The following is a 41,841-nucleotide window of genomic DNA, read 5'->3' as shown; positions in this document are numbered from 1 at the left end:
CGGCAAGCCGGCTCCTACGGGGGGCTCGCTGGTGGTTGTAGGAGCGGGCTTGCCCGCGAAGGCGTCTGTGGGTACGCCGCGGGGTCGGGGGTGTTCCCTTCGCCGGCAAGCCGGCTCCTACGGGGGTGGGGGTCAGTCGTGGGTGGGGTGCAGGCGCCGGGCCAGTTCCAGGGCGGTGCGGCCGCTGGCGATGCCCGGCACCAGTCGGGCGAAGGGGATGTCGATCAGTCGGTCTTCGCGCACCGCGCGCAATCGCGACAGCACAGGGTCGCTGTGCAGCAGCTGGCGTTTGCGCCGGGCGGGCGACCACAGGGCGTCGGCCAGGAGCATGGCGTCGGGGTCGTTGGCCAGCAGGGTCTCGCTGTCCACGGTCAGGCGCGGGCGGTCGATGGCGGCAAAGCTGTTGCGTGCACCGGCCGCTTGCAGCAGCACGCCGACAAACCCGCGCTGGCCCTGGCTGGCCAGGCCGTTGACTTCGCTGTCCAGGTAGAACACCGAAGGCGTCGGGCGCCCGCGGTACAGGGCCGCGGCGGCCTCCAGGTCGGCATCCATCTGGCCCACCAGTTGCTGCGCGCGGGCCTCCTGGCGCAGCAGCCGGCCCAGGGTCAGCAGGTCGCGGCGGATATGCCCGAAGTAGTCCTGGTCATGCCCGGCGCAGGCCGATTCCAGCAGGTAGCTGCCCACGCCTATGGCCCCCAGGCGTTGCCGGGAGCTGAAGTTTTCCGGGAAGGCCGAGGCGAAGCCGCCCACCACCAGGTCGGGTTTCAGGCTGTAGAGCACTTCTGCCGACGGGTACTGGCGGGCGATGACCGGCACGCCGTGGTAAAGCCCTTCGGCCTGGGCCTGGCCATCGTCGTCCAGATAGGCGACGCCGATCATCGACGGCCCGGCACCCAGGGCCAGCAGCAGGTCGGCGCTGTGCTGGTTGAGGGCGACGATGCGCTGGGGCGGGCCGTCCACCGTCCAGGTCCGGCCACAGTTCTGGTAGCTGTGTGCCAGGGCTGGCAGGGCCGTCAGCCACAGCAGCAGGCCGAGCAGTCTGCTAGGCATCCGCCGTTCCTCCGTAGGGCGCGGGAATCCGTAGATCCGCCACCGGTTCGCCCTGGACCAGGTGCTGCTGCACCAGGCGCAGCACCTCGCCGTCATCGCGCACCCGGTACCAGCAGCCGTCCGGGTGCACGGTGAGTACCGGCCCCAGGTTGCACGGGAACTGGCAGGCGGTGCGGGTCAGCAGCACGCCACCGGGCGTCTCCATGTGCTCCAGGCGCAGCAGTTCGCGGCGCAGGGTCTTCCACAGCGCCAGGGCGCCGCGCCGCACGCAGCGCGGGCCGGTGCACAGGAACACCTGGCGGGCATGGGGCGGCACCCGCGACCAGTCCGGGTCGCTCTGCACCGCGTTGACGTTGTCGCAGGCCAGGTGGCGCTCGCGCTGGCCGATGCTGGCGCAGGCCAGGGCCGCGTCCAGCCCGCGCCGGCCCAGGGCCTGGGCGGTGATCCACAGCCGCGGTGCCTGGGGGTGGGCCTGGGCCAGGCGCCCCAGCTCATCGCGCAGCCAGTCCAGGTAGGCACTGTCGGAGCTGGGTTCCAGGTCCACCACCAGCAGCTTCGCGCCGTCCTCGGGCAGGGCTTCGCCCAGCGCCGCCCAGAGGCTGTCGAAGCCGTCCAGGGTGTCGATCACCCGGGTGTCGGCGCCGTCGCCGCGCAGGGCCTCGAGCTCCTTGCGAAAGGCTTCGCCGAGGGCGCCGCCGTGCAGGCCGGGGCCGACGAACAGCACCCGTTGATAGTTCTCATGCATGTCGGTCGGCCTCAGAAGCGGTAGGTGTAGCGCACTTCGGTGGTGAAGGGGCGCCCCAGGTTGTCCACCGAGGGCGAGGTGCTGGTCATGCTGGTGCTGTAGTCGCGGTCGAACAGGTTCTCCACCAGCAGGCTCAGGCGGTGCTGCTGGGCCGTATCCAGGTAGCGATAGGCATCGGCGTCGACCACCGAATAGTGGCCGTAGTCGACGTTCTTCGGGCTGTCGATCTGGCCGATGTAGCGGACCGCACCACCCACGCCCCACATCCGGTCCAGGGCTTCGAAGCCCAGCCGCGAACGGGCGAAGAAACCGGGGATGTTGCTCAGGGTCACGCCGTTGCGCGACTCCAACAGGTTGCGGGTCATGTCCGCCTGCAGGGTCCATTGCGGGCTGAACTGCCAGCGCCCGTCGAGTTCGATGCCGCGCACCTTGATCCGGCCCTGGCCGTTGCTCCAGACATCGTTGGCGTCGAGGGTGATCAGGTCGTCGATTTTGCGGTGGAAGGCGCTGACGCTGGCGTTGAGTTCGCCGGCCAGCAGGCTGCCCTTGTAGTCCAGGCCGAGCTCGGCATTGAGGCTCTTTTCCGGCTTGAGGTCGGGGTTGCCTTTTTCGTAGTCCTCGTTGGCGTACAGCTGCTCGGCGTTGGGCAGCTTGAAGGCGCTGCCGTACTGGCCGCGCAGTTGCCAGTGGGGCGTCAGGTCGTAGAGCGAGGTGAGCATGCCCACGGTGGCGCTCTCGCCGCCGCTGATTTTCTCGTGGCGCACGCCCAGGCTCGGGTGCCAGTCGGGCAGGGCGTCGAACACCGGGCGCAGCTGGGTGTACAGGGCATTGGCCTGGGCCTGCTTGTTATCGATCTTCAGCACGTCGTCCTGGCCCTTGAACCACTGGTTGTCGGTGCCCAATACCAGCACGTGGCCGCCGTCCAGCTCGGCCTTGCCCTCGGCCTGCAGGCCCCAGTCGGTGAAGCCCCAGTAGTCGTTGTGGTTGCGCACCTTGAGGCTGGCGTCGTCGAGGCTGTCGATCCTGGTGTAGCGGGTGTCCCAGTCGTTGACATGGCCCTTGACGAAGTAGCTGAAGCCTTCGTCCAGGCGCTGCTCGAAGGTCGCGGTGGCGATCTGCTGGATGCGGTCGTTGGTGGTTTTCCGGTTGTTCACCGGGCGGGCGAAATCCAGGTTGGCGTCGCTGTACTGGTAGAACAGTTCCAGCCGCGAAGCGTCGCCAAGGCCCTGGATCGCCTTGGCGCCGAAGGTGGTCACTTCATAGCTGCGTTTTTTGTCCCGGGTGTTGGCGTTGTAGGCGTTGTTGCGAAATGGCTGGTAGCCATCGGAGACGTTGTGGCTGACATAGGCCAACAGCCCCAGCTCGCCCAGGCCGTTGCTGAGGATTTGCTCGGCGCGGGCGTCGCCGCTCCTGCCCACGAAACTGTCCAGGCCCAGGTTGACCTCGCCGGAGACGTCGCGGGTCTGCGGGCTGCGGGTGACGATGTTGATCACCCCGGACACCGCCTGTGTACCGAACAGCAGGCTCTGGCCACCCTTGAGCACCTCGATGCGCTCGATGGCGTTGGCCGGCAGGGTATCCAGGTACAGGCCGCCGTACAGGCGGTTGTTCAGGCGCACGCCGTCCAGCAGGATCAGGGTGTCGTCGTTGCGCCCGCCCAGCAGGGAGTAGGTGCCGTAGTCGAAGGGGCCATTCTTGGGCGCCACATACAGCCCCGGCACGTACATCTGCAGGACCCGGGTGATGTCGCTGCTGGGGCCGGCGCGTTCGATCTGCTGGCGGTCGATGATCTCCACCTTGCTGCCGTACCGGGCCATTTCGGCCACCGTGGTGGACTCCACCGAGGGGGCGGAAACAAATTGCCGGTCCAGCGTCAGGGGGCTGTCGTCCGCCAGCAGCAGGGGGCTGAACAGGCAGCCGAGCAGGGCGCCGCTCATGGTGCGGCCAGGTGCACGCCAGTCGCGTGCAAGGATAGTGTCAGGTGTTGTCATTGTTGGTCTTCTCGAAAGTGTCTTCGGGAAGCACGCAGGAGAGGGTATCGGCCACGGGCACGCGACCATACCGGCCCATGCCCGCCCACCGCAGGATTGCCAAACAGACGTCACAGGCCGGTCTCCGGGCTTGCGAGTCTGGCGGCATTCGCCTTCCCATACCTTGGGTACAGTGGCCTGTTGAATGCAGCACTCGCTTACCGTTGCGGGGGCAGCACCGGACTTGCCCGAAAAGGGGCGCACCGGTTTCCCGTTTCACCTCCTGCACGGCGGCAGGAGGCACCTGAAACTGGGCGGCATATGAACATCCGCCCCGGCGTTCGTCAACGTCGCGCCTGCCGCCAGGTGTTACCGGATTCATCGCCCTGACGCCTCTGTAGCCGCTGCCGAGCCCGCGAGGCTGCGCAAAGGCCCGCAGGGCCTTGCTTGGCAGTCTCATGTCGAGCGCCTCAGCGGTCTTGAGATTTCGCGCCCCTGCGGGCCGTTCTTCCGAACGCGGCCCGAGCCTGCGGCTGCGGCTACAGGAGCAGGGCGCTTTGCGGGGCCAGGTGCCGCTGTGCGTGCAGGGCCGTGCGTGACTCGCAGGCCAGCAGCGGCACCGCCCGTACCGAGTCGCCCGGCTGCAGTTGCAGGCGCTTGGCGGTCAGCCGGTCCACCAGCAGGCAACCCGAAACCAGGCGCCCGGGGGCGGCGGTGATGCGGCAGCTTTCCAGGCGCCGGTTGTGGATCAGCCACACCGGCGCCTGTGCGTCCGGAGTGCCCACCAGCAGGGGCAGGGTCTGGCTTTCGCGCACGCTGCGGATCTTCGCCACCTCGGCCTCGATCAGCGGCCCGCCATCGAAGATGTCGATGCAGCCCTGATGGCTGAAGCCTTCGTCGCGCAGGATGCTCACCGCCTGTTCGGTGCTGGCGTGGGCCTGGCCGATGGCGGCCTGCGCCTGGGGGCTGAGCAGGCAGGTGTACAGCGGCTGGCGCGGCATCAGTTCGGCGATGAAGGATTTGCTGCCGTGGCTGGACAGGCGATTGGCCTGCTGGAAACCCATCTTGAAGAAGTGCCGCCCCAGGCTGTCCCAGAACGGCGAGCGGCCCTGGCTGTCGAGCTGGCCGCGCAGTTCGGCCACCAGCTTGTCGCCGAACAGCCGGGGGAATTCGGCGACAAACAGTAGGCGCGCGGTGGACAGCAGGCGGCCGGTGTAGCCCTGGCGGTGATCGCGGCGCAGGAACAGCGAGCACAGCAGCGACTGCCCGGTCATCTCGTTGCACAGGAACAGGGTCGGAATGTGCTTTTCGATGCCCAGCACCGGGGCGCTGCCGTGGGTGGTGCCGACCCGGTAGTTGTAGCAGGGCTCGCGCAGGCCGATGGCGCCGCTCAGGCCGCAGACCCCGATCACCTGCTGCTCGTCATCTTCCATGACGAACAGGTAGTCGGCATCGGCCCGCTCCACCTGGTTGGCGAAGGTTCGCTGCGCCCAGCGCACCCGATGGGCCAGGCGCTCGGGGTCGGTGGACAGGTTGTTCAGTTCGCGACAGCTGCCTTCGAGCAGGCTCAAGACCGCCGGCAGATCGGTGACGCGGATCGGACGGACGATCATTGGCGGGCTCCTGGCAATGACGCCGGGCAGGGGGGCAACAGGGGCCGGTTCATAAGGCAACGCTCCGTACCGGCTCGCCCGGCGCCAGTTGCAGGGCCTGGAACATGGCCGGGTCGAGGCCGATTTCAGCGCCCGGGGCGGTGTCCAGCGCCGCGACTATGGCGCGAAAGCCCTGCAGCCGCTCGTTGCTCAGCAGCCACTGCTGGCCCTGGCCGCTCTGGGGGCTGGGGTAACTGGTGGCGACCCGGCTCTGGGCGATCGAGCGCAGTTGGTGGCTGCGCCCCTGAAGGGTCGGCCCGGCATCGAACAGGTCGACGTACTGGGTCGGCGCGAAGCCTTCGTCGATCAGGATCTGGCAGGCCTCCCGGGCATCCGGGTGAACCTGGCCGATGCAGTCCTGGGCCGCCTGCGCCAGCATCGGGATGTACAGCGGGTACTGGGGCATCAGTTCGGCGAGAAAGCCGCGGCCCTGCAGGGCGCACAGGCGCTCGGCCTCGACATAGGGCAGGTCGAAGAAGTGCTGGCCCACGGCTTGCCAGAACGGCGACTCGCCGTTGGCGTCGCTGTAGCCGACGATCTCGCTGATGCAGCTGTCGGCGAAGCGCCGGGGGTGGGCGGCGATGAACAGCAACCGCCCGCGGGAGGTGAGCTGGGCCAGTGGCGTACCGCCCAGCGGCGGGTCGACATGGAAGCTGCGCAGCAGGGTCTGTTCGCTGAGGTCGTGGCACAGCGACAGGGTAGGCACCCCGTGCTGGATGTTCAGCTCCCGGGAACTGCTGATGAACGGGCGGTTGCGCAGGCTGTAGAACGGGCTGGCAAAACCGGCAGTGGCGAGGATGTCCGAGCAGCCGCGCAACTGGCCGCTGTCGAGGTCCTCGAGCACCAGGAAATAGTTCTCCGGGCCCTGGCTGGCCTCGCTCTTGGCGAAGGAGGCCTGGGAATCGAGGATCTTGTCCCGCAGGCAGGTTTCGTCATCCACCAGGGAGGTGACGCCCAGCAGACGTTCGCGGGCCAGGCGCCGCAGTTGGGGCAGATCGGATAACGCCACCGGACGCAAGGCCAGCATGGGTGTACTCCTGTATCAAGGGCCGCTTGCCCCGGGGGGCAGGCACTGGCCAGACATCACTGTCGGTTACCACGCAGTTCCATGGCCGCGGCATCCGGCGGCCAGTCCCCGGGCCGCTCTTGCTGGCAGCGCCGGGGTTGGCGCGACGCCCTGGGGCGCCGCGCGGGTGCAACTAGTGCTTGAGCGGGTCGGGCAGGGCGGCACCGCTGCCCAGCTTGTTCAGCAGGAACAGGTAGATCAGCCCGGCAAGGATCCAGATGGCGCCGAGTTTCTGCGCATCCACGCCCATGTTGTACATGATGGCGCTGACGATCACGAAGCCGATCACCGGGCAGATCAGGTGGCGCACCACCTGGCCGGACTTCTGCCGGCGCCAGTAGAAATTGATCACGGTGATGTGCAGCAGCATGAAGCCGCTCAGGGCGCCGAAGTTGACCAGGGAGGTCAGGGTGTCCACCGAGTTGATGAACAGGTAGCAGATCAGCAGCGACAGCACCGCCACCAGGTAGATGCTGATGTGCGGGGTGTTGTGCTTGGGGTGGACCTTGGCCAGCACCTTGGGCAGCTTGCCGTCGCGGGCCATGCCGAACAGCAGGCGCGATACCGCGGCCTGCGAGGTGATGGCCACCGCCACGCCCCAGGCCAGCGCCGTGGCCACTCCGGTGAGAGTCGCCAGCCAGCTGCCGGCGGCCAGTTCGGCGATTTCATAGAAGGCGGTGTCGGCGGACTTGAAGCCCATGCCGGCGGCCAGGTCGGTGGCGATCCAGGTCTGTACCACGAAGATCGCGCCCATCACCACCAGGGTGATCAGCGCGGCGCGGCCGACGCTGCGGCCCGGGTCGCCCTTGACCTCTTCGGCGAGCGTGGAGATGGCATCGAAGCCGAGGAACGACAGCACCGCGATCGAGACGCCCTGCATCAGCATGCCGAAGTGGAAGTTCTCCGGGTTGTACAGCGGCGCCAGGGTCAGCTGGCCGTTGCCGGCGCCACCGTGCAGGGCATTCCAGGCGTAGAACAGGAAGATCCCCAGGACCGCCAGTTGCGCCAGCAGGAACAGGATGTTCATCCGCGCGGTGAAGGTGATGCCGCGCAGGTTGACGAAGGTGGCGCTGACCAGGAACGCCAGGATGAAGCCGACCTTGGGCACTTCCGGGTACAGGTGGTTGAGCGCCATGGCCGCGTAGACGTAGAGCAGCGGCGGAATCAGCAGGTAGTCCAGGAGCATCAGCCAGCCGGCAAGAAAGCCCACATGGGGGTTGAGGCCGCGCTGGGCGTAGGAATACACCGAACCGGCGATGGGAAAGGCGCGGGCCATGGCGCCGTAGCTCAGGGCGGTGAAGACCATCGCCACCATGCCGATGATGTAGGCCAGGGGCACCATGCCCGGGGCTTCCTGGTTGACGTAGCCGTAGACCCCGAACGGGGCGATGGGAATCATGAAAATCATCCCGTAGACCACCAGGTCACGCAGGCTCAGCCCGCGCTTGAGTTCCTGTTTGTAGCCGAATTCTTCAATCTCCATGAAGCCGTTCTCCTTGAGCCTGTGTAAGTGGGTAAAGGCGGGGCCCTGCGGGTCGTCATTGACACCTCGGGCCGCGCTTTCGTGTTTGAACCTGGCAGGGTTTAAAGACACACCACAGTGGTTTTTCTAGTTGTTGTACCGGTCCTGCAAACAGCGTTTTGGCGCGCAGGGTGAGTCCTTCGGGGCGCGCCGGTGAAACCTTCCTCTCGCCGCGGCTACAGCAGCGGCGCCAGTGTATCGCTCCAGTGCTGCACCGCTTCAGGGGTACGCAGCAGATCGTTGCGCACCTCGATCAATACCGACGCCAGGCCACGGGCGTCGCCGTGCACCGGCACGGTCATGTCGCTCAACGGATCGATCTCGTAGGGCTGGTTGCCCGCCACCTTGATCGGCAGCCTCCACAGCCCTTCGAGGATCCGCGCCGCGTAGTCGGTGGCGCTGCCATACAGCACGCCGATTTCCAGCGCGCGCGGCTGCCCGTAGTAGACCGGGGTGAAGCTGTGGATCCCCACCACCCGCACTTCACGGCCCTGGGCCAGGCGCCCGTCGATGATCCTTTGCAGGCGCTGGTGAAACGGCGTGAACAGCTGCTGGCGGCGGTACTCGCGAGTGGCCTCGTCCAGCTGCTGGTTGCCCGGCACCTGATAGATCTCGCTTTGCAGCGGGATGCTGTCGGGGGCGTGGCGCGGCCGGTTGAGGTCGATCAGCAGGCGCGAGTAATTGGCCGCGATCAGGGTCGCGCCCAGGGCCTGGGACAGGCTTTGGGCCAGTTCCAGGGCGCCCGGGTCCCAGGCGATGTGTTCGCGGGCCGCCAGCGGGTCCAGGCCCAGGTCGTGCAGGGCCGGTGGAATGTAGTGGCTGGCGTGTTCGCACACCAGAATCAGCGGGTGCTCGGAGTCTTCACGGATCAGGCGGTAGGCCGGCTCGGTGTAGAACCCCAGCTCGGCGGATTTAGTACAGGTGTCCATAGTGCTCACAGAGTTGGGCAGCGGTCAGGTGCTCGGTCAGGGACACTTCCTTTTGTTTGACGGCGAAGTAGGTGGCCAGCAGGTCCTGGGGCAGGAATTGCAGCAGTTCAGTGTTGCCGCGCAGGCATTCCAGGGCCTGGGGCAGGGAGCTGGGCAGCGGCACGATGCCACTGGCCAGGCGTTGCTCGGCGCTCAGGTCCGAGGGTGCCTTGTCGGTCACCGCATTGAGCACCCGTTGCTGTTCGAGGCCCAGGCGCCCGGCCATCAGGATGACCGCCATGGCCAGGTGCGGCGAGGCGGTGGCATCCAGGGCGCGGAACTCCAGGTTGTACTGCGGCGCCACCGGCTTGCCGCCCAGGCTCAGGGTCGGGCAGATGCGCAGCGAGGCTTCGCGGTTGCGCAGGCCCAGGCAGGCGTAGGAGGCGCTCCAGTGATGGGGCTGCAGGCGCTGGTAGGAAATCGGCGTCGGCGCGGTGAAGGCGCACAGCGCCGGCAGGTGCCTGAGCACCCCGGCGGCCCAGTGCTGGCCCAGGCTCGACAGGTCGTCGCCACTCACCGCGTGGGGGTCGTAGAGCAGTGGCTCGCCGTCCAGGTTTTGCAGGCTCAGGTGCAGGTGCACCCCGTTGCACACCGCGTCGTCGGCAGTCTTGGGCGCGAAGCTGACCCGGTGCCCCAGTTGCCGGGCGATTTCCCGGGTGATCTCGCGCACGTTCACCGCCCGGTCGGCAGCGGCCAGGCCCTGGGTCGGCCGGCAGGTGATCTCGTACTGCTGCTTGCCGTATTCGGGGAGGAACATTTCCGGTTCGGCGCCGGCGGCCCGCAACGCCGCCAGCAGCCAGCCACCGAAGGCCGCGCCCTGGCGCTGGGCTTCCAGGGAGAAGGCCAGGTGTTCGCGCTGGCCGGTGCCGGTGTCGAGGTTGAATTCATGCTCGAAGGCCGCGGTGATCTGGATGCCCAGCTCGCGGTAGCGCTCGATTTCCTTGCGCAGCAGGGTGCGCGGGCAGGCCGCCCAGGGCTTGCCGTCGGTCTCGCAGATGTCGGCGTGGATGAAATCCAGCGGCGCCGCGCTGGCATCCGGCCCGGCGCCGACACTGACCCGGCTGTCCAGGTCGGGGATCAGCCGCAGGTCGCCATAGGCGCCCCAGGGGTTGTCCTCGGCGATCAGGTCCTGGGGCGTCAGCGCGCTGTTGGCCGGCACCCAGCCGCAGCCGCCGACCTTGTAGCGCTCCAGTTCGTCGCTGGGAAAGGAGCGGCCACGGGTGACGCCGATCAGGTCGGTGGTGACGATGCTGGTCATGGCCACCGGGGTCAGGGCCTCGATGCCCTGGCCCCGGCTCATCCGCGGATCTCCCGCAGGCGGCCGAGCACGGTGTCGGTGTCGGTGATCCAGCAGTAGCCCTTGATTGCGTTGAGGCAGGCCTGGTGCCGGGTATCGCCGTAGGTGGCGCAGGCATCTTCCACCAGGGTCACCAGGTAGCCGCGGTCGGCGGCGTCGCGCACGGCCATGTCCACGCACTGGTCGGTGACGATCCCGGCGATGATCAGGTGGCGGGTTTCCAGGTTGCGCAGCACGTAGTCGATGTTGGTGGAGTTGAACACCCCGGAGGAGGTCTTGGGCAGCACGATCTCGTTTTCCACCGGCTCGAGCTCGGCAATGATCGCCGCCTGGGGGCTGCCCTTGGGCAGGTGCATGTCCGACAGCTTGTGGTCCAGGGAGCGGTCACGGCCATCGGCGGTCAGGCTTTCGATAATGGTGTGCAGCACGTTCTGCCGCGCCTCGCGCACCGCCGCCAGCAGCCGTTGCTGGTTGGGGATCACCCGCTCTCGTGCGCGCTTGAGAAAGGCCTCGCCCTCGGGCCCTTGCAGGTGCGGGTCGAACTGCGGTTCAAGCCACGCCCGCTGCATGTCCACCAGCAGCAGGGCGGTGTGGTCGACGACGAAGGGCAGGTCCCGGGGCGAACGGTGGGGCAGGCTGAACATCCTTATTTTTCCTCCAGCACATGGGTAGCAAATTCCGCCCGCAGGGCATCGATGCCCTCCAGGCGTTGATCAAGATGAGGGCTGCGCGGGGTCAGGCAGGCGACCAGCGCCTCGACCTGGGCCAGCGCCGGCACCAGGGTGTCGAATGGCGACAAGGATTCCACCGGTGCACTGATGACCAGGTCCGCCAGCTCCCGCAGCGGCGAGGCATAGATATCGGTGAACAGCACCACCCGGGCGTTGCGTGCCTTGACCGCGCTGGCCACGCGCATGGCCTGGGACTGGTAGCGGCGGTAGTCGAACAGCAGCACCAGGTCCTGGCGCTGGACATCGAACAGGCGGTCCGGCAGTTGGGCGTTGTCGTCAAGGAAGAAACAGCCCGGGCGCATCAGCCGCAGGTGGTTGAACAGGTAGAGGGCGAGGAAGCTGCTGAAGCGGCCGCCGAAGCAGTACACCGAATGCCGGCTGTCCAGCAGCCAGTCCATGAGCACGCGGATGTCTTCGGGCTGGGTCAGGGCCTGGGTGTCCTGCAGTACGCGCTGGCTGTCGGCCAGGTAGCGGCCCCAGGTATCGCCCTGGGCCACTTGCGAACGCGGGCGCAGCAGGGTGCTGGGGGAGCGCAGGCGGTCGTCCATGTCACTGAGCAGGGCTTCCTGGAATTCGCCGTAGCCGCTGAAACCGAGCTTCTTCACCAGGCGCACGATGGTCGGATCGCTGACCCCGGCGTGTTCCGCCAGGCGTGACATCGGCCCCAGCCCGTTGCGCGGGTAGTGATCGAGCAGGGCCCGCACGACCTTGCGCTCGGAGGGCGTGAGGTCGAGGGCGGGGTCGGTGATCAGGTCTCTGAGAGAGGGCATCGGGGTGCCTTGGAAAGTGATGTCGTTTTTATTTCATAAAATGGCGAAATGGATATTTATGTAATAGACGCTACATGTCTAGTGAATTTTCCTCTGATATCAAATTGCCCTGAAATGGGGCGGTTTCAGGTGGGAATCTGTTGTTGGCGGGGCGGGAAGCCACGGTGCGGGACGTAGGGGAGCGATCGAAACAGGGTCTGGCTTACGCCGAGCAGGCCGAATACAGTGGCGCGACCGCACCGGACAGGCACCGGCGTGCTGTTTTGCAATGAACCTTGGAGGCGGTTGCAGCAAAGATGTTGCATCTGCGCGGCCCGTGTAGGTTTGCCAATCGATAACGCCAGAGTAAACACCGTGCAGGCCACCCGTCTGACCCTGATCTGCCATGCCCGTACCGCCGCCCAGAAGCTGGCGCGTTTTCCCCGGGACGAACCCCTGGAGCTGGACTGGCAAGCCCAGGCCCTGAGCCGTGCCGGTGATTTCAAGCGCAGCATCCGGGTGTTGTGCGGGCCCGAGTTGCGCACCCGCCAGAGCGCCCAGCTGTTCAGCGCCGAGCATGAGGTGCAGGACGCCTTGCGCGACTGTGATTTCGGCGCCTGGCAGGGGCTGCGCATCGATGAACTGCAAGAGCGTGAACCCGAGGCGCTGCAGGCCTGGCTCAGGGACCCGCAGCTGGCGCCACCGGGAGGCGAATCCCTGGCCCAGTTGTGCCAGCGCGTGGCGCAATGGCTGGAGGTCATGGCGCAGCGCCCGGGCCACTGGCTGGCGGTGACCCATCCGTTCGTCATCCGCGCCGTGCTGGTGCAGGTGCTGCAGGCGCCGCTGGCCAGCTTCAACCAGATCGACATCGAGCCCCTGTCCCGGCTCGACCTGAGCCACGCCGGCCGCTGGCGCCTGCGCCTGCCCGGCCCCCCGACGCCATCCCGGTAGCCGCTGCCGAGCCCGCGAGGCTGCGCAAAGGCCTCGGGGGCCTTGCCTGGCCATCTCCCGCCGGACATGCAACGGCCCCAGGCCACCTTTCGCCGCGCCGATGCCCGCCGCCCCAGAGGGCTACAGAAGCATTTCTCATCAGGCCAAAGCGCCGCATACTGGCCCGCTGGCAAAACAGCGAGAGCAAGCCCATGAAAACCCTCCTGGTGATCGGCATCGGCGCCGGCAACCCCGACTACATCACGATCCAGGCGATCAAGGCGCTGAACCGCAGCGACGTGGTGTTCCTCATGGACAAGGGGCCGAGCAAGGATTCCCTGATCGACCTGCGGCGCGAGCTGTGCGAGCGCTACCTCACCGAGCGGCCCTTTCGTTACGTCGAGGCGCAGAACCCCGAGCGCGAGCGCGGCGACGTGGACTACCAGGCCAGTGTGCAGACCCTGAACCGCGACAAGCAGCAGGTCTTCGAGCGGCTGATCAACCAGGAACTGGCGGACGGTGAAACCGGCGCTTTTCTGGCCTGGGGCGATCCGGCGCTGTACGACAGCACCTTGCGTATCCTGCAGCAGATCCTGGCCAGCGGCGCGGCGTCGTTCGAGTACGAAGTGATCCCCGGCGTCACCAGTGTCCAGGCCCTGACGGCCCGGCACAAAGTGCCGCTGAACCGCATTGGCCGCTCCGTGGAAATCACCACCGGACGCCGCCTGGCAGCGGGGCAGGCCGGTTCCGCCGACAGCCTGGTGGTGATGCTCGACGCCGAGGACTCCTACCGCCACCTGCGCAACCAGGGCCTGGACATCTACTGGGGGGCCTACCTGGGCACCGCGGATGAAATCCTCATCAGCGGCCCCTTGGACCAGGTGGCCGATGAAATCCGTCGTGTGCGCCTGCAGGCCCGGCAGACCCACGGCTGGATCATGGACACCTACCTGCTGCGCAAACCCCAGGACTGACGCCCCGCCGGACCCGCGTCGACCGATTGCATCCCGCTCCTGCACGTCTCTTCTGCAGGAGCGGGCTTGCCCGCGAAAGCGTCGGGATGGACGCCGCCGGACCAGCGTCGCCCCCTTCGCCGGCAAGCCGGTTCCTACGACGGGCGCGGTGGTGTGGTGCTTTCCAGGCCGCGGCCGAAGCGTTCGCGGTACACCGACGGCGGTACGCCCACCAGGCCGCGAAAGGCCACGCGAAAGCTCTCCACCGAGCGATAACCGCAGCGCAGGGCAATGCTTTCGGTACTCTCGCTGCCGCTTTCCAGCAGTTCCCTGGCCCGGGCCAGCCGTTCATGCTGCAGCCAGGCCTTGGGCGAGGCGCCAGTGGCGTCGTGGAAACGCCGCAGGAAGGTGCGTTCGCTCATCAGCGCCCGGGCCGCCAGTTCGCTCACGCTCAGCGGTTGATGCAGGCGCTCCCGGGCCCATTGCATGACTCGCGACAGGTCGCTGCGCGGGGTACGGCTGACCGGTGCGGGAATGAACTGCGCCTGGCCGCCGGTGCGTTGCGGCGACATCACCAGGCGCCGGGCCACGCTGTTGGCCACCTGGGTGCCGAAATCCCGGGCCACCAGGTGCAGGCAGGCATCGATACCGGCGGCGCTGCCGGCGGAAGTGATCAGTTGCCCGGCATCGACATAGAGCACATCCGGGTCCACCCGGATATTCGGGTAACCCTCGGCCAGCTCGCGGGCGTAGCGCCAGTGAGTGGTGGCGCTACAACCATCCAGCAGCCCGGTCGCCGCCAGAACGAACACCCCGGAGCAGATCGACAGCAGCCGCGCACCGCGTTGGTGGGCCTGGCGCAGCGCTTCCAGCAACTTCGGCGGCGGCGCCTGCTCGCGGCTGCGCCAGCCGGGAATGATGATGGTCCGCGCCTGCTCCAGCAGCTCCAGGCCCCCGTCGGCCAGCACCTGGATCCCGCCCAGGGCACGCATCGGGCCGGGGTCCACGGCGGCGATGGTTTGCCGGTACCAGGGGAAATCGAACTCCGGCCGGGCCAGGCCGAAAATCTCCACGGCAATGCCGAACTCGAAGGTGCAAAGGCCGTCGTAGGCGAGAATCGCCACCAGTCCAGGGTGATTGTGCATTTGGCGGAAAGTTACCAGTCAGTGTCCGGGTCGCCACTTTAGCGTGGTGGGGCAGGGCCTATAAAGTCCTTCCCACCTTAATCGCAAGCTTCTGGAGACGCCCATGACCAGCCTGGTCCGCAGCACTGCCGCCGCCCCTTCGGCCATTGCCCTGATGCATTTTTGCAACCGCCTGACCTTTGAAACCGACTGTTCCGACGTCCACAGCAGCCAGGAGGCCGGTGAAGTGGATTTTGTCCTGGTGGATGTGCGTGGCCCCGAAGCCTTTGCCCGTGGCCATGTCCCCGGGGCGATCAATCTGCCCGGGCGCTTGCTCACCGCCGAACACCTGGCCGGTTATCCTCGCGACACCCTGTTCGTGGTGTATTGCGCCGGCCCTCACTGCAATGGCGCGAACAAGGCGGCGGTCAAGCTGGCGGCCCTGGAATACTCGGTCAAGGAGATGATCGGCGGTGTCACCGGCTGGCTCGATGAGGGCTTCCAGCTCAGTACCGGGCAACCGCGCCGCGAGGGAGCGGATCTGTCCTGCGCCTGCTGAAGGGCTGACTCCGCTGGTAGCGGCCTTGGGCTGCGGCTAGCGGGGATGTGTCGGTAAAAATGACCCGTTCTGAGGCGAACGTCGGGATTTTCAGGGGCAAACGCATCATGCCGGGGCGAGGGAGGAGGCAGAGGATCGCGGGCGCATATTTTTTATAAGTATTTGTCGCATAAACACAATTTGCATCCCGGGAGCCGCTCTAGACTGCTGGCCACTTCGATTTGCCCCCCAATCGAAACCAGCCAATAAAAGCCTCCGTCTCCTGGAGTTATAAATGAACAAGTTTGCGCTGTTCGGTGCCCTGGCACTGTCGCTGTTTTCCTTCACCGCTTCGGCCGACGAGGCCAAGCCGATCCGTATCGGTATCGAAGCCGGCTACCCGCCGTTCTCGATGAAGACCCCCGACGGCAAGCTCACCGGTTTCGATGTCGACCTGGGCAACGCCCTGTGCGAGCAGATGCAGGCCAAGTGCACCTGGGTCGAGCAGGAGTTCGACGGCCTGATCCCGGCGCTGAAAGTGAAGAAGATCGACGCCATCCTGTCGTCCATGACCATCACCGACGACCGCAAGAAGAACGTCGATTTCACCATCAAGTACTACCACACCCCGGCGCGCTTCGTGATGAAGGCCGGCACCAGCATCAAGGACCCGCTGACCGAGCTCAAGGGCAAGAAAGTCGGTGTGCTGCGGGCCAGTACCCATGACCGCTTCGCCACCGAAGTGCTGGTGCCGGCGGGCATCGACCTGGTGCGCTACGGCTCCCAGCAGGAAGCCAACCTGGACATGGTCTCCGGCCGCGTCGACGCGCTGCTGGCGGATTCGGTGAACCTCGACGATGGCTTCCTGAAAACCGACGCCGGCAAGGGCTTCGCCTTCGTGGGCCCTGAGTACAACGATCCGAAATACTTCGGCGGCGGTGCCGGCATTGCCGTGCGCAAGGGGGATCAGGAACTGGCCGGGAAATTCAACAAGGCCATCACCGAGATCCGTGCCAACGGCAAGTACAAGCAAGTGCAGGACAAGTACTTCGATTTCGACGTCTACGGCGAGTAAGCCCGGGCGTTGAAAAAGGTGGTTGCCGGGGGCCGGCAGCCACCTTTTTTGTGCGCCACTGTTTTATTCTGCGCCACGCCTTTTTCTGATCTCCGGAGTTGCCATGCAACGCATCGACCATTCCTTGCCCTGGGGCCACCTGGGCACCCAGCGCCAGCTCAGTGTGTTCCGCTTTGGCAGCGGCCCGCGCAAGGTGTACATCCAGGCCAGCCTGCACGCCGACGAACTGCCCGGCATGCGCACTGCCTGGGAGCTCAAGCAGCGCCTGGCGCAGCTGGAGAGCCAGGGGCGCCTGCAGGCTGTGGTCGAGCTGGTGCCGGTGGCCAATCCCATCGGCCTCGACCAGCAGGTGCAGGGCAGCCATCTGGGGCGTTTCGAGCTGGGCAGCGGCAAGAATTTCAATCGCGCCTTCGTCGAGCTCAGCGGCCCGGTGGGCGACTTGATCGGCAAGCAACTGGGGGGCGACGCCACGGCCAATATCGCCCTGATCCGCCGGGCCATGGTCCAGGTGCTGGATGAGCTGCCAGCGGCTGATTCGCAGCTGCAAGCCCTGCATCGCTTGCTGTTGCGCCATGCCTGCGACGCCGACATCACCCTCGACCTGCATTGCGATTTCGAAGCGGCGATCCACCTCTATGCCTTGCCCCAGCACTGGCCTCGCTGGCAGTCCCTGGCGGCGCGGCTCAAGGCCGGGGTGGCGCTGTTGTGCGAAGACTCCGGCGGCAGCTCTTTCGATGAATCCTGTTCCGCGCCCTGGCTGCGCCTGGCCCGGGACTTTCCGCGGGCGGCGATTCCCCCGGCAAACCTGGCCGCCACCCTGGAGCTGGGCAGCATGGGCGACACCCGGGTGCAGCAGGCCCGGGCCAACTGCGAAGCCATCCTGGGGTTTCTCGCCGAACAGGGGCTGATCAGCGGCGAGTGGCCGGCCGCTGCGCAGCAGTGCTGTGAAGGCATGCCCTTCGAAGGCACTCAGTACCTGTTCGCCCCCCACCATGGCGTGGTCAGTTTCCTGCGCGATGCCGGAGAGTGGGTGGAGCGTGGCGATGCGTTGTTCGAAGTGGTGGACCCCTTGAGCGATCGCGTCAGCACCGTGTGTGCCGGCACCAGCGGCGTGCTCTTTGCCCTGGACCGTGGGCGCTACACCCAGCCGGGCATCTGGCTCGCCAAGGTGGCCGGCCGCGAGGCGATTCGTGAAGGCAAGCTGATCAACGACTGAACCGCCACCGCAGGGGGCGATCGGGCGTTGGCTGGCCAGCGCAAGCTGCAGCGCGCCCACCCCTTGATCCGGCGTCACGCCCTGCGCCGGCCAGCCGGCTCCTATGACAGATGTGCCCATGCCCCGAGTGTCGCTGTGCATCCGCCTGCTGTTCGCCCTGTGTCTGCTGGCGGCGACGTTCAATCACCTGCGCGCCGCCTTCGAGCATGGCCTGCTCTGGGATTATGGCTACGGCGCCGCCACGCCCCTGGCCAGCCGGGCCTTCTGGGGCTCCCTGACGCTGTTCGATCCGCTGGCGGCGCTGCTGCTGTTGGTGCGCCCGCGCTGGGGCCTGCTGCTGACCCTGGCAATCATCCTGCTGGATGTGCTGCACAACAGCCTCTACGTGGCGGCCCATGGCCAGTGGCTGGAGACCTTCTACCTGTCCCAGGTGGGGTTTGCGCTGGCGGTGCTGCTGTGCTTGCCGCTGGCCTGGCGCGGGCTGGGCAGATGAACGCTCGGGACTGGCAGTGCTAGGCTCTGGCGACCCGTTTTTACCCCTTCAAGGAGCTACACATGATCCGCTACCTGGCGCTGTTGGCGCTGCTGGCCGCGCCTTGGGTGCAGGCCGCCGATGCACTGCACGATGACCTGCCGCTCAAGTACCTGGAGCAGGCCCCGGCCGAGCCGCGCAACCAGCCGCTGGTGATTTTCCTGCATGGCTACGGCAGCAACGAGGCCGACCTGTTCGGCCTTCGCCAGCGCCTGCCGGCGAGCTACACCTATGTGTCGGTGCGGGCACCGCAGACCCTGGAGGAGGGCAGCTACCAGTGGTTCCACCGCAAGGGCCAGGGCCCCTACGATGGTGTGACCAGCGAGCTGGCCAGCGGCGCCGAGCTGATCGGCCAGTTTGTCCGCGCGGCGCTGGCCAAGTACCAGACCCAGCCGGACAAGGTGGTGCTGGTGGGGTTCAGCCAGGGCGCGGTGATGGCCTATGAAGTGGGCCTGCGCCATCCGCAGTCGGTGCGGGGCATCGCCGCCTTGAGCGGGAAGATCCTGCCGGTGCTGGCAGCGCAGGTGAAGAACAACCCGAGCCTGCAGCGCCTGGGCATCTTCATCGGCCATGGCACCCTTGACCAGCGCCTGCCCTACAGCGATGCGGTGGATGCCCAGCGCTTGCTGCAGGGGTTGTCACTGCAACCGCAGTTCCATGCCTACCCGGGCCTGGGGCACAGCATCAGCGAAGCGGAGATCGACGACCTCAAGGGCTGGCTGCAGGGGCTCAACCCCTGAGCCGGCACGGGGTCTACTGACCGAGGATCTGCTTCATCAGCGCGGTGTGGCCGGCCTTGTCGGTGGCCCGGGAAATTATCTGGATCACCGCCATGCGTGTGCCGGAGCCGGCAATCAGGGTGGAGTTCAGGGTCAGGCCGCCGCCCATGGTGGCGGTGCTGTCGATCTGGCGCACGCCAAGGCCCTTGAGGGTCATGTTCTTTTCGCTTTGCTTGCTGAAATCCGGCAGCGCCGCGGCCTGTTGCGCGAGAAAGCCGCTGACCGCGTCATCGAGAAAGGCGGCGTCGTTGTCCTGGACCTTGGCCCCATGGGGAATGGTGTTCTGCGCCGCGATCACCACGGTACGGGTGGTGGCGTTGGAATACAGGGTGCCGCTGGCGCCCTCGGTGCCATTGGCCTCGCTGCCGGCCGGCAGTACCGAAGCGCTGAACCCCTTGGGCAGGGTGAAGGCGAGCTTGCCGTCGAGGACTGCGACCTTCTCCCCCGAGGCCTGCCTGGCCGCGGATTTGCTGGCGGCGACCGCGTTCAGCGCGCCCAGGCCCGCCACGGTAGCGAACACCAGGACCAGGGCTTTTCTAGCGAAAGATGACATGCGCAATCTCCGGGCAGTGATCAAAGGCGCGCATCATCCCACGGCCGTTGCGGCCTGCTCCACAAGGATTTTTCAGCGCGGCTCCGATGACGGCCAGCCAAGGCTTGTAGGAGCTGGCTGGCCAGCGAAAACTTCCGCCAGCCCGGTGCAAGACTCAAGGGCCCCTGTGCCGGCCAGCCGGCTCCTGCACAGTGGCTCGCAACAGCCGCTTGCTCAGCCCCAGGACCAGCATCGACGCTGCCAGCGCCACCGCGAAGGCGAGCATGCCCAGCGGGGGCAGGGCCAGTGCCAGGGCCAGGCAGAAGGCGGCGAAGGCGTACAGGCCGGTGGTCAGGGAGCGCAGCAGGACAGTGGTGAAGGCCACGCCACGACTCTGATGGGAGAACACCGCAAGGACGCTGCCAAGCACCGGGAACACCGCGAGCATGCCGCTCCAGCGTTCGCCAACGGTGCTGGCCAACAGGGTCACGGCCAGGGTCAGCAGGGCACCGGCGAGCATCCGGTAGGGCAGTTTGTCGGAGCGCGGCCCCGGGCTGGGGGGCAGTTCGCCCACCGGCGGAAACAGCCGTGGGGCCAGGAGCAGGGCGCTGGCGGCGCAGAGGCTGGAAAAACCCAGGGATGGCGGCACCTGGGCGATGACCGTGGCCAGCAAGGCCCACACCAGGGTCGCAATGGCCAGGGCCCCGGGCCAGGAGAAGCACTGAGCGGCATGGGTATAGGCGACGCTGAAGGCGATCATCGCGAACACCGCCGACAGGGCCGCCACCGCGGCATGGGTGGCGAACACCTGGCCCTGCTCCAGGGCCAGGAACAGCAGGATCGGCCCCACCACCACGGGAAACCCCGCCAGCCAGCCAGCGACATTCGGGCCCCAGCGCTTGCTCGCCAGGGAGATCAACCACAGAAATCCGGGAACGGTCAGCAGTTTCAACAGCAGCATGGGCGCACTCGGCGGATGAACGGTGCGCCACGCTAGCATCCAACGAAGCGATTGGCGCGTATCTGCAGGCAGGGAAGTGGTCGGGAGTGAAGTGCAGGGTCGTTTTTTCTTGTACAGATAAAAAGTATTGAATCGATTAAAGGTTTATTTGTACAAGTATTTGGGCTTAAAAGGCATTTTTAGCCGATAAAAATTGTACAAAAATTAATTTGTCGTATAGGTTTTTAAGGTGTGGGATGTGCTGATAGCTGCTCAGTTTTTCAAGGGGCGGCGGTCGCTGCCCACGCTTTTTGGGCTCCGAGGTCAGGCCCGGGTGGAACCGGGGCTGGGTCAGTTAGGTGGTCGACCACCTCGGAGGCCTTTTTTCCTTGGCACGTGCAAGGAATTGCCCGCCCTGCCAGCCTTTCGGAAGCCATGCGCCATGCACGATCCTCTCTCCCAGCACTTTCACGGCATTTTGCAGGGGTTGGGTGAAGACCCGACCCGCGAGGGCTTGCGGGACACCCCGCAGCGAGCCTCAAAAGCCTTGCGTTATCTGTGCCATGGTTACGAAACCAGCCTCGAAGAACTGGTCAACGGTGCGTTGTTCAGCTCCACCAGCGACGAGATGGTGATGGTCCAGAACATCGAGTTGTATTCCCTGTGCGAGCACCATTTGCTGCCGTTCATTGGTCAGGCTCATGTGGCTTACATCCCCACCGGCAAAGTGCTGGGCCTGTCCAAGGTGGCGCGGATCGTCGACATGTATGCGCGACGCCTGCAGATCCAGGAGACCCTCACGCGGCAGATTGCCGAGGCGATCCAGGAAGTGACCCGGGCGGCCGGGGTGGCGGTGGTCATCGAAGCGCGGCACATGTGCATGATGATGCGCGGGGTCGAGAAGCAGAACTCGCTGATGAACACCTCGGTAATGCTGGGGGCCTTTCGCGAGTCGGCCAGCACCCGCCAGGAGTTTCTTCAGCTGTTGCGCAGGCAGCCTTGAATGAAACGCAGGCGGCGAGTGGGCGTGGCCCGGTTGCTGTGGCTGCTGGTGCTGCTCAGCGCTACGGCCAGTGCTGGTTGGCAAGAGTCGTTGCCCAATGCGCGGCTGCTGGGCAGCGGTGAGTTCAGCTGGTTCGGCTTCAAGGTCTACACCGCGCGGCTCTGGGGCACGACGTTGCCATTGACGGCCGATCGCCCCTTCGCCCTGGAACTGACCTACCGACGCACGATCAGCCGCGGCGATCTGGTGCAGTCCAGCCTCGACGAGATCCAGCGCCTGTCCGGCAGCGCGGTGAGCCCGGCGCAACTCAAGGACTGGCAGGCGCAGATGCAGCGCGCCTTCGTCGATGTCGAACCGGGCCAGCGCATCACCGGGGTGTTCCTGCCCGGGCGCGGGGTGCAGTTCTTTGTCGACCAGCGCTTGCAGTACAGGGTCGAGGACGAAGCCTTCGCCCGAGCGTTTTTCGCCATCTGGCTCGACCCGCGCACGCGCAATCCGCAGTTGCGCGCACAACTGCTGGGCCAATAGCGGGCGCAGCACAGGAGATATTCCATGCTCAAGCAATACTTGCTAGTGCTGTGCCTCGGCCTGGTCGCATGCAGCGACACCGACGTCAAGCAGTACCGTGACCAGGAGCCCGAGCTGGAACTGCGGCAGTTCTTCAGTGGTCGTGTCGAGGCCTGGGGCCTGTTCCAGAAGCGCTCCGGCGAGGTGATCAAGCGCTTTCATGTGCAGATCGACAGCCGCAGCGAAGGCGAGAAATTCATCATGCACGAAGACTTCACCTACAGCGACGGCACCCGCCAGACCCGGGTCTGGACCCTGGTCCCCACGGGGCCCGGGCTGTGGCGCGGGACCGCCGATGATGTGGTCGGCGAGGCCCGGGGTGAGGTCGCCGGCAATGCCCTGCGCTGGCGCTACGTGCTCAACCTGCCGGTGGATGGCAAGACCTACCAGGTGCACTTCGACGACTGGATGTACCTGTTGGACGAAAACACCCTGGCCAATCGTTCCTACATGACCAAGTTCGGCTTCGAGCTCGGGCAGGTGACGCTGTTCTTCCGGCGTCAGCCCGGCTGATCGGGCCGGGTCGGGGCCTCAGGACGGGTCGTCGAGAAAGCGCCCCTGGTGATCCGGGCTCGGCAGTAAACAGACGTCGAGACGGCCGAACAACCGATAGCGATTGCGCGCAATAAGGTCGTAGACCCAATCCCGCAGCGGCCGGGGAACCCCGCGCAACAGCCGCAGCCAGCGCCAGGGCGCCGGCAGTTGCGCCATCAGGCGGATAAACGCATCGGAGCGCTGGGACAGCCGGCCTTCCTCGATCAGCAGCACGCTGTCGAACTGTTCGGTGGGCAGGCCGAACCAGGCCAGCAGCGCCTGGCCATGGGGCGATTGCACCGAGGCCAGCTTGATCCGCCGCTGGGTGTCGTGGCGGATGACGAAGCGCACCGAGGCATTGCACAGCTTGCACACGCCATCGAACAGCAGCACCCGGTCGCCGGGTTGCAGGAAAGGGGGCAGAGGTTCGGGGGGCGTCGCAGTGCTGTTCACAGGGCTACCTTGGGCCAGAAAATACTCACTGCCGAATGTTTCGGCGCAGGGCACAACCTGCGCAGCATACTCGCCTTGGCGGGGTAAATTCAGGCTTGGGTGCCCGCATTGAAACGTCTAAGCTGGGCCCCTGCGCCAATCCGCCTGGGAAATATCCGTGAAATTCAGCTTGCCGAAAATCGCCACCGCGCCCTTTTGCCCACCGGAGGTGGCGGGTTCCGTCGCCGTCGACCCCGGCGCTTCCCTGTGGCGCCGCCTGCTGCGCTTTGCCGGCCCCGGGCTGCTGATTTCCATCGGCTACATGGACCCCGGCAACTGGGCCACGGCCATCGAGGCCGGTTCGCGCTACGGCTACAACCTGCTGTTCGTGGTACTGCTGGCGAGCCTGGCGGGGATGGCGGTGCAGTGCCTGTGTTCCCGCCTGGGGATCGCCACCGGGCGCGACCTGGCCCAGCTCTGCCGCGAGCGCTACAGCACCCGTTCGGCGCGCACCCAGTGGCTGCTGGCAGAGGTTTCGATCATCGCCACCGACCTGGCCGAAGTGCTGGGCTGCGCCCTGGCGTTCCACCTGCTGCTGGGGGTGTCCCTGAGCACCGGGATCGTCATCACCGCCTTCGACACCCTGCTGGTGCTGGCCCTGCAGAACCGCGGCTTCCGCCGGCTGGAGGCGATCATGCTGGCGCTGGTGGCGACCATTGGCGTGTGCTTCTTCATCGAGCTGCTGCTGATCAAGCCCTACTGGCCGGACGTGGCCCGGGGCTTTGTACCCTCGCTCTCGGCCATCGGCGACGCCGCGCCGCTGTACCTGGCCATCGGCATCCTCGGCGCCACGGTCATGCCCCACAACCTCTACCTGCACACCTCCGTCGTGCAAACCCGGCTGGTGGGCAACGACCGCGCCAGCCGCGCCGACGCCATCAAGCTGGCGCGGATCGACACCATCGGCTCGCTGGCCCTGGCGCTGCTGGTGAACGCGGCGATCCTGATCCTCGCCGCCGCGGCCTTCCACAACACCGGCCACAGCGATGTGGTGGAGATCCAGGACGCCTACCACCTGCTCGACCCGCTGGTGGGCGGGGCCCTGGCCAGCGTGCTGTTCGGCGTGGCGCTGCTGGCTTCGGGGCAGAGCTCGACCTTCACCGGGACCATTGCCGGGCAAGTGATCATGGAGGGTTACCTGAACCTGCGGATTCCCTGCTGGCAGCGGCGCCTGATCACCCGTGGGCTGGCCCTGATCCCGGCGTTCATCGGCGTCTGGCTGCTGGGTGACGGCGCCGTGGGCCAGTTGCTGGTGCTGAGCCAGGTGGTGCTCAGCCTGCAACTGCCGTTCGCCCTGTACCCGCTGATCCGCATGACCAACGACCGGCGCCTGATGGGCGAGTTCGTCAACCGCTGGCCGACCCGGATCCTCGCCTGGAGCCTGTTCGCCATCATCAGCGCGGCCAATGCCTGGCTGATCCTGCAAATGGCCCTGTAGGAGCCGGCTTGCCGGCGAAGGGGCCCCTGGATCCTGCACAAGCCTTGCCGCCGCCTTCGCTGGCAAGCCAGCTCCTACGGGTGGATGAATGGCGCGCTCTTGTAGGAGCCGGCTTGCCGGCGAAGGGGCCCTTGGACTCTGCACAAGTCTTGCCGCTGCCTTCGCTGGCAAGCCAGCTCCTACGGGGTGGGGCGGCGGTCCCAGTAGGGCTCGGGGCCGAATTTCTCGACGAAGAAGTCGATCACCGTGCGCACTTTCACTGACAGCCGTCGGCTGCCGGGCCAGAGGGCGGCGATCTGTTGCGGTTCGAGGCTGGTGGCCACGTCGAAGTCTTCGAACAGCGCCACCAGCCGGCCCTGGTGCAGGGCTTCGCCAATCAGCCAGGAAGGGAACATCACCAGCCCCAGGCCCTGTTCGGCGGCCTGGGTCAGGGTGTCGGCGTGGTTGCCGGTCAGCGGGCCCTTGACGCTGTAGGGCGTCCAGTCTGCCCGGCCCTGGCGGAAGAACCAGCGCTGCTGGCCGGTCTCGCCCTTGTAGGCCAGGCACTGGTGCCGCTGCAGTTGCTCCGGATGCTGCGGGGTGCCGTGCCGGGCCAGGTACGCCGGGCTGGCCGCTACCCGGTAGCGCTGCGGGGCCAGCAGGCGCGCCTGCATCGAGGAGTCTTCCAGGGTGCCGATGCGAAACAGCAGGTCAGTGCCGTCCTGCAAGGGGTCGATGTAGCGGTCGGTCTGCTGGATATCCAGCTGCAGCTTCGGGTAGCGCCCGTGCAGTTCACCGAGCCAGGGCGACAGGTGGCGCTGGCCAAAGACCACCGGGGCGTTGATCCGCACCAGCCCGGCCGGCTCGTCTTGCTGTTCCTGCAACGCCTGTTCGGCTTCCTCCCACTGCGCCAGCACCCGCCGCGCGTGGTGCCCCAGCAGGCGCCCGGCCTCGGTGGGGCTGACGGCGCGGGTGTGGCGGTAGAGCAACTGCTGGCCCAGGGCCTGTTCCATCAGTTGGATCTGCCGTGAAATGGACGAGGGCGCCAGCCCCTCGCGGCGCGCCACGGCAGAAAAACTGCCCTGGTCGAGCACGGCGATAAACAGGCGCAGGGCCTTGAAACCGAGGTCGTTGAAGCCGTGCATGGGTCGATCCTGCTGTGCGTTTTGCGCAAAGGTGTTGTCGGCATGCTCCCATTTATCGCAAAGCTTGCGCAATCGATAATGCCGGCCATTCCTTGATGTCGAGCAGGTGTTGCATGTCCTCTGAAACCATAGAAGTACCGCTGCCCAACCCGGTGGCGAGCGCTGTACCCGCTGCCGGCTGGCAGCGTCTGATGCTGTTGCCGCTGGTGATCCTGGCGGGCATGGGCCTGTCGGTGGAGGCCGGTCTGCTGGGCCCGCTGGGGAGCCAGGTGGGCCATTTGTGGGCGACCCTGAGCATCTTCGGCGTGGGCACGGCGCTGCTGTTGCTGCTGCTGTTGTTCAGCGGCCCGCAGCCCGGCCCGGCCTTCAGCCAGTTGCCGCGCTGGCAGTTGCTGGGCGGGGTGCTGGGGCCGATCTACGTGGTGGTGCTGACGTTGGCCACGCCCCATATCGGCATTGCCATGACCATGATCGCGATCCTTTCCGGGCAGGTGGGCAAAAGCGTGCTGATCGACCATTTCGGCTGGTTCGGCAGCGCCCGCAAGCCGGTCAATGCCGAACGCTGGCTGGCCCTGGCGCTGATTGTGCTGGCCCTGATCCTGATTGCCCGAGGTTGAAGATGAATCTGTTTCTATTGCTGGTTGTGGTGGTGGCCGCCGGTGCGGTGCTGAGTGTGCAGGCGGCGATCAATGGCCGCCTGGGGGAAAGCGTCGGTGTGTTGCGCAGCAGCCTGCTGACCTTTGCCGTGGGTGCCCTGATCACCGGGCTGCTGATCGTGTTTTTCCAGCCGCCCCAGGCCATGAGCCTGCTGCAGGCGCCGAAATGGCAACTGACCGGTGCGCTGTTCGGCGTGGTCTACATGCTGGTGATGGTGGGAGCCGTGCCCCGGGTCGGCACTGCGGTGGCCACGGTGGCGGTGATTCTCGGGCAGTTGGGCATGGGCATGCTGATCGACAACTTCGGCTGGTTCGGCAACCCGGCCATCGAACTGTCGCCCAGCCGCCTGCTGGCGATGCTGTGCCTGACCCTGGCGCTGCTGTTCATGTACCGCAGCAGCGTGCGCCGCGCCTGAACCCGCTTCAATCGCCCTCCAGGCACGCGGCGCCAGCCAGTGCCACCTGGGCGTCTTCACCGGCCTTGACCCCGGAAACCCCCACCGCGCCGACCACCTGGCCGCCGACGCGGATCGGCACGCCGCCTTCCAGGGAGGTGAGCAGCGGCGCCGAGAGAAAGGCGCTGCGCCCGCCATTGACCATGTCCTCGTAGGCCTTGGTTTCGCGCCGGCCGAGGGCCGCGGTGCGGGCCTTTTCGGTGGCGATATAGGCACTGATCGGCGCGCAGCCGTCGAGGCGTTCCAGGGCCAGGGGATGGCCGCCGTCGTCGACCACGGCGATGCTCACCGCCCACCGGTGGCGCTGGGCCTCGGCGCGGGCGGCGGCGAGGATGCGGCGGGCTTCGTCTTGACCCAGTACGGCTTTGTGCTGCATGGCGAGCTCCAGGGGCGTGAGGTTCAGGGCAGGGCGGCTTCCAGCACTTCGATCCAGTGCCGTACCGGGGTCCGGCCGGCGCCGTCGAGGTGGCTCTGGCAGCCGATATTGGCGGTGGCAATGAGGTCCGGCTGGCCGCTTTCCAGGGCCTGCAGCTTGTCGTTCCGCAGTTGCCGCGCCAGCGCCGGCTGGGTCAGCGAATAGGTGCCCGCCGAACCGCAGCACAGGTGGCTGTCGGGCACCGCGGTGAGGTGAAAGCCCAGGCGTTGCAGCAGGCTTTCCACGGCGCCGCCGAGCTTCTGCGCGTGCTGCAGGGTGCAGGGGCAGTGGAAGGCCAGGCGCTGGTCGCTGTGGGCGCCGAGCTGTTCCAGGGGTTCGTCCCGCAGCACTTCCACCAGGTCCCGGGCCAGGGCACTGACGCGCTGGGCCTTGCTGCGGTAGGCCGGGTCATGGGCCAGCAGGTGCTGGTAATCCTTGATGAAGGCGCCGCAACCGCTGGCGGTCTGGACGATGGCTTCGGCCCCCAGTTGCAGGTGCGGCCACCAGGCGTCGATATTGCGCCGGGCGCGCTGCAGACCGGCTTGCTGGGCATCCAGGTGATAGTCCACCGCGCCACAGCAGCCGGCCTCGCTGACCGGTTGCACGCTGATGCCCAGGCGATCCAGGACCCGCGCTGCGGCGGCGTTGGTATTGGGTGACAGCCCCGGCTGCACGCAGCCTTCGAGCAGCAGCACGCGCCGTGCATGGCGCAGGGGCGGACGCGGTTTGGCGCTGGGCACCTGGCGCGGCAGCTTGTCCTGCAGGGCCTGGGGCAGCAGCGGGCGCAGGCGGCTGCCGCCATGGATCAGGGCCTTGAACAGCTGCGGGTTGGCGCTCAGCGCCCGCAGGCCGCGGCGCAACAATTGTTGGCCGGCGGGCCGGGGCAGGGCGGCATCCACCGCGGCGCGGCCGATGTCCAGCAGGTTGTGGTAGTCGACCCCGGAAGGGCAGGTGCTTTCGCAGTTGCGGCACGACAGGCAGCGGTCCAGGTGCTGCTGCGTCTGGGCGGTGGCCGGGGCGCCTTCGAGCACCTGCTTGATCAGGTAGATGCGCCCCCGCGGGCCGTCCAGCTCATCGCCCTGCAACTGGTAGGTGGGGCAGGTGGCGTTGCAGAAGCCGCAATGCACGCAACTGCGCAGGATGCGCTCGGCTTCGGCGGCCCGGGGCAGTTGCCGGGCCTCGGGGCTGAGGGTGGTCTGCATGGTCTAGAGCTCCGCGTAGAGTCGGCCGGGGTTGAAGATCCCTTGCGGGTCCAGTTGGGCCTTGAGGCGCTGGTGGTAGTGCAGCAGGGTCGGCGCCAGGGGCTGGAACGGGCTGTCCAGCAGGCCGTGGCTGTAGCAACTGGCGTGGCCGCCAACGGCGCTGACAACGGCGCGGATGTCGGCGGCCGTGGCATCGGTCTTCAGCCAGCGCTGGGCGCCGCCCCAGTCCAGCAGTTGTTCGCCGGGCAGGGGCAGCAGCGGGGTGTTGTGCGGCACCGACAGGCGCCACAGCGGCAGGCCGGGGTTGAAGAAGTCCAGTTGCTGCTCGTTGAGCTGGCTCCAGTAGCCCGGGTCCAGGGGCTCGCCGCCGAGCCGGTCATGGGCCGCCGCCACCGAGCCTTCACCGCCCTCCAGGCGCAGGTGCAGGCGTTCGCCGTCATGGCAGGCGGCGCTGATGGGCAAGGGCTGCTGGCCCCATTCGGCAAGCTGGGCGAGGGCCCGCTGGCGGTCCATTTCCAGGCTCAGGCTCATGCATTGCCGGGGCTTGGGCAGGACCTTCAGCGAGACCTCGGTGACCAGCCCCAGGCAGCCGTAGCTGCCGGCCATCAGCCGTGACAGGTCATAGCCGGCGACGTTCTTCATCACCTCGCCGCCAAACCGCAGGTGTTGGCCGCTGCCGCTGATGACCCGGGTGCCGAGGACGAAATCGCGCACCGCCCCGGCCCAGGGCCGGCGCGGCCCGGACAGGCCGCTGGCGAGCATGCCGCCCAGGGTCGCGCCCGCGCCGAAGGACGGCGGTTCGCAGGGCAGCATCTGCCCGGCGGCGTCCAGGGTGGCGTGCAGCTCGGCGAGCGGCGTACCGGCCCGGGCGCTGATCACCAGTTCCGTGGGGTCGTAGCTGACGATGCCGCGATGGCTGCGGGTATCGAGTATTTCCCCGGCACTCTCGCGGCCGAGAAAGGCCTTGCTGTTGGAGCCCTGGATGCGCAGCGCGGTGTCGCTCGCCAAGGCATCGCGCACCTGTTCCAGCAAGGTCTTGGCGGCGTCGAAATCGCTGGCCACGTTCATCAGAATCGCTCCAGTTCGGGGAAGGGCAGTTGCCCGTGGTGGATGTGCATGGCGCCAAATTCGGCGCAGCGGTGCAGGGTCGGGATGTTTTTCCCCGGGTTGAGCAGGCCGCTGGGGTCGAAGGCCGCCTTGATGGCGTGGAACAGGGTCAGCTCGTGGTGGTTGAACTGGGCGCACATCTGGTTGATTTTCTCCCGGCCCACCCCGTGTTCGCCGGTGATGCTGCCGCCCACCGCCACGCACAGTTCGAGGATCTTGCCCCCCAGGGCCTCGGCCCGCTCAAGCTCGCCGGGCTGGTTGGCGTCGAACAGGATCAAGGGGTGCATGTTGCCGTCGCCGGCATGGAACACGTTGGCCACCTGCAGTTGGTGTTCGTCGGCCAGGCGGGCGATGCCCCGCAGCACCCCCGGCAGCTCGCGGCGGGGAATGGTGCCGTCCATGCAGTAGTAGTCCGGGGACAAGCGCCCCACCGCCGGGAAGGCGTTCTTGCGCCCGGCCCAGAAACGCACGCGCTCGGCCTCGTCCCGGGCCAGGCGCACCTCGCTGGCGCCGGCCCGTTCCAGCACCTGGCGCACCCGCTCGCAATCGTCGTGGACATCGGCTTCCACGCCGTCCAGCTCGCACAGCAGGATGGCCTCGGCGTCCACCGGGTAGCCGGCATGGATGAAGTCCTCGGCGGCGCGGATCGCCAGGTTGTCCATCATCTCCAGGCCGCCGGGGATGATGCCCGCGGCAATGATGTCGGCCACGGCGCGGCCGGCGGCTTCCACCGAGTCGAAGGCCGCCAGCAGCACCTTGGCGATCTGCGGCTTGGGCAGTAGCTTGACCGTGACTTCGGTGATCACCCCCAGCAGGCCTTCGGAGCCGGTGAACAGCGCCAGCAGGTCGAAGCCCGGCGCGTCCAGGGCCTCGCTGCCCAGGGTCAGGGGCTGGCCTTCGACGCTGAGCATCTGGACCTTGAGCAGGTTGTGCACGGTCAGGCCGTATTTCAGACAATGCACGCCGCCGGCGTTTTCCGCGACATTGCCGCCAATCGAACAGGCGATCTGCGAAGAGGGGTCGGGGGCGTAGTACAGGCCCCAAGGCGCGGCGGCCTGGGAGATCGCCAGGTTGCGCACCCCGGGCTGGAGCCGGGCGCAACGGGCGGCGGGGTCGATCTGGAGGATTTCCTTGAAGCGCGCCATCACCAGCAGCAGGCCCTTTTCCAGGGGCAGGGCGCCACCGGACAGGCCCGTGCCGGCGCCCCGGGCCACCACCGGCACCCGGTGGGCGTGGCAGATCTGCAGGATGCGCTGCACCTGGTCCAGGTGCCGGGGCAGGGCCACCAGCATCGGCGTGCTGCGGTAGGCGCTCAGGCCATCGCATTCGTAGGGTTTGAGCTGTTGCTCCTGGTCCAGCAGCTCCAGCTCCGGTAGCTGCTGGCGCAGGGCCTGGATCAGGGCCTGGCGGTCGACGTCGGGCAGGGCGCCATCGAGGCGTTCGTCGTAGAGAATCGTCATGGCGGCTAAGGACCTTGTGTGGTTTTTATCAGGTCGCGAATGCTGTACGGCTGCCTTGCATGATTGGCCCGGCGGGCTTTAGTGTCCATGTGCGTTGGCAGTGGTCGAACCACTTTGTTTTCCAGGGCAGGCCGGGGTTTTTCCGAAAGATCAGGTTTTTCAAAAGCTTGGCGGGCGCGCAGGAATAGCCGGACAAATGGCACAGGGCTGGTCATACCAGTGGGAGGAAGCATGCAGGACACGCAAGCGGGGCGTCGGCCCCAGGTGGCGGACCTGGTCTGCGCACGGATCGAGCGGCTGATCGTCGACGGGGTATTCAAGACCGGCCAGTTGCTGCCCTCGGAACGGCGCCTGACGGCCAAGCTCGGGGTTTCGCGCACGGCCCTGCGCGAGGGCCTGAAACTGCTGCGGGCGCGGGGCATCATCGACACTCGACAGGGCCGCGGCTCCCAGGTGGCGCAACTGTCGGCCCCGGCGGCGCAGTCGCCGCTGATGCATCTGTTCAGCTCCCAGCCCCGCACCCTCTACGACCTGCTGGAAGTGCGCAGCCTGCTTGAAGGCGAGTCGGCGCGGCTGGCGGCCCTGCGCGGCACCGAAGCGGATTTCGTGCTGATCGAGCGCGCCTACCAGGCCCTGCTGCAGGCCCATGAACAGGCCCTGGAGCCCGCCGCCCTGGCGCGCCTGGACCACGCCTTTCACCTGGCGATCTGCGAGGCCTCGCACAACCCGGTGCTGGTGCAGACCCTGGGCTCGCTCACCGACCTGCTGCTGAACTCGGTGTTCGCCTCGGTCAACAACCTCTATCACCGCCCGGCGCCCAAGCGCCAGATCGACCGCCAGCATGCGCGGCTGTACAACGCAGTCACCGGGCGCCTGCCGGAACAGGCGCGCAAGGCGGCGGTGGCGCATATCCAGGGCATTGCCCGCAACCTCAGGGACATCGAGGACGAAGAACAGCGGCTGGTGCGCGCTACCTTGCGTTTGCAGGGCTGGGAGTGAGGGGCCGACCATCAGTCGCGTGCGCCCTGGCCGGGCGGTGCCTTGGCCTAACCTGTGGGGACTCGGCCCGAGCGGGGCGCTCGGTGAAGCACCCGCCCAAAGGCCCGAGCCTTGAACCCTAGGAGCCATGCCATGTCCACGCAAACCTGTGCCTGCCCGGCCTGCACCTGCAAGCTGGGCGCCCATGCCATCGTCCGTCACGGCAAGCACTACTGCTGCCAGGCGTGCGCCGACCATCATGCCCACGGCGAGCCTTGCGCTTCCACCGAAGGCTGCAAATGCGCCAAGGGCGCCCACGGCTGAGAGGGGATCGGCGGGTGGGGCCGTGCGGCTCCACCCGCGTTGCTGCGTCCTAGACCGAAGGGCGCCAGGTGACGTTTTCGATACCGAACTTTTCGGCCATGGGCTTGCTGGTCTTCTTCACCCGTTCGCGGCCGAAACGTCCTATCCGACCCACTCCAGCGTCGCAACTGGCCCAGTGCCAGGCCTCGGCGTTGTCCATCTTTTCCTGGCGGATGATGAAGGACTTGGGGGCGCCGTGGAGGGTGTATTCGATGACGAAAAGTTTTGCGTTGTTCATAAAGCCTTTGTTCCTCCCTGTGATCTTTTAGTGATCCTGGCGCGGCGGAAAAATTCACTCTGATTGTCCGTCCGGGCTACCGACGGTCATGGGCCGCCAGCCGCTCTATCCGAATGGATTCCCGAGCGGCGCCCAGGCCTTCATCCGGATGGGCGCGGTAGCGGTTGGCGGCGCCCCGGGGGGCTGGTTACCATGGGCGCCCGCCGACCTGCTGCGACCTTGCCATGGCCCTAGCCGCACCCCCCGACCTCAGCGACCCCGCGATCCCGGTGCAACCCCTGGCCCGCACCTATCCGCGGGGCTTGTTCATCGAGCCCCATGAACACGATTGGGGCCAGTTGCTCTACGCCATGAGCGGGGTGATGTGGGTCGAGACGCCCCATGAAGCCCTGGTGGTGCCGCCCCAGCGCGCGGTGTGGTTGCCGCCGGGGGTGAGCCACGGGATTCGCGTGGTCAGCGACCTGCAGATGCGCAACATCTACCTGCGCCCGTCCCTGGCGGCGACCCTGGACCCCAGCGTCCAGGTGCTGCAGGTGGACAACCTGCTGCGCGAATTGATCGTGCGCCTGGTGGAACTTGACCCGCCGCAGCCGGAGTATTACGAGGCGCTGGTGGGGCTGGCCCTGCTGGAACTGCGCCGGGCTCGTCGCTCGCAATTGAAGATAGCCCTGCCGGACGCCTCCGACCGGCGCCTGGGCAGCCTGTGCCAGGCGGTGATGGCGGCGCCGTCCCTGGCCATCTCCTTTGAACAGCACGCCGATGCGGCGGGGGCCAGCGTGCGCACCCTGGCACGGCTGTTCAAGGAGCAGTTGGGCGTGGGCTTTGCCGAATGGCGGCGCCAGGTGCAACTGGCCACCGCTGCCGCGGAGCTGATCCAGGGTGTACCGGTGAGCCGCATTGCCCGGGAGCTGGGTTATTCCCCCAGCAGCTTCAGCGACATGTTCCGCCGGGAACTGGGTGTCGCGCCTTCCCAGTACGCCAGCGCCAGCCAGGTGTAGCCGCTGCCGCAGGCTCGGGCCGCGTTCGGACGAACGGCTCCGCAGGAGACGCGGCAATCTCAAAGCCGCCATAGGTTCGTCGGGATATCGCCAAGCAAGGCCCTTCGGTCCTTTTCGCAGCTTCGCAGGCTCAGCAGCGGCTACAGGGAGTGCCTGGCGTCGTGTAGCCGCTGCCGCAGGCTCGGGCCGCGTTCGGACGAACGCTCTGGGCGGCACTCCGTCGCAGGAGACGTGAAGATCCGGAGAGCGCCGGATGTGCATCAGGCGGACGCCAGCCGAGCGACCGCCAGGGTTTCGGCCTTGGCCGAAATCCTGAAGCACTTGGCCGATGCCGCGGGACCGTGCCACCTAGACTGTGCCGCACACGCCACTTCACCCCGGCATGAGCCGCACGGCCTCTGGAGCGCAGCATGAACTACCTGATTTCCCTGGCCGCCGGCCTGTTGGTCGGCCTGCTTTACGGCGCCTTGCAGGTGCGTTCTCCGGCGCCACCGGCAATTGCCCTGGTTGGCCTCTTGGGCATGCTCGGCGGTGAGCAGTTGTGGCCCCTGGGGCGCCAGTTGCTCGGCAGCTGGCTGTCCTGAACACGCATTTTTTCTTTCCCCCCGACTCATGGAACCGACGATGAAAGCACTGCAATTTTCCGCCACCGGCGACCTCGCGGCCCTGCACGTAGTGGACCTGCCCACCCCGGTACCGGGTGCTGGCCAGGTGCTGGTGCGCATCAAGGCCGCGGGCCTCAACCCCAGTGATGTGAAGAACGTCCTCGGGCGCTTTCCCTACACCACACTGCCGCGGGTGCCCGGGCGGGACTTTGCCGGGGTGGTGGAGCAGGGGCCGGCGCAACTGCTGGGCCAGGAAGTCTGGGGCACCGGCAAGGAGCTGGGCTTCTTCGCCGACGGCAGCCATGCCCAGTACGTGGTGCTGTCCGCCCAGGGCGTGGCCCGCAAGCCACGGCACCTGAGCTTTGCCCAGGCCGCAAGCCTCGGGGTGCCCTACACCACGGCCTGGGATGCCCTGGAGCGCAGTGGCGTAGCCCGTGACACCCGGCTGCTGGTGATCGGCGGCGGCGCGGTGGCCTCGGCGGCCCTGGCCCTGGCCAAGGTGCGCGGCGCCCGGGTGCTGGCGGCGGCGCGCCGGGTGGAGCAGGTCCAGGCGCTTGAAGCCCAGGGCTACCCGACCTTGCACCTGCAACAGCCGGAAACCCTGGCGGCCCAGGTGGCCGAAGTCTATGCCGGCGGTGCCGAGGTGATCTTCGACACCACCGGCTTCTGGCTGCCGGCCTCGGTGCCGGCCCTGGCCACCTTTGGCCGCATCGCCATCATCGCCGCCCCGGTGGACGGCCATGTGCAACTGCCGGCCCTGGCGCTGTACCGCAAGGGTGGCTCGGTGGTGGGGATCAACTCGCTGTTGTATGGCGTAGAAGCTTGCGCGGCGATGCTGGAGCAGTTCGGCCGCTATTTCGATGAAGGCCTGCTGCCGCTGCCGGAAGGCCTGGTGGAATCGCCGCTGGAGCGGGGGCTGGAGCGTTATGCCGAAGTGAACCAGGGGCGCGGCGAAAAAATCATCCTCATCCCCTGAGCGCAGCAGCCATCCCTGCGTAGGAGCCCGCTTGCTGGCGAAGGGGCCCAGAGATCGCCTTCGCCGGCAAGCCGGCTCCTACGGGGGATGCGTGCGCTGTGTGTCCTGTGTAGGAGCCAGCTTGCTGGCGAATAGGCCCTTGAGATCGCTTTCGCCGGCAAGCCGGCTCCTACGGGGGATGCGCGCGCTGTGTGTCCTGTGTAGGAGCCAGCTTGCTGGCGAAGAGGGCCTTGAGACCTCCATCGCCGGCAAGCGGAACGCCGCCTGGCCGCTCCCGGGAGAGAAATCAGGTCTCGGGCACGCCCTTTTCCCAGGCCGACCAGTTGCCGAGGATGTCCTGCACCAGCGGATTGCCCGCCCGGTAGAGGTTTTCCAGGGCCGGGACAAAGCCGCCCTGGTCGGCGTACTTGAGCAGGTTGTCCACTTCGCTGGCCCCTGGGGCCGGGCGGTCGAAGTCGGAACCGGCGCGCACCACCGCCAGGCGCTGGATGTCCAGCAGGCCCTCGCGGCTGGCCCGCAGCAAGGCTTCGTAGGTGGAGTTGTCTTCCTGCTGGGTGGTGCAATAGGTGCCTTTGTTGTCGGTCAGCAAGCGGGTCCAGACCTCCGCCCGTTCGCTCAGGCGGGTGCCGGAAAACCAGGTGTTGCCCGCCAGGGTGTCGCAGCGGGTCACCACCGGTGGTTGGTTGGCCGGGGCCTTGGGGTATTTCAGGCGCCAGGCCGCCGACTCCTTGCTCTCGCTCAGGGCCACGTTGCGGCTCAGGGCGAAGGCCTTGGCCTGGAGCTTGGGGTTCAGCTCGAAGACTTCGGTCTTGTAGTCCAGGGGCGGTTTTTCGTTGGGCCCCTTGGTGTTGATCCCCAGGTAGCCGGTGGGCCAGCCCTCGGGCGCATCCCGGGAGTCGATTTCCCACTGGGTGCCGAACTCCACCAGGTAATGGGCCCAGGCGGCGGTGCCGATGGTGCCGTGCTGGGGGCTGATGCCGGCGATCCCGGCAATCAGGAAATAGCTCTTGCGCAGGTCGAATTTGGGCGACAGCGCCAGGGCCAGGGTCGACGCCGCGGCATTGGTCTGGCCCATGCCCGTGGTCAACAGGCACACGTCCTGGTCGTTGCAGCGAATCACCGGATACTCCGCCGCCAGCCCCGGCACGCGGATCTCGCGCTTGAGCTCCAGGCGCTCGATCCAGTGCTGCGCTTCCGGCGCGAACATGCTGATCAGCACCACCTTGGGCTTGATCGGTGCCTCACTGGCCCAGGCGCCGCTAGCCACCAGTGCACTCAAGCCCATTGCCCACGAAACCTTTTGAATCCCACGCATACAACCTCCATGACTGCCGTTAACCGGCGCTTATCCTGCCTGATCCAGGTTGCAACTCATCGCAACCGTTCTTGTCTTGCCGCTGCTTTAAAACTGATAGCCAACCCCGGCGTAATAGCCCCAGCCATTGGAGCGGGCGCGGAACTCGCCGTCGCCGAAATTCAGCACGCTGCCATCCTCCCAGTTGCCGCCGTTGTGGAAGTAGCGGCCCACCAGGGTGAAGCGCAGGTGGGTGAAGGAATAGAGCAGCACGTTGGTGGCCACCGTGGCATTGGCGGTGCGGGCCGGGTTGTCCTTGTGCAGGTCGGAGCCGAAATCGAAATTGGTGAAGCCGATGTAGGTCAGCGAGGCGCCGTTGCTGAAGCTGTCGATGGGCACGATGTATTTCAGCTGGGCGCGGTAGCCGTCCCAGGAGTATTCGTTGCTGGCGCCGTAGTTTTCCCACTGGTAGCGGCCGTAGAAGTTGGCCGAGAGGTTGACCCGCGAATGGGTGTCGATGTCGGTGCCCAGGCCGCTGTACAGGGTGTTGGCGCGGTTGGCGGTGCGGCTGCCGTGGTCGTAGATCCAGTCGAAGGCCACGTACCACTCCTTGAACGGGCCGATGGCCAGGCTGCGGCCGGCCAGGTAGTCGATGGAGATTCGCGGCTCGTGCTCCATGAACAGCGGCGAGCCGTGGTCCCAGATGCCCTTGTCGTGGCTGTTGCCGATGTCGAGGATCTTCGGCAGGTCGATGTAGCCGTACAGCTCGAAGGGGCCCTTGCGCCCGAAGTATTCGTATTCCAGGTAGATGTCGTCTGCCGGGCGCGGGCCGAAGCTGATGTCCTTGCTGCCGATGAGCATCAGGTCCTGGTTGTACCAGTCGGAGAGGTAGGCGCCCTGTTTGGCCGGTTGCACATCGGCGCTCAGGCTTTCGCCCTGGGCCGAGTCGTCCGCCGGGGCGGCGGGGGGCTGGGCGAAGGCGCTGGGTAGACCCGTAACGCCGGCCAGCCACAACGAAACAGCCAGGGTACGGCAGGACGCATGGCGTCGCAGAGGGTTGAGCATGGAAAGTCCCTGTTCTTGCAGTGTGAAGTCCCTTGTGCTCGACACTTCGAAAGAAGGCGGCGAACACCCACGAAATTACAAATCGCAAACGTTTGCATATGGCGTACCAACTTGAAACGGCGGCTTGCGACAAAGGCGTGAATGGCCGCGGGATTGGCGCTTGGGGCGGGGTGCGTGCCGATGGCGGGGAGGGCCGGGCGCTGCAGGCCTGGGCAATGCCCGCCCCCCAGGCCCGGCGCTGGTGCAGGCGCGTAATGCTAGAGTGCGCCACTTACCCGCCACCACCTCGGGAGTGACCATGGAGCTGTCCGACCACCTGCTGATGCTTGAACGCCAGCTGCAACAGGCCGAAGTGCGTGCCGATCGCCAGGCGCTGGAGGCCTTGCTGGCCGAGGACTTTCTTGAGTTTGGCGCCAGCGGCGGGCGCTGGGACAAGGCCCAGGTGCTGGCCAGCCTGCCGCAGCAGGTGTTCATCGAACGGCGCATCAGCGAGTTCGCCGTGCAGTGCCTGGGGGCCGACCTGGCCCAGGCCACCTACCTGTGCCATAACGCCGCAGCGCCCGGGCGGGCGGCCAGCAGTGCCTGGCGCAGCTCGCTGTGGCGCTGCCAGGAGGGGCGCTGGCAGATGCTGTTCCATCAGGGCACGCCGCGGCCAAGTGCCTGAGGGCTCTGCTAGAATCCCGGTCCCAGACTTGACGAGGTGCCCCATGAGCGAGCCGATTCGCCTGACCCAGTACAGCCACGGAGCCGGTTGCGGCTGCAAGATTTCGCCCCAGGTACTGGAGGTGATCCTGGCCGGCAGCGGGGCGCAGAACCTCGACCCCAAGCTCTGGGTCGGCAATGCCTCGCGCGATGACGCGGCGGTGTACGCCATCGATGAAGAGCGCGGCGTGGTCTCCACCACCGACTTCTTCATGCCCATCGTCGACGACCCCTTCGACTTCGGCCGCATCGCCGCCACCAACGCCATCAGCGACATCTACGCCATGGGCGGCGACCCGCTGATGGCGATTGCCATTCTCGGCTGGCCGGTGAACGTGCTGGCCCCGGAAATCGCCCGGGAGGTGATCCGCGGCGGCCGCGCCGTATGCGACGCCGCGGGCATTCCTCTTGCGGGCGGGCACTCCATCGATGCGCCGGAGCCGATCTTCGGCCTGGCGGTCACCGGGCTGGTGGAAAAGCGCTTCATGAAGCGCAACGACACCGCCACCGCCGGTTGCCTGCTGTACCTGACCAAGCCCCTGGGGATCGGCGTGCTTACCACCGCCGAGAAAAAGGGCAAGCTGCGCAGCGCCGACATCGGCCTGGCCCGGGACTGGATGTGCACCCTGAACAAGCCCGGCAGCCGTTTCGGCAAGCTCGAAGGGGTGACCGCGATGACCGACGTCACCGGTTTCGGCCTGCTCGGGCACCTGGTGGAAATGGCCGACGGCAGTGGCCTGACCGCGCGCATTCACTACGACCGCGTACCGCGCCTGCCGGGGGTCGAATACTACCTGGACCAGGGCTGTGTGCCCGGTGGCACCTTGCGCAACTACAGCAGCTACGCCGACAAGGTCGGGCGAGTGCAGGAACTGCACAAGCGCGTGCTCTGCGACCCGCAGACCAGTGGCGGGCTGCTGGTGGCGGTAACCCCGCAAGGCAATGCCGAATTCCTGGCCCTGGCGGCGGAACTGGGCCTGGAACTGGCGCCGATTGGCGAGCTGGTGGAGCGACAGAGCCACGCGGTCGAGGTGTTCTGATGTCTCTGGACTGCACCGACTACCGCGAGATCTTCCTCAACGACCGGCCGATGATGGACACCCGCGCGCCGATCGAATTCACCAAGGGCGCCTTTCCCGGGGTGCTCAACCTGCCCCTGATGACCGACCAGGAGCGCCAACGGGTCGGCACCTGCTACAAGCAGCAGGGCCAGCAGGCGGCGATTGTCCTGGGCCATCAGTTGGTGTCCGGCGCGATCAAGGAACAGCGCATCCAGGCCTGGGCGGATTTTGCCCGGGCCCATCCCGACGGCCTGCTGTACTGCTTTCGCGGTGGGCTGCGCTCGCAGATCGTCCAGCAGTGGCTCAGGGAAGCGGGCATTGACTACCCGCGGGTTGGTGGCGGTTACAAGGCCATGCGTACCTTCCTTCTGGACACCACCGAACAGGCCCTGCAGCAGTGCGATTTCGTCCTCCTGGGGGGCATGACCGGCACCGGCAAGACCCAAGTGCTGGGCCAGTTGGACAACGCCCTGGACCTGGAAGGCCACGCCAACCACCGCGGCTCCAGCTTCGGCCGCCGCGCCACCGGCCAGCCGAGCAACATCGACTTCGAAAATCGCCTGGCGGTGGACCTGCTGAAAAAGCGTGAGCGCGGCGTGCAGAGCTTTGTCCTGGAAGACGAGAACCGCATGATCGGCAGTTGCGCCTTGCCGCTGCCGCTGTACCAGAGCATGCAGGGCTTGCCCATGGTCTGGCTGGAGGACAGCCTGGCCAACCGGGTGCAAAGGATCCTCGACGACTACGTGGTCAACCTCTGCGCCGAGTTTGTGGCGGTGCATGGCGAACAGGGCTTCGCGCTGTTCGCCGAGCGCCTGCTGGAAAGCCTGAACAAGATCCACAAGCGCCTCGGTGGCGAGCGTCACCAGCGCCTGTTCCTGCTGATGGAAGCCGCGCTGGCGGAACAGGCCCGCAGCGGCGACGTGGAACGGCACCGGGCCTGGATCGAAGGCTTGCTGGGTGAATACTACGACCCGATGTACGCCTTCCAGCGCGAGAGCAAGGGCGCGCGGATCGAGTTCAGCGGCGAGCACGGCGCCGTGCTCGATTACCTGCGCCAGCGCTCACCGCGCTGATTCGTTCGCCGGCAAGCCGGCTCCTACAGGGCAGCTCCCACCAACCGTAGGAGCTGGCTTGCCAGCGAAGGGGCCCGCGAGATCGCCTTCGCCGGCAAGCCGGCTCCTACATGGGCAGCTCCCCACCGACCGTAGGAGCTGGCTTGCCAGCGAAAGGGCCCTCCAGCCCTACAACAACGCCGCACCAATCAACCCGCAGACAATCCCCACCAGCATGGTCAGCACGGCCACGGTCACCAGCACCCGGGTATCGAAATCCTTGCGCAGCATCAGCAGCGACGGCAGGCTGATGCTCGGCAGGGTCATCAGCAGGGCCACCGCCGGCCCGGTGCCCAGGCCCAGGGTCATCATGGTCTGGACGATGGGAATCTCTGCCGCCGTGGGGATCACGAACAGGGTCCCGGCGATCGCCAGCGGCACCAGCCACCACAGGCTGTCACCCATGGCACCGTCGATATGCGGAAACAGCCAGACCCGCGCCGCGCCCAGCACCAGTACCGCCAGTACGTAGATCGGAATGGTGCTCCAGAACAGTTGCCACAGGGTTTTGCCCCAGCGGCTGAGGAACGGCTGGTCGTTCACCGTGCTGGCTTCCACCACCGCATCCACCGCGGCTTCGGGCAGTTGCTCGGGGCCGGCGACACGCTGCGCCACCAGGGACACGCCCAACACCAGGACAATGCCCGCCACCAGGCGCAGGGCGGAAAAGCCCCAGCCCAGGACAAAGCCCATGAACACCAGGGTCGCCGGGTTGAGCACCGGGTTGGCGATCCAGAACGCCAGGGCCGCACCCACCGAAACCTTCTGCCGGCGCAGGCCAGCAGCCACCGGCGCGGCGCAGCAGGAACACATCATGCCCGGCAGGGCGAACAGCCCGCCGCGCAGGGTCGAGCCGAAGCCGGCACGACCGAACAGGCGCAGCAGCCAATCCCGGGGAATCAGCACCTGCAGCAGGGAACCCAGGATCACCGCCAGCACCGCAGCCTTCCAGATGGCCAGGAAGTACACCTGGGAATAGGCCAGGGCGGCGCTCCAGGGCGAGCTCTGCTGATCGTTGAGGATCGAGGCGCCGATGCTGTGGCTGTCGGCGGCGACAAAGGCCTTGAGGTAGTAGGGCGACCACTTCACGTAATACAGGCCGATGGCGGCGACCAGCAGGAACAGCAGGGGTTTGCACCAGAACGCCCAGCCGCGGTTGGGCTGGGTGGAGGCGAGGTTGGACATGAAAGGTATTCCGCACGAGGACAATAAGCGCGAATTGTAGCCGCTGGCGCCGGCGCGCTGCGAACCGATCTCGTCCGGCCTTGCCTGGCGATCCCCCGTCGGGAGCTCATCGGCCTTGAGAACGCCGCGTCCCTACGGGCCGTTCGTCCGAACGCGGCCCGAGCCTGTGGCAGCGGCTACACAAAACCTTGATCGGCACTGGCCCTGTAGCCGCTGCCGAGCGTCAGCGAGGCTGCGCAAAGGCCCGCAGGGCCTTGCCTGGCGATCTCCCGTCGGAGCGCTGTCGGGCTTGAGAACGCTGCGTCCCTACGGGCCGTTCGTCCGAACGCGGCCCGAGCCTGCGGCAGCGGCTACACCAATCTTGGATCGGCACTGGCCCTGTAGCCGCTGCCGAGCGTCAGCGAGGCTGCGCAAAGGCCCGCAGGGCCTTGCCTGGCGATCC

44 protein-coding genes and 1 riboswitch are annotated in these 41,841 nt (G+C 66.9%); of the genes, 21 read left to right on the top strand and 23 right to left on the bottom strand.

Features of this window, described 5'->3' with window-relative positions; all coding sequences use genetic code 11:
* Positions 1-132: 132 nt before the first annotated feature.
* The 10 genes from AC1RCO_RS28650 to AC1RCO_RS28605 form a co-directional block, all read right to left on the bottom strand.
* Positions 133-1,050: an ABC transporter substrate-binding protein gene (locus AC1RCO_RS28650; protein WP_125063419.1), complete on the bottom strand. Its 918-nt coding sequence runs from the start codon at positions 1,048-1,050 to the stop codon at positions 133-135.
* A complete protein-coding gene (locus AC1RCO_RS28645; protein ID WP_053150508.1) occupies positions 1,043-1,795 on the bottom strand; it encodes a (2Fe-2S) ferredoxin domain-containing protein in 753 nt (250 codons plus the stop codon). The genes AC1RCO_RS28650 and AC1RCO_RS28645 overlap by 8 nt, the downstream gene beginning before the upstream one ends.
* An 11-nt stretch (positions 1,796-1,806) precedes the next feature.
* Positions 1,807-3,732 carry a TonB-dependent receptor plug domain-containing protein gene (locus AC1RCO_RS28640; RefSeq protein ID WP_492618323.1) on the bottom strand — a complete coding sequence of 642 codons (1,926 nt, stop codon included), beginning with the start codon at positions 3,730-3,732 and terminating at the stop codon, positions 1,807-1,809.
* Positions 3,733-3,884: 152 nt separating this feature from the next.
* Positions 3,885-4,088: riboswitch (cobalamin riboswitch) on the bottom strand.
* A 216-nt stretch (positions 4,089-4,304) separates the two neighbouring features.
* Positions 4,305-5,378, bottom strand: a complete 1,074-nt coding sequence (locus tag AC1RCO_RS28635; RefSeq protein ID WP_492618282.1) for an arginine N-succinyltransferase — start codon at positions 5,376-5,378, stop codon at positions 4,305-4,307.
* A 49-nt stretch (positions 5,379-5,427) separates the two neighbouring features.
* Positions 5,428-6,444 carry an arginine N-succinyltransferase gene (locus tag AC1RCO_RS28630; RefSeq protein WP_492575800.1) on the bottom strand — a complete coding sequence of 339 codons (1,017 nt, stop codon included), beginning with the start codon at positions 6,442-6,444 and terminating at the stop codon, positions 5,428-5,430.
* 172 nt (positions 6,445-6,616) lie between these two features.
* The gene (locus AC1RCO_RS28625; RefSeq protein WP_161467250.1) at positions 6,617-7,966 is read right to left on the bottom strand and encodes an APC family permease; all 1,350 of its coding nucleotides are present in this window, start codon (positions 7,964-7,966) and stop codon (positions 6,617-6,619) included.
* Between the two features lie 215 nt (positions 7,967-8,181).
* Positions 8,182-8,934, bottom strand: a complete 753-nt coding sequence (locus tag AC1RCO_RS28620) for an N-formylglutamate amidohydrolase (RefSeq protein ID WP_492618281.1) — start codon at positions 8,932-8,934, stop codon at positions 8,182-8,184.
* Positions 8,918-10,273 carry a type I glutamate--ammonia ligase gene (locus AC1RCO_RS28615; RefSeq protein ID WP_492618280.1) on the bottom strand — a complete coding sequence of 452 codons (1,356 nt, stop codon included), beginning with the start codon at positions 10,271-10,273 and terminating at the stop codon, positions 8,918-8,920. Before AC1RCO_RS28615 ends, AC1RCO_RS28620 begins: the two co-directional genes overlap by 17 nt.
* Complete coding sequence (locus AC1RCO_RS28610; protein WP_011060544.1) at positions 10,270-10,914, bottom strand: cysteine hydrolase family protein; 645 nt, start codon at positions 10,912-10,914, stop codon at positions 10,270-10,272. The genes AC1RCO_RS28615 and AC1RCO_RS28610 overlap by 4 nt, the downstream gene beginning before the upstream one ends.
* Before the next feature lie 2 nt (positions 10,915-10,916).
* Positions 10,917-11,771, bottom strand: a complete 855-nt coding sequence (locus tag AC1RCO_RS28605) for a MurR/RpiR family transcriptional regulator (RefSeq protein ID WP_011060545.1) — start codon at positions 11,769-11,771, stop codon at positions 10,917-10,919.
* Positions 11,772-12,125: 354 nt separating this feature from the next.
* On the opposite strand from AC1RCO_RS28605, the gene AC1RCO_RS28600 reads away from it, so the two are divergent.
* Complete coding sequence (locus AC1RCO_RS28600; RefSeq protein WP_210693719.1) at positions 12,126-12,701, top strand: histidine phosphatase family protein; 576 nt, start codon at positions 12,126-12,128, stop codon at positions 12,699-12,701.
* Positions 12,702-12,892: 191 nt separating this feature from the next.
* Positions 12,893-13,654: a precorrin-6A synthase (deacetylating) gene (gene cobF, locus AC1RCO_RS28595; RefSeq protein WP_019093533.1), complete on the top strand. Its 762-nt coding sequence runs from the start codon at positions 12,893-12,895 to the stop codon at positions 13,652-13,654.
* Positions 13,655-13,788: 134 nt separating this feature from the next.
* On the opposite strand, the gene ftrA is transcribed toward cobF, so the two are convergent.
* The gene (ftrA, locus tag AC1RCO_RS28590; RefSeq protein WP_065363556.1) at positions 13,789-14,778 is read right to left on the bottom strand and encodes a transcriptional regulator FtrA; all 990 of its coding nucleotides are present in this window, start codon (positions 14,776-14,778) and stop codon (positions 13,789-13,791) included.
* A 103-nt stretch (positions 14,779-14,881) separates the two neighbouring features.
* Between ftrA and AC1RCO_RS28585 the strand changes: the two genes are divergently transcribed.
* The 5 genes from AC1RCO_RS28585 to AC1RCO_RS28565 all read left to right on the top strand — a co-directional run bounded on the left by AC1RCO_RS28585 (position 14,882) and on the right by AC1RCO_RS28565 (position 18,858).
* Positions 14,882-15,316 carry a rhodanese-like domain-containing protein gene (locus AC1RCO_RS28585; protein ID WP_011060549.1) on the top strand — a complete coding sequence of 145 codons (435 nt, stop codon included), beginning with the start codon at positions 14,882-14,884 and terminating at the stop codon, positions 15,314-15,316.
* A gap of 274 nt (positions 15,317-15,590) precedes the next feature.
* Complete coding sequence (locus tag AC1RCO_RS28580; RefSeq protein ID WP_011060550.1) at positions 15,591-16,370, top strand: ABC transporter substrate-binding protein; 780 nt, start codon at positions 15,591-15,593, stop codon at positions 16,368-16,370.
* Positions 16,371-16,473: 103 nt separating this feature from the next.
* Positions 16,474-17,586: a succinylglutamate desuccinylase/aspartoacylase family protein gene (locus tag AC1RCO_RS28575; RefSeq protein WP_492618279.1), complete on the top strand. Its 1,113-nt coding sequence runs from the start codon at positions 16,474-16,476 to the stop codon at positions 17,584-17,586.
* Between the two features lie 118 nt (positions 17,587-17,704).
* Positions 17,705-18,079, top strand: coding sequence for a hypothetical protein (locus AC1RCO_RS28570; protein WP_026020012.1), 375 nt, complete (start codon positions 17,705-17,707; stop codon positions 18,077-18,079).
* A gap of 62 nt (positions 18,080-18,141) precedes the next feature.
* Positions 18,142-18,858: an alpha/beta hydrolase gene (locus AC1RCO_RS28565; protein ID WP_011060553.1), complete on the top strand. Its 717-nt coding sequence runs from the start codon at positions 18,142-18,144 to the stop codon at positions 18,856-18,858.
* 13 nt (positions 18,859-18,871) lie between these two features.
* Here AC1RCO_RS28565 and AC1RCO_RS28560 read toward each other — a convergent pair whose 3' ends face one another.
* Entirely contained in the window at positions 18,872-19,450 is a 579-nt protein-coding gene (locus AC1RCO_RS28560; RefSeq protein WP_220224120.1) for a DcrB/PsbP domain-containing protein, read from the bottom strand.
* Between the two features lie 154 nt (positions 19,451-19,604).
* Positions 19,605-20,390, bottom strand: a complete 786-nt coding sequence (locus AC1RCO_RS28555) for a hypothetical protein (RefSeq protein WP_492618278.1) — start codon at positions 20,388-20,390, stop codon at positions 19,605-19,607.
* 421 nt (positions 20,391-20,811) lie between these two features.
* Between AC1RCO_RS28555 and folE the strand changes: the two genes are divergently transcribed.
* Genes folE through AC1RCO_RS28540 form a run of 3 tightly spaced genes read left to right on the top strand, consistent with a single transcriptional unit; the run spans position 20,812 to position 22,452 of the window.
* Complete coding sequence (folE, locus tag AC1RCO_RS28550) at positions 20,812-21,372, top strand: GTP cyclohydrolase I FolE (RefSeq protein ID WP_019093528.1); 561 nt, start codon at positions 20,812-20,814, stop codon at positions 21,370-21,372.
* Positions 21,373-21,900, top strand: coding sequence for a chalcone isomerase family protein (locus AC1RCO_RS28545; protein WP_220224122.1), 528 nt, complete (start codon positions 21,373-21,375; stop codon positions 21,898-21,900).
* Between the two features lie 24 nt (positions 21,901-21,924).
* A complete protein-coding gene (locus AC1RCO_RS28540; protein ID WP_492618277.1) occupies positions 21,925-22,452 on the top strand; it encodes a DUF3833 domain-containing protein in 528 nt (175 codons plus the stop codon).
* A gap of 18 nt (positions 22,453-22,470) precedes the next feature.
* Here AC1RCO_RS28540 and AC1RCO_RS28535 read toward each other — a convergent pair whose 3' ends face one another.
* Entirely contained in the window at positions 22,471-22,926 is a 456-nt protein-coding gene (locus tag AC1RCO_RS28535) for a thiol-disulfide oxidoreductase DCC family protein (RefSeq protein WP_401401953.1), read from the bottom strand.
* A gap of 178 nt (positions 22,927-23,104) precedes the next feature.
* Here AC1RCO_RS28535 and AC1RCO_RS28530 point away from each other — a divergent pair, with 178 nt between their 5' ends.
* Positions 23,105-24,403, top strand: coding sequence for an Nramp family divalent metal transporter (locus AC1RCO_RS28530; RefSeq protein WP_161467262.1), 1,299 nt, complete (start codon positions 23,105-23,107; stop codon positions 24,401-24,403).
* Positions 24,404-24,582: 179 nt separating this feature from the next.
* Here AC1RCO_RS28530 and AC1RCO_RS28525 read toward each other — a convergent pair whose 3' ends face one another.
* The gene (locus tag AC1RCO_RS28525) at positions 24,583-25,527 is read right to left on the bottom strand and encodes a LysR family transcriptional regulator (protein WP_492618276.1); all 945 of its coding nucleotides are present in this window, start codon (positions 25,525-25,527) and stop codon (positions 24,583-24,585) included.
* Positions 25,528-25,640: 113 nt separating this feature from the next.
* Here AC1RCO_RS28525 and AC1RCO_RS28520 point away from each other — a divergent pair, with 113 nt between their 5' ends.
* Positions 25,641-26,144: a DMT family transporter gene (locus AC1RCO_RS28520; RefSeq protein WP_011060562.1), complete on the top strand. Its 504-nt coding sequence runs from the start codon at positions 25,641-25,643 to the stop codon at positions 26,142-26,144.
* A 2-nt stretch (positions 26,145-26,146) separates the two neighbouring features.
* Complete coding sequence (locus tag AC1RCO_RS28515) at positions 26,147-26,599, top strand: DMT family transporter (RefSeq protein ID WP_041117272.1); 453 nt, start codon at positions 26,147-26,149, stop codon at positions 26,597-26,599.
* A 7-nt stretch (positions 26,600-26,606) separates the two neighbouring features.
* On the opposite strand, the gene AC1RCO_RS28510 is transcribed toward AC1RCO_RS28515, so the two are convergent.
* The 4 genes from AC1RCO_RS28510 to glcD are packed head-to-tail and all read right to left on the bottom strand — an operon-like array spanning position 26,607 to position 30,822.
* On the bottom strand, positions 26,607-27,014 hold the full coding sequence (locus AC1RCO_RS28510; RefSeq protein WP_065363563.1) for a heme-binding protein: 408 nt from the start codon (positions 27,012-27,014) through the stop codon (positions 26,607-26,609).
* 23 nt (positions 27,015-27,037) lie between these two features.
* Positions 27,038-28,255, bottom strand: a complete 1,218-nt coding sequence (gene glcF / locus AC1RCO_RS28505) for a glycolate oxidase subunit GlcF (RefSeq protein WP_220224125.1) — start codon at positions 28,253-28,255, stop codon at positions 27,038-27,040.
* A 3-nt stretch (positions 28,256-28,258) separates the two neighbouring features.
* Entirely contained in the window at positions 28,259-29,323 is a 1,065-nt protein-coding gene (glcE, locus tag AC1RCO_RS28500) for a glycolate oxidase subunit GlcE (RefSeq protein WP_492618275.1), read from the bottom strand.
* The gene (glcD, locus tag AC1RCO_RS28495; RefSeq protein ID WP_492618274.1) at positions 29,323-30,822 is read right to left on the bottom strand and encodes a glycolate oxidase subunit GlcD; all 1,500 of its coding nucleotides are present in this window, start codon (positions 30,820-30,822) and stop codon (positions 29,323-29,325) included. Before glcD ends, glcE begins: the two co-directional genes overlap by 1 nt.
* A 231-nt stretch (positions 30,823-31,053) precedes the next feature.
* On the opposite strand from glcD, the gene glcC reads away from it, so the two are divergent.
* A complete protein-coding gene (gene glcC, locus AC1RCO_RS28490; protein ID WP_011060568.1) occupies positions 31,054-31,821 on the top strand; it encodes a transcriptional regulator GlcC in 768 nt (255 codons plus the stop codon).
* 132 nt (positions 31,822-31,953) lie between these two features.
* Positions 31,954-32,124, top strand: a complete 171-nt coding sequence (locus tag AC1RCO_RS28485; protein ID WP_015635060.1) for a hypothetical protein — start codon at positions 31,954-31,956, stop codon at positions 32,122-32,124.
* A gap of 49 nt (positions 32,125-32,173) precedes the next feature.
* Here the strand turns inward: AC1RCO_RS28485 and AC1RCO_RS28480 are convergent, their stop codons facing one another.
* The gene (locus tag AC1RCO_RS28480) at positions 32,174-32,401 is read right to left on the bottom strand and encodes a DUF6555 family protein (protein WP_011060569.1); all 228 of its coding nucleotides are present in this window, start codon (positions 32,399-32,401) and stop codon (positions 32,174-32,176) included.
* Between the two features lie 224 nt (positions 32,402-32,625).
* Between AC1RCO_RS28480 and AC1RCO_RS28475 the strand changes: the two genes are divergently transcribed.
* From AC1RCO_RS28475 to AC1RCO_RS28465, 3 genes are all read left to right on the top strand, one after another.
* Entirely contained in the window at positions 32,626-33,399 is a 774-nt protein-coding gene (locus AC1RCO_RS28475) for an AraC family transcriptional regulator (RefSeq protein ID WP_041117284.1), read from the top strand.
* 410 nt (positions 33,400-33,809) lie between these two features.
* Positions 33,810-33,983, top strand: a complete 174-nt coding sequence (locus tag AC1RCO_RS28470; protein WP_015635062.1) for a DUF1427 family protein — start codon at positions 33,810-33,812, stop codon at positions 33,981-33,983.
* 40 nt (positions 33,984-34,023) lie between these two features.
* Positions 34,024-34,980 (top strand): quinone oxidoreductase family protein, encoded by a 957-nt coding sequence (locus tag AC1RCO_RS28465; protein WP_011060572.1) that lies wholly within the window; start codon positions 34,024-34,026, stop codon positions 34,978-34,980.
* A 286-nt stretch (positions 34,981-35,266) separates the two neighbouring features.
* On the opposite strand, the gene AC1RCO_RS28460 is transcribed toward AC1RCO_RS28465, so the two are convergent.
* Both AC1RCO_RS28460 and AC1RCO_RS28455 read right to left on the bottom strand, forming a co-directional pair.
* Entirely contained in the window at positions 35,267-36,295 is a 1,029-nt protein-coding gene (locus tag AC1RCO_RS28460; RefSeq protein ID WP_492618273.1) for a purine-nucleoside phosphorylase, read from the bottom strand.
* Positions 36,296-36,382: 87 nt separating this feature from the next.
* The gene (locus AC1RCO_RS28455) at positions 36,383-37,339 is read right to left on the bottom strand and encodes a nucleoside-specific channel-forming protein Tsx (protein WP_015635066.1); all 957 of its coding nucleotides are present in this window, start codon (positions 37,337-37,339) and stop codon (positions 36,383-36,385) included.
* Positions 37,340-37,601: 262 nt separating this feature from the next.
* Here AC1RCO_RS28455 and AC1RCO_RS28450 point away from each other — a divergent pair, with 262 nt between their 5' ends.
* Genes AC1RCO_RS28450 through mnmH form a run of 3 tightly spaced genes read left to right on the top strand, consistent with a single transcriptional unit; the run spans position 37,602 to position 40,175 of the window.
* Complete coding sequence (locus AC1RCO_RS28450) at positions 37,602-38,003, top strand: nuclear transport factor 2 family protein (RefSeq protein WP_492618272.1); 402 nt, start codon at positions 37,602-37,604, stop codon at positions 38,001-38,003.
* A 43-nt stretch (positions 38,004-38,046) separates the two neighbouring features.
* Positions 38,047-39,081, top strand: a complete 1,035-nt coding sequence (gene selD, locus AC1RCO_RS28445; RefSeq protein WP_015635068.1) for a selenide, water dikinase SelD — start codon at positions 38,047-38,049, stop codon at positions 39,079-39,081.
* Positions 39,081-40,175 carry a tRNA 2-selenouridine(34) synthase MnmH gene (mnmH, locus tag AC1RCO_RS28440; protein ID WP_258718377.1) on the top strand — a complete coding sequence of 365 codons (1,095 nt, stop codon included), beginning with the start codon at positions 39,081-39,083 and terminating at the stop codon, positions 40,173-40,175. The genes selD and mnmH overlap by 1 nt, the downstream gene beginning before the upstream one ends.
* Positions 40,176-40,343: 168 nt before the next feature.
* On the opposite strand, the gene AC1RCO_RS28435 is transcribed toward mnmH, so the two are convergent.
* Complete coding sequence (locus tag AC1RCO_RS28435; RefSeq protein WP_492618271.1) at positions 40,344-41,399, bottom strand: permease; 1,056 nt, start codon at positions 41,397-41,399, stop codon at positions 40,344-40,346.
* Positions 41,400-41,841 lie beyond the last annotated feature (442 nt).

It is taken from the genome of Pseudomonas sp. GW823-FHT03E05, from assembly GCF_058796855.1.
This window is presented reverse-complemented; position numbering and strand designations above follow the sequence as displayed.

Bases quoted from the DNA above. Each gene is read 5' to 3' on its own strand.
- AC1RCO_RS28650 (WP_125063419.1), bottom strand. From the start codon at position 1,050: ATGCCTAGCAGACTGCTCGGCCTGCTGCTGTGGCTGACGGCCCTGCCA.
- AC1RCO_RS28645 (WP_053150508.1), bottom strand. From the start codon at position 1,795: ATGCATGAGAACTATCAACGGGTGCTGTTCGTCGGCCCCGGCCTGCAC.
- AC1RCO_RS28640 (WP_492618323.1), bottom strand. From the start codon at position 3,732: ATGAGCGGCGCCCTGCTCGGCTGCCTGTTCAGCCCCCTGCTGCTGGCG.
- AC1RCO_RS28635 (WP_492618282.1), bottom strand. From the start codon at position 5,378: ATGATCGTCCGTCCGATCCGCGTCACCGATCTGCCGGCGGTCTTGAGC.
- AC1RCO_RS28630 (WP_492575800.1), bottom strand. From the start codon at position 6,444: ATGCTGGCCTTGCGTCCGGTGGCGTTATCCGATCTGCCCCAACTGCGG.
- AC1RCO_RS28625 (WP_161467250.1), bottom strand. From the start codon at position 7,966: ATGGAGATTGAAGAATTCGGCTACAAACAGGAACTCAAGCGCGGGCTG.
- AC1RCO_RS28620 (WP_492618281.1), bottom strand. From the start codon at position 8,934: ATGGACACCTGTACTAAATCCGCCGAGCTGGGGTTCTACACCGAGCCG.
- AC1RCO_RS28615 (WP_492618280.1), bottom strand. From the start codon at position 10,273: ATGAGCCGGGGCCAGGGCATCGAGGCCCTGACCCCGGTGGCCATGACC.
- AC1RCO_RS28610 (WP_011060544.1), bottom strand. From the start codon at position 10,914: ATGTTCAGCCTGCCCCACCGTTCGCCCCGGGACCTGCCCTTCGTCGTC.
- AC1RCO_RS28605 (WP_011060545.1), bottom strand. From the start codon at position 11,771: ATGCCCTCTCTCAGAGACCTGATCACCGACCCCGCCCTCGACCTCACG.
- cobF (WP_019093533.1), top strand. From the start codon at position 12,893: ATGAAAACCCTCCTGGTGATCGGCATCGGCGCCGGCAACCCCGACTAC.
- ftrA (WP_065363556.1), bottom strand. From the start codon at position 14,778: ATGCACAATCACCCTGGACTGGTGGCGATTCTCGCCTACGACGGCCTT.
- AC1RCO_RS28585 (WP_011060549.1), top strand. From the start codon at position 14,882: ATGACCAGCCTGGTCCGCAGCACTGCCGCCGCCCCTTCGGCCATTGCC.
- AC1RCO_RS28580 (WP_011060550.1), top strand. From the start codon at position 15,591: ATGAACAAGTTTGCGCTGTTCGGTGCCCTGGCACTGTCGCTGTTTTCC.
- AC1RCO_RS28575 (WP_492618279.1), top strand. From the start codon at position 16,474: ATGCAACGCATCGACCATTCCTTGCCCTGGGGCCACCTGGGCACCCAG.
- AC1RCO_RS28570 (WP_026020012.1), top strand. From the start codon at position 17,705: ATGCCCCGAGTGTCGCTGTGCATCCGCCTGCTGTTCGCCCTGTGTCTG.
- AC1RCO_RS28565 (WP_011060553.1), top strand. From the start codon at position 18,142: ATGATCCGCTACCTGGCGCTGTTGGCGCTGCTGGCCGCGCCTTGGGTG.
- AC1RCO_RS28560 (WP_220224120.1), bottom strand. From the start codon at position 19,450: ATGTCATCTTTCGCTAGAAAAGCCCTGGTCCTGGTGTTCGCTACCGTG.
- AC1RCO_RS28555 (WP_492618278.1), bottom strand. From the start codon at position 20,390: ATGCTGCTGTTGAAACTGCTGACCGTTCCCGGATTTCTGTGGTTGATC.
- folE (WP_019093528.1), top strand. From the start codon at position 20,812: ATGCACGATCCTCTCTCCCAGCACTTTCACGGCATTTTGCAGGGGTTG.
- AC1RCO_RS28545 (WP_220224122.1), top strand. From the start codon at position 21,373: ATGAAACGCAGGCGGCGAGTGGGCGTGGCCCGGTTGCTGTGGCTGCTG.
- AC1RCO_RS28540 (WP_492618277.1), top strand. From the start codon at position 21,925: ATGCTCAAGCAATACTTGCTAGTGCTGTGCCTCGGCCTGGTCGCATGC.
- AC1RCO_RS28525 (WP_492618276.1), bottom strand. From the start codon at position 25,527: ATGCACGGCTTCAACGACCTCGGTTTCAAGGCCCTGCGCCTGTTTATC.
- AC1RCO_RS28520 (WP_011060562.1), top strand. From the start codon at position 25,641: ATGTCCTCTGAAACCATAGAAGTACCGCTGCCCAACCCGGTGGCGAGC.
- AC1RCO_RS28515 (WP_041117272.1), top strand. From the start codon at position 26,147: ATGAATCTGTTTCTATTGCTGGTTGTGGTGGTGGCCGCCGGTGCGGTG.
- AC1RCO_RS28510 (WP_065363563.1), bottom strand. From the start codon at position 27,014: ATGCAGCACAAAGCCGTACTGGGTCAAGACGAAGCCCGCCGCATCCTC.
- glcF (WP_220224125.1), bottom strand. From the start codon at position 28,255: ATGCAGACCACCCTCAGCCCCGAGGCCCGGCAACTGCCCCGGGCCGCC.
- glcE (WP_492618275.1), bottom strand. From the start codon at position 29,323: ATGAACGTGGCCAGCGATTTCGACGCCGCCAAGACCTTGCTGGAACAG.
- glcD (WP_492618274.1), bottom strand. From the start codon at position 30,822: ATGACGATTCTCTACGACGAACGCCTCGATGGCGCCCTGCCCGACGTC.
- glcC (WP_011060568.1), top strand. From the start codon at position 31,054: ATGCAGGACACGCAAGCGGGGCGTCGGCCCCAGGTGGCGGACCTGGTC.
- AC1RCO_RS28485 (WP_015635060.1), top strand. From the start codon at position 31,954: ATGTCCACGCAAACCTGTGCCTGCCCGGCCTGCACCTGCAAGCTGGGC.
- AC1RCO_RS28480 (WP_011060569.1), bottom strand. From the start codon at position 32,401: ATGAACAACGCAAAACTTTTCGTCATCGAATACACCCTCCACGGCGCC.
- AC1RCO_RS28475 (WP_041117284.1), top strand. From the start codon at position 32,626: ATGGCCCTAGCCGCACCCCCCGACCTCAGCGACCCCGCGATCCCGGTG.
- AC1RCO_RS28470 (WP_015635062.1), top strand. From the start codon at position 33,810: ATGAACTACCTGATTTCCCTGGCCGCCGGCCTGTTGGTCGGCCTGCTT.
- AC1RCO_RS28465 (WP_011060572.1), top strand. From the start codon at position 34,024: ATGAAAGCACTGCAATTTTCCGCCACCGGCGACCTCGCGGCCCTGCAC.
- AC1RCO_RS28460 (WP_492618273.1), bottom strand. From the start codon at position 36,295: ATGCGTGGGATTCAAAAGGTTTCGTGGGCAATGGGCTTGAGTGCACTG.
- AC1RCO_RS28455 (WP_015635066.1), bottom strand. From the start codon at position 37,339: ATGCTCAACCCTCTGCGACGCCATGCGTCCTGCCGTACCCTGGCTGTT.
- selD (WP_015635068.1), top strand. From the start codon at position 38,047: ATGAGCGAGCCGATTCGCCTGACCCAGTACAGCCACGGAGCCGGTTGC.
- mnmH (WP_258718377.1), top strand. From the start codon at position 39,081: ATGTCTCTGGACTGCACCGACTACCGCGAGATCTTCCTCAACGACCGG.
- AC1RCO_RS28435 (WP_492618271.1), bottom strand. From the start codon at position 41,399: ATGTCCAACCTCGCCTCCACCCAGCCCAACCGCGGCTGGGCGTTCTGG.